We start from the raw sequence: 57671 nt of genomic DNA, 5'->3' as shown, positions 1-57671 counted from the left end.
CTTTCTTTCCTTCTTTCTTTGGGATATTCTTTTCTTCATCTTCTAGAATATCCTCCTTTTCTATCTCCTTCTCTTCTTCTTTTAGAATTTGAGAAAGATTCAACTGTTCGAATCCGATATAGCTGAAGAGGGCGCGATAGGATTCCCATTCTTCCGGAATATCATTGGCATGCTCTTCGAAATATTTTCTGAGCGTTGCCTCTTCTTCATTGGAAGTGGCTCCATCCATATACTTGTCGAGCAAGTCCTGTATTCTTTTTATTTCATCATTCATAACTTTTCCTCCTTCTTTATTTTGTTCTGTTTCACGATGTTCATATAAGTCTCTCTGATTTTGAGTCGGGCTCTGGAGAGATTCTTTCGGAGATTATCGGCAGTACATCCCGTTATCTGCATGATTTCATCGGCAGTATAGCCTTCTATCTCCTTCATGCGGAATATCTGCTGCTGCAAGGGCGGGAGCTGTGCCACTATCTGCTTGATGAGATTTACCTCGTCCCGTTGCTCTGCCCGCCGGTCTTCTATGGGTACTTCCATTACCTTGTCGGTGGTGAAGTTCCGCTCCTCATGCCTGCACTGGTCATAAAACTTGTTGCGCATGATAGTGATGGCTAGAGCCTTGAGGTTGTCTTCTGCCTGGATGTTCTGGCGCATGTCCCACAGCCTGAGCATGACTTCCTGCACGAGGTCTTCGGCATTGTCGTCACTCTCAGTCAACCTTAGCGCATACGCTTTCAAGTTGCTGCGCATCGGTAGGATGATATGGTTGAATTCTTCTGTTCTCATAACCTTTACACTCTATAGACGTATGAAATTGAAAAATCGGACATCTAAGAAGAGATTTTTTTCAAAAAATGCTTTCTTTTTTCAAAGAAAAATGTTATTTTTGCAGTCATAAACATAAAATTTAGCAATCGAAAACATTATAAAACTGAATGGCTTATGGCATCTGTAGTTTCTATTATTCCCATCGTGTTGCTGTTCATCCTGATGCTCGGCTTCAAGATGGCAGGTCATAAAAGCGCCTTGCTGACGCTCGTAATTACCGTGTTGCTCGCTCTCTTCGCTGCTTCGCCGCTAGGCATGATTGCTCCGGAACATGCGGAGGATAGCGTGATCGCCCTGACGGGATGGGCGGTGGTGGAAGGCATCCTGAAGGCGGTATTCCCGATTCTCATCATCATCCTGATGGCTATCTACAGCTATAATATCCTGGTGGAAAGCAAGCAGATAGAGGTAATCAAGAAGCAGTTTACATCGATTACCGATGATAAAGGACTGCTCGTGCTGCTCCTTGTATGGGGATTCGGTGGACTGCTCGAAGGTATGGCGGGCTTCGGAACGGCGGTGGCGATACCTGCTGCCATCCTCATCGGACTCGGCTTCAAACCGATGTTCTCGGCTCTGGTTTCCTTAATCGGTAATACCGTGGCTACGGGATTTGGTGCCGTGGGCGTGCCGGTTACTACGCTCTGTAACGAGGTGGCGGAAAGCGGATCGGCTTCGGCGGCACAGATTTGCGAGACTTCGGCTTTCGCCATTATCCAGCTGGCACCTCTCTTTATCATCCTGCCTTTCATCATCCTGACGCTTACCGATAAGCACAATCTTATCAAGAATCTCATCATCGCCCTCTGGGTGGGAGTGATTTCCGTGGTAGTGCAGTTGTCTGCGGCTATTATCTCGGTTCGGAGACTCCAGCCATCATCGGTTCGCTGGCTGCCATTATCGCCATCATCGCATACGCCAAGGTATTTGCCAGAAAGAGCAAGGTGCAGGATAAGGAAACCTTTACACTTGCCGAAAGCCTGAAGGCATGGAGCGTTTACCTTTTTATATTGATATTCATCCTGGTTTCCGGAGCACTCTGTCCTCCGGTCAATGCTTTCCTCAAGAGTCATCTGGTGAGTGCGGTTCATCTGCCAGTGCTCGACAGCACTTTTAAGTTTGGCTGGATATCCAATGCGGGCCTGATGCTCTTCCTGGGTGCTACGATTGGTGGATTGATTCAGGGATTGAGCCTTAAGAGATTGATGGTGATTCTTGCCCGTACCACGGTGAATCTGCGTAAGACGGTGGTGACCATCTGTTCGCTGATAGCCCTGGCAAGCGTGATGAACTATTCGGGAATGATTACTGCCATCGCCTCCGGACTGGTGGCAGTAACGGGAGATTTCTATCCTCTGGTTGCGCCGATGATTGGTGCAATCGGAACCTTCGTAACGGGTTCTGATACCTCTTCGAATATCCTCTTTGCCAAGCTCCAGGCTCATGTTGCCAATCAGTTGGGTATGACGGGGCAGAGCACATTCTTTGGTATGGAGGGTGGTCAGGAAAACTGGCTGGTTGCTGCCAACACCACGGGAGCCACGGGTGGCAAGATGATCAGTCCGCAGAGCATCGCCATTGCGACTGCAGCCTGCGATATGGAGGGAAAGGATGGAGAGATTCTCCGTTCGGCCATCCCATACGCCCTGCTTTATATCGTATTGGGCGGACTGATGGTTTACTTCGGTTGCTGATTTTCTTTTCTTATATAAAAAACTGTCCTCATCTGTTATTTCAGATGGGGACAGTTTCAGTTTTATAAATCGACATTATATCTTTTAAGCATGTCTTTTCTCGTAAGCCAGGCTGTGGTCGTGCTTGTCGATATCATGCTTCGACTTGCTCTTTACCACGAGCCATACACCAGAGAATACGAGGATGGCGGCGATGGCCTGCATACCCTTGAATACGGCGAGACCCACGATAACACTCACGGTAACCGATACCAGCGGCTGCACATAATTATATACACTTACCACGGTAGGGCGCAACGTCTTCTGACCAATCATCATGCAGATGTAACCCAGATAGGTGCCGAAGAGAACCACGTAGCCCGTTTCCCACCAGGTGCTCATCGGAACATGGGCAAAGTCGATGCTCACCACGTGGCTGATGGTGAAAGGCCATATCAGAACCGTTGCCCAGAGGAACATCCACTTGTTGATGGTGAAGAGCGAATACTTAGACAGCAGGTTCTTGAAGAGCGACAGGTAGAGGGCGAAAGAAAGCTGCGCCGACATACAGAGCAGGTCACCCCAGATGTTTCCCACTTTGGCATTGCCTGCTGTGGCACTTGTCGTGATGATGATGACAGCACCAGCACATCCCATCAGCACGCCGAGCGCCTTCTTCCAGGTGATAGGCTCCTTCAATATCAGGAAGGAGAGAATCATGGCGAAGATAGGCATCGAGGTGGTCATAATGCTGGAATTGCTAGGCGAGGTCATGTTCAGACCGATGGTGTAAGAACACTGGTTGAACACGAGGGCGAAGAGCCCGGCAGCAGCAAACTTGAAGATGTCTTTTACTGGAACATGCTCTTTCTTGGTGAATAATGAGGTGAGCCAGAAGAGAAGGGCACCACCCAATACACGGAAGCTCACCAGGTCGATGCCGTCGATGCCGTGAAGCATGGCATCCTTGCCTACGGGAGCCATCAGTCCCCAGAATGCGCCGGAACAGAAGAGGCACAGGTGGGCGATAAGAGGTCGTTTGTTATCCATTTTTTCCTTATTTCTATTTAAATCTTCCTATTTTTGAATAAAATCGAGTGCAAAGGTACAAAAATTCGAGGAATTTTGCTATATTTGCGGTATATTTTTTGAAACTTAAAGGAGTTAAGAAGTTAAGACAATAGTCTTTTTCTGTTCTTGACTATTAAAGATAGGAGATTATTCTTATGCAGAAATATGCTGATTATATCAAACAGATAGAGATTGAATCTCTCTGGAGCGGTACCAAACATATTCTTTGGAACCTCGACCGCCGTGTCAATATCCTGAGTGGTGTAAACGGCGTGGGCAAGAGTACTATATTGAATAAGGTGGTAAAGGGTTTGGCAGCTGGCGGTGAATTCCCTAGTCACATGATCAAAGGTGTGCATCTGAAGGTGGAGCCGGAGGAGGCAAAGTGGATTAGATATGATGTAATCCGCTCAGTAGATAGACCATTGATGAATGCCGAGATGATCAACAAGATAGACCTTACCCTGGTTACCGAACTCGACTGGCAGCTCTTCCAGTTGCAGCGCAAGTATCTGGATTACCAGGTGAACATAGGCAACCGCATCATCGCCGTCTTGCAGAGTGGCGAACCGGATGCAGCCTTCAAGGCTCAGAAACTGAGTGAACCGAAGAAGATGTTCCAGGATATGGTAGATAATCTTTTCAAGGATACCGGCAAGACCATCATTCGTACAGCCAACGAAATCCGCTTCAACCAGATAGGTGAGCAGCTCTCGCCTTATCAGCTCTCGGCTGGTGAGAAGCAGATTCTCGCCATCCTCCTCACCGTGCTGGTGGAGGACAACCAGTCATACGTCCTCTTTATGGATGAGCCGGAAATCAGCCTTCATTTCGAATGGCAGAAGCAGCTCATCGGTCTGGTGCTGCAGCTTAATCCGAATATCCAGATCATCATGACCACCCACAGTCCTGCTGTGGTCATGGATGGATGGACCGATAGGGTGACGGATGTGAATGATATTACGATTTCGTAATGTTGAATGTTAAGTGTTGAATGTTGATTTTTTCAGCTTATGGCTAAACGTTTAACCGATAATATCAATTCCCAGTTCTTCGAGGCAGCCAACAGGATGACCTCGAAGAAGGCTCGGCGCAAGATTGTGGCTTACGTCGAGAGCTATGATGATGTCTTCTTCTGGCGTTCTGTACTGGGAAAGTTTGAGAATGAAAAACGCTATTTTGATATCATGCTGCCTACCCGTAACCAGCATTTAGACCGAGGCAAGAAGGCTGCTATCTCCAGTATGCTGAAGGGAGTAGGTAGGGATATGATAGCCTGTGTAGATGCCGATTACGATTATCTGCGTCAGGGCTCAACCGAGTCTTCCCAGCAGATGTTGGAGAATCCTTACATCTTCCATACCTATGCCTATGCCATTGAAAACTTCCAATGTTATGCCAGAGGATTGCACGAAACCTGTGTGATGGTGACGCTCAACGACCGTCGCATCTTCGATTTCGAGCGTTTTCTTGAGTCCTATTCCCGTACCATATGGCCCCTCTTTTTATGGCACATGCTGTTTTATGTTCGTCATCGCAAGATGTCGATGCATTTTGATATGGCGGAGTTTGATAAGGTCATCATGCTGCCTTCTGTCCGAATCCAGGATCCTAAATGGGCGATAGATTATTTGGGAAAGAAGGTGCGGGCAAAGCTGTTCCAGCTGGAGCGCCGCTTCAAGAAGTTTAAGGATGAGTTGGATGAAATGGCTCTTTACCTCAACAATCTGGGTGTAAACGAGAGCAATACCTATTTATATATTCAGGGTCATCATCTCTTCGACCTGGTAGTTAGTCCTATCGTCCAGAGCGTCTGTGATGCTTTGCGCAACGATAGGGAGAATGAAATCCGCGACCGTGCCCTCCATTCCGAGCAGGCCCGCACCGAAATGGCATGTTATGAGAATAGTCTGGGCAAGGTGAAGATGATGATGAAGAAGAACACCTTCTACCAGTTCTCTCCCGAATTCCAGAAGATTCAGGCGGATGTGGAAAAGTATTTGGAAAGGTAAAAAAGGTAAAAAGTAAAAAAGGTAAAAGGGTAAAAAAGTAAAAAGAGCCTGGCGGGATGTCATCTGCCTGCTTTCTTTTTACCTTTTTACTTTTTTACCTTTTTACCTTTAAAATTATACGTATGTCTCCAGGAACTTCAAGGTTCCTTCTATCTTCAATGTCTTGGTGCTGGCAGGAACAACGATGCTTTCGCCGCCCTGGAACGTAATCTCGTTACCTTCGTTGTCGGTAATCTTAGCCTCACCCTTCAAGCCAATCAGAATCACGAAGCTGTCCAATTCTGAATAATCCAGCGTCATTGGCTCATCGAGATCATAAACGGCTGTGGTGAAGTAAGGGCACTGCACCATGCTTACACCCTGGTTCTTGGCAGGAGTGTAGTGCTGGCGATAGTCTGGCAATACGGTGTAGTCGATGCACTCAGCAGCCTCCTTGGTGTGGAGCTGGCGATAGTTGCCATCCTTGTCCTTGCGTTTGAAGTCGTAGATGCGATAGGTAACATCGCTGGTCTGCTGAATCTCGACAACGAAACAGCCTGTTCCGATGGTGTGGATTCTGCCGGCTGGGATAAAGAAACAGTCACCTTCCTTCACGTTATACTGAGCCAGGGCATCGGTGATGGTATCATTCTCCACCATCTCCTTGTACTGCTCAGGAGTAATCTGCATCTTCAAGCCGTTGTAGAGTTTGGCATCCGGCTCGCATGGCAGCGCATACCACATCTCGGTCTTGCCGCGTTCCTTACCTTGCTTCTTGGCAATTTCATCATTAGGATGCACCTGGATAGAGAGGTCGCGGTTGGCATCGATAAACTTGATGAGCAGTGGAAACTCATTGCCGAAACGCTTGTAGTTCTCTTCTCCGAGGAAGCTTCCCTTCCGTTCTGCAACAACCTCGTTGAGGCTCTTGCCCTGCATCTCGCCATCGGCTACGATGCTTTCATTTCCTGGTACTCCAGAGATTTCCCAGCTTTCTCCCACATTCTCTTGCTTTACGTCGAGATGCTTGAAAGTGATAATCTTACTGCCACCCCAGATGGTGGATTTTAATAGCGGTTGAAATTTTAATGGTTTCATTATTACCTATATTTAGTTTATAAATGTACTCTTCAGTACGGTTTCTTACTCTCAGGTAAGGCTCTTGCTGAACCTATACCTTATTATATATAACGCTTTTTGTGCGAAATATACTTAGTCTAGTAAGCGTATTTCTTACTTCAAATATCAACTTCTCTTTTATTTTCTAACTCCCCCTCTGGGTATGTTAGTTCTCTCTCCAGAATGCTGGTGTAAAGATAACCAGCACACTGAATATTTCCAGACGACCGATGAGCATCATCAGCGAGCAGAACCATTTTGCCACATCCGGCAGTTCGCTCCACGACATGGTTGGTCCGATTTCCGTACCCAGCGTAGGTCCCACATTACCCACACAACTCAGGGTGATGGTGATGGCATTGGTATTGTCGATGCCCATGGCTATCATCGTGAACGATATCACCAGACAGATGATGAGATAAGTGGTGAGGAAGGCAAGCAGCGTAACACGCTTCTGCATCGGTACGTTCACACCATCAATCTTCAATGGCAGCACGGCGTTAGGATGCAGAATCTGGCGGAATTCATTCTTCACCATTCTTACCAGCATCACGCCACGGATACATTTCAAACCTCCACTCGTACTGCCCGAGCAGGCTCCGAAGAACATGCAGGCTGCCAATACCACCCAGGTAACATGAGGCCACACAGCAGCATCGTCGTTAAACAGACCGGTGGTGGTGATGAAAGAAACCACCTGGAAGATAGCACTTCTGAAGGCATGCTCCACATCGTAGTTGCGCATCACCATCAGCTCTACCATGATGAAGGCGCTGAATGCAGCAACCAGGAATGCATAGAACTTAAACTCTGAGTTCTTGAACAGATCCTTGATTTTAAACTTGATGACGGCTGCATAGAGCAGGGTGAAGTTCACACCCGACAGGAAACAGAAGAACGTACAGATGTATTCCAGCGCTGGTGAATGGAAGAACTCGGTACTGCTGTTGTGGGTAGCGAAACCACCCGTTGCCGTCGTGCTCATCGCATAGTTGAAACTGTCGAAGAGATTCATTCCCGCCACATAGTAGGATATGATGCAGGCGATGGTGAGCATCAGATAGATACTCCATATCCATTTTGCCGAAGTGGAAAGACGGGGATGAAGCTTGGTCTTGATAGGACCTGTAGCCTCGGCAGCAAACACCTTGGTCTGTCCTCCTACAAGCGATGGCAGCAGGGCGATGGTGAAGAACACGATTCCCAGACCGCCTATCCATTGGGTGAGCGAACGCCAGAAGAGCAGTCCGTGGGGGAAACATTCTACATCGTCTAATATCGTGGCTCCCGTTGTCGTAAATCCCGACATGGTTTCAAAGTAGGCATCGGTAAAGTTGTTGATGTATCCACTCACCATGAAGGGGAGGGTTCCGAAGAAACTGAATACAATCCATGAGAGCGTTACCACGAGATAGGCATCACGGCGCGACATTGAGTTATCGGCTCCGTGTCCTCGCCATTTCAGCACCAGTCCGCCTCCGATGGTGGTAAGTGTTGCCACAATGAAGGCAAAGATGTCGTCCTGCTGGTAATAGAAAGCTACCAGCAGACTGACGAAGAGCAGGAATGCTTCTATGAAAAGCAGTTGCCCTAAAATCTTATATATTAATTTTCTGTTTATCATATATGAAGTATTTCTCTATCTCCTTCACGCTTATATGAAGTATTTCTCAATTTTCTTCATGTTGATGTTATGGCAGAAAACCATCACCGAGTCGCCCGGTTCTATCTGTGTATTACCCGAAACGAGCATTCCTTCTTCACCGCGAACCAGTCCACCGATGGTTACACCGATAGGCATGCCGAGTTCCTTCACCGGTTTTTGGGTTACCTTCGAACCTTCTTTGGCTATAAACTCAGCCACATCGGCGTTAGCGCTCATCAGGAATCTCACGTTCATCACGTCAGCATCAAGCATCATCTGGTAGATGTAGCTGGCGGCAATCATCTTCTTGTTGATGATGGTACCGATATCCAGACTCTCTGCCATGCTCACGTAGTCTACGTTTTCTACGGCAGCCACCGTCTTGCGCACACCCATTCTCTTGGCTGTAAGACAGGCCAGGATATTGGTTTCGGCGTTACCGGTCAGTGCCACGAAGGCCTGCGTGCTGCGGATACCTTCTTCTACGAGCAGCGGAATGTCGCGTCCGTCTCCATGAATAATGAGCGTCTTGTTCTCATCGAGAATATCGTTGAGATATTCGCAGCGCTCCTCGCTCATCTCGATAATCTTGCATTCCATATATTCCGGCATCTTCTTTACGGCTCTTACGGCTGTGCGTCCGCCACCCATAATCATCACGTTCTTCACATCCACATAGTGCTCCTTGCCCACAATCTTGCGGATATATGGGATGTAGTTGCGGGTGGTCATGAAGTAGGCGAGGTCGTAGAGTTTCAGCTCGTCGTTACCGCCAGGGATGATGGTATCGCTGCCTCGCTTGATGGCTACCACGTGGTATGGGTCGTTAGGACCGCTGATGTTCTTGAGTGGTTCGTTCAGTATCTCGCATCCTTCGCGCAGTTTGATGCCGAGCATGACGAGTGCGCCGTCGTGCACATCCCAGCGCTGACGTACCCAACTCATTTTCAGTCCGTTATTGATATCTACGGCTGCGAGCATCTCCGGATAAATCAGTTTGCTGATACCTAATTCTTTGAAGAATTCCTGAGCCTGAGGATCCATATATTCCGGATTATCCACACGGGCCACCGTTCTTTTGGCACCCAGGTTCTTGGCAAGGATGCTAGCTGTGATGTTGGTACTTTCTACCGGAGTAACGGCGATGAAGAGGTCGGCATCTGCTACCCCCGCATCGCGTAAGATGTGAAGACTGGTAGGCTTGCCCAGCATGGTGAGCAGGTCGCAGTCGGAGCCAATGCTTGCCAGGCGCTCTTCGCTTTCATCGATGAGCGTAATCTCTTCATTGCTGCGTGACAGGAGTCTCGCCAGATGAGTACCTATGGCATATGCGCCAGCTATGATTATTTTCATTTCTTAATTGCTTCTTTGATTGATTCTTTATCGAGATGCACGATTTCCCTGAGCTGTGCCACGGTTCCGTGTTCCACAAACTCATCTGGCAATCCCATTCGGGTCATCTTTGGCTGATAGTCATGGTCGTTCATCCATTCCAGTACGGCAGAGCCCATACCGCCCATACGAACGCCGTCTTCGATGGTGATGATGCGGCTGAACTTTTCGCCCACCTCTTTCAGAATGTCTTCATCGAGTGGCTTGAGGAATCGCATATCGTAGTGGGCGATGCTTATTCCGGTTTCGGCTTCTACCTCAGCGATAGCCTGAGCGGCATCGTTTCCGATAGGACCGATGGTAAGAACGGCCACATCGGTGCCGTCTTTCAGCTTTCTGCCGGTACCGGTCTTGATTTTCTCCATCGGGTTGCGCCAGTCTACGAGCACACCCTTGCCTCTCGGATAACGGATAACATAGCTGCCATGACCTGGCAACTGGGCTGAATACATCAGGTTGCGCAACTCATGTTCGTTCATCGGAGATGCGATGGTGAGATGCGGAATCGGACGGAGAGCCGCCATATCGAAGGCACCATGATGGGTTGGTCCGTCTTCACCTACCAGTCCGGCACGGTCAAGACACATGATAACCGGCAGGTTGAGCAGTGCCATGTCGTGGATGATGTTATCGTAGGCACGCTGTGCAAACGAACTGTAGATATTGCAGAATGGGATGAGTCCGTCTTTCGCCATACCTCCAGAGAAGGTAACGGCATGTCCCTCGGCAATACCTACATCGAAGGTACGGTTTGGCATCGCCTTCATCATGATGTTCATGGAGCATCCTGTAGGCATGGCTGGCGTCACACCTACAATCTTCGGGTTCTTCTGAGCCAGTTCCAGCAGCGTCTCACCGAAAACATCCTGATATTTCGGAGGCTGGTTGCTGGTATCGGCAATGATTCTCTCACCCGTTTCCGGATCGAATTTGCCTGGCGCGTGCCAGATGGTAGCACTCTTCTCGGCTGGTTCGTAACCCTTTCCCTTGGTGGTATGCAGGTGCAGCAGCTTAGGACCCTTCATGTTCTTAAGCTGTTTGAGCACTCTCGCCACTTCCTTCACGTCATGACCGTCGAAAGGTCCGAAGTAGCGGATATTCATACCCTCGAAGATGTTCTGCTGATGACTCAGTGCCGACTTCAGTGCATTGTTCAGGCGCAGGATGCCCTTCTTGCGGTCTTCGTTGAGATAACCTTTGGAGTGCAGCCACTGTGAAGCCTTGAAGCGGAGGCGGTTGTAGGTCTCGTTGGTATCGAGGTTCAGGAGATATTTCTCCATACCGCCCACAGCCCGGTCGATGCTCATATCGTTGTCGTTCAGGATGATGAGCATGTCGTTAGGTGTACTTGATACGTTGTTCAGTCCCTCGAAAGCCAGTCCGCCGCTCATGGCTCCATCGCCAATGACGGCTACCACATGCCTGTCGGAATCTCCGTTTTCGCGTGCGGCAACGGCCATACCGAGTGCTGCGGAGATGGAATTGCTCGCATGTCCGCAGGCGAAGGTATCATATTCGCTTTCTAAAGGTGTAGGGAATGGACGGATGCCGTGCAACTTGCGGTTGGTACAGAAGTTGTCGCGGCGTCCTGTTAATATCTTATGTCCGTAGGCCTGGTGTCCCACATCCCATACAATACGGTCGTATGGGGTGTTGTAGATATAATGTAGGGCTACGGTTATTTCCACCACGCCAAGAGAGGAGGCAAAATGACCGGGGTTGACGGCAACCTCGTCGATAATGTCTTCTCTTAACTCTTTGCAGACTTGTGGCAGCTGGTCAATGCTCAGCCGTCTCAAATCTTCCGGGTATTTTATACTATTTAATAGACTAAACTTGTTCTTGTCCATGTTTTCTTCGTGAAAATCTTGTGCAAAGATAATGCTTTTTTCCTATATAAAGCACTTTTGAGGCAATATTTTCGCTTTTTCCGATTATTCTTTGTATTTTTGCAAAGGAAAATTCTGAAAAAGGAATGAAATCCGGAATTAGTTATATAACAATAAGCAAATAAATACCTTTATCGTGATGAGAAAAAATGTATTACTTTTGGGAGCCATGATGATGGCTTCCATGTCTCTGATGGCGCAGACCAAGGGTGGCGGCATCAGTCAGTCTGCTCTCCAGCAGATGGAGAAAAGCCAGCAGGCAGGTGTAGCCAACAAGGCACTCTTCAATGCGATTGCCAACAACAACATTGATGACCTTGTGAAGAATCATGCCAACGAGGCCCCGGTTGATACTCATTTCAGCATCGAGACTCCTTCGCAGAGCATTCACAACCAGAAGAGTTCGGGCCGTTGCTGGATGTTCAGCGGTTTCAACGTGCTCCGTTCCAACTTTGCTGTCAACGACAAGCAGGGTAGAGTGGTGGAGTATTCTCAGGATTATCTCTTCTTCTATGATCAGCTGGAGAAGGCTAACCTGATGCTCCAGGGTGTCATCGACCTCGGCAAGAAGAGCATTGAGGATCCTCAGGTGCAGTTCTTCTTTAAGAATCCGCTCAATGACGGTGGTACTTTCTGTGGTGTTGCCGATTTGGCAAGCAAGTATGGTCTCGTACCTATGAGTGCCCAGCCTGAGACTTACTCAAGCAACAATACTTCCAAGATGAGCCGTCTCGTAAGCAGCAAGCTCCGCGAGTATGGTCTGGAACTCCGCAAGATGGTGGCTCAGGGTAAGAAGTCGGCAGCTATCCAGGCTCGCAAGAACGAGATGCTCGGTCAGGTTTATCACATGCTGAGTCTTACTCTCGGCGAACCGGTAAAGGAATTTACCTATGCTTTCCGCGACAAGGATGGCAAGCAGATTGGCGAGGCGAAGAAGTATACTCCTAAGAGTTTCTATGAGGAAACCGTAGGCAAGGACCTGAACGGTACCTTCCTGATGGTGATGAACGATCCACGCCGTCCTTACCACAAGACATACGAGGTAGAGTACGACCGCCACACTTATGATGGTCATAACTGGAAGTATCTGAACCTGCCTATGGAGGAGATTGCCCAGCTCGCCATCGCCTCTCTGAAGGACGGTCATAAGATGTATTCAAGCTATGATGTGGGCAAACAGCTTGATAGAAAGCGCGGCTATCTGGCACTCGACAACTTCGATTACGCCAGCCTCTTCAATACCTCATTCCCAATGAACAAGGCTGACCGCATCGCTACTTTCGATAGTGGTTCTACTCATGCCATGACGCTGACAGCTGTAGATCTCGATGCCAATGGCAAGCCTGTAAAATGGAAGGTGGAGAACAGTTGGGGTGCCGACAATGGTTTTGCCGGTTGCTTCATCATGACCAACGATTGGTTCAACGAGTACATGTTCCGCCTGGTAGTAAACAAGAAGTATGCTTCTGAGCAGCTCTTGAAGGAATTCGACCAGAAGCCAACCATGCTGACTCCAGATGATCCTCTGTTCCAGTTGGAAGACTAATTCATCAAGAAATATAGATTTAAACCGTATTTTTCTCGCGAAAAGAGAAGAATACGGTTTATTTTTTGTATTTTTGTACCCGAAATAATGGTAAGAACGTTATTTATATAAAAGTTATATAGATTATGTTAGAGAAAAGTAAGCGTGAGCGCATCATTGCGCTCGTTAATAAAGAGGTGGTTCCTGCCATCGGCTGTACCGAACCGATGTCTGTGGCACTATGTACAGCCAAGGCTGCTACTACATTGGGCAAGCGCCCTGAACGTATTGAAGTTCTTCTGAGTCCTAATATGCTCAAGAATGCGATGGGTGTCGGCATTCCTGGCACGGGGATGATCGGTTTGCCTATCGCCGTATCGCTGGGTGCGCTCATCGGAAAGCCTGAATATCAGCTGGAAGTGTTGAAAGATCTTACTCCCGATAGTCTGGAGCAGGGCAAACAATATATCAAGGATGCGGATATCAACATCAAACTGAAGCAGGGTGATGTGGATAAACTCTATATCGAAATCATCTGTCATGCCGGTGAAGACCAGGCTACGGCAATTATCTCCGGTTCTCATACCCATTTTGTGTATGTTGAGCGTAATGGCGAGGTGGTGCTCGATAAGCGTGGCGGTGCTGTGGGCGATGAGGCTGATGACGACATCCAGCTCAATTTCCCGATGGTTTACGAGTTTGCTACAACAGCTCCGCTCGATGAGATTTCTTTCATTCTCAAGACCAGGGACTATAATATGAAGGCTGCCGAGTTGAGTATCAAAGGCAACTATGGCCACTGTCTGGGCAAGACGATGGACCGTCCGTTGAGTCATGGTATCTTCGGCGATAATATTTTCTCGCATATCATCTCCCGCACCGCTTCAGCCTGTGATGCCCGTATGGGTGGTGCCATGATTCCGGTGATGAGTAACAGCGGCAGCGGCAACCAGGGCATCTGTGCAACGAATCCTGTGGTGGTTTATGCGCTGGAGAACGAGAATACCGAGGAGGAAATGATTCGTGCCCTGATGCTCAGTCATCTGACTGCCATCTATATCAAGCAGAGCTTAGGCAAGCTTTCAGCTCTTTGCGGTTGTGTGGTAGCCAGTACGGGCAGCAGTTGCGGCATCACCTATCTGATGGGTGGCGATTATACCCGCATCTGCAATTCTGTCAAGAATATGATAGCCAATCTCACCGGTATGATTTGTGACGGAGCGAAACCAAGTTGTGCCCTGAAGATTTCATCAGGTGTCAGCACCGCTCTTCTTTCTGCCCTCCTTTCTATGGAAGGCAAGTGTGTCACCTCTGCCGAGGGTATCGTAGATGATGATGTGGATAAGTGCATCCACAACCTCACTAGCATTGGTGCCGATGCGATGCGAGCTACCGATGAAATGGTGCTCGATATCATGACGCATAAATAAATTGGAATATAGTATATTCAAAAGGCTCGCAAGAAATCGAAACTTCTTGCGAGCCTTTATTATTTGTTAAACTATGAATCTGAACCTGTTAAACTCATCATAAAGTTCAATGTTCAAACCTCAAAGTTCAATGTCTTTATACGAGTGTTGCAACGATTTCCTCACGGGTTCCTGGCAACATATCGATGACTGGAATCTCTGGCATGGTGTAGCAACCTGGCTGCAGACGGAATGAAGCACGAGCTACGTTAACCAATACCTGAGCGGTGAGGGCTGGGTTGTTGATGCTCATGTTGAACTCGAAACGCTGGTTCTGGGTCTTGCCAGATACACCCTTGCGAACGAGGTTCACACCATGACCCATATCCTTTACATCATCTACAGATGCTACGGCAAATACGTGGGTCTCATCGTGAGCGAAGTATGGATCTGCCTTGATTTCGGCTGTTACATCCTCAAGCTTGGCACCTTCTTCCAACTCTACGTATACCATACGGCGGTGGATACCCTCACCCAATGGGATGGTTACAGAGAGCGCTTCCTTTACGCCCTTCTTGCTACGAACACAAACTGAGTGACCCATACTCATACCAGGACCGAAGTTGGTATATGTCAAACCCTTAGGAGCAAGGCTCTCCATCAGAACACGTACGATAGAATCAGAACCTGGGTCCCAACCAGCAGAGATAACGCTTACCTTGCCAGCCTTCTTGCAGTTTTCCATCTGCTTGGTACGATAGTCGAGGATACTGGTGTGGATATCGAAGCTGTCTACGGTGTTGATACCGAGAGCAACGATCTTCTCTGCATACTCAGGGCAAGAGCGGGTAGGGGTTGCGAGGATAGCAACATCTACATCCTTCAACTTGGTGATGTCATCTACTACTTCATAGTTTGCCAACTCAGCTGGTTTGTCCTTGGCACCCTGGCGACGTACAATACCTGCAATCTCAAAGTCAGGAGCTGCTTCGAGTGCCTCAACAGTAAACTTACCGATGTTGCCGTATCCTACTACGGCTGCTCTAAATTTCTTCATTGTCTTATTTCTTTTATTTTGTTGTTTTAATTTCTTGCGGTTTAGTCATCCAACGGATATGTTTTCCGCTTTTCATTCTATTTCCGGTTGCAAAAGTATAGCTTTTTCTTGAAATACGTGACGTTTTAATAGAATTTTAACTCATAAAAGTTGCAAAAAGTAGTAAAATCATAGTTTTTAGGTATGAATAAGCGGAGATTTGTAAGGTATCTGCTGCAAGAGCCTTACAGTTTCGTTATTTTGTTGCGAAACATCATACATCCTCTTTCCGATTCCTCCCGATGTGCTTTGAACTACGTCGGGACGTAGTTTTTGCTGCGTCCCGACGTCTCTGGCTCTGCGTCGGGACGTATTACATGCTACGTCGGGATGTAATTTCTGGCAAATCTTTGCACTTGTATAATTAGGTGAGAATGAAATATGCAGGTTAAATGTTGCCTTTTTTGAATTCATCTAATGTCATTTCTGCATTGAACCCCATAATTCCACTGTCATTCTTAACAATTTCTTTCAATGCTTTTACTGCTTTTGGAGTATTAACGTGCAATAGTGCATAAGCTGCCCATATTCTTACAGAAAGATTGTTATCTTCCAAAAGAGGTTCTAAAATTTCATATTTATGTTCTGCAGAAATGTACTTGATGGCATTTATTATATTTTTGTGGCTTTTGTTACCACGTTTGTAGTCTCCATTTTGCGTACATTCCCCATGAATGATTGCATTTTCTTTAAAACAGATTAATGCTTCTTCTAAATTCTTGATTTTCATAACTATTGGTTTGCAATATCTAAAACTAAATTCCCTGTAAGGTAAGCTTCTGACGTATTTAATTCTATATTTTTATTTATTTCTTTAATGACTTTTCCGTCTAGCGGTAGCAGACCTTCGTATGAGAGACTTCCAATCTTTAAGTTATATCTGGATAGTATTTTTGTGATGTCTGAAACTATACGGCTTTCCTTCGCTTTTTTGTTAAAATATTCGCCATGTGGAATGTTTATGTTCCTGTATTCCTCCATAGAAGTATAGATGGAATTTTCATTCCACATTTCTGTTCTTATAAATATTTGTTGAAGCCTAGAGAGGGGAATATTTTCTTTATTTTGTTTTTCTATGACGGTGGACAAAAAATCCAAAGTCTCTTTATAACTAAGTTTCGAATATTTTTTATTAGTTTGGTATTTTACAAAGATAGAGAAGTTTCCTTTTTCAGTGATTTGGATATCTATAACAGGGATAGCCTCATTATCTTGTATATAGGCATGATACTCCATACTTTTTATAAAAGGATAAGACGATTGTCCTAATTGTTCTTTAATCTCTATTGAGTTTTTATGATTTCGTTTCTGCTTCGAATTGCACGAAATCATAAGTAATAACATCATAATGAAGATAATTTTGTTATACATATCGAGTATTTTTTTTTATTTTAATGAAATATTTCTGTTCTCAAATCTTTGTAGGGAGTTATGTTCCCGCTTCCTGATCCCCATTTTGAACGATAAACTATATCAACATGACCAGATACACCTTGGTCGCTCCATTGTTTATTAGGGTATTGGAAGATTAAACAATTCCTGGCGTATTTACCTTTGCTTATCGTTCCTAATCGGTATTTGGATAGATATTTTGCCATTTCTGAAGCATTAAGAAAATAGTTATACCCATCTGAGCCTTTCAACGTCCCTCTTAAATGTGGAATGTACATTCCACTTTTATTAAGTGCATAGCTTAATCTTATGGCGCATCCGTTTTGAATCTCACTTGCTATGGCACCAATCTCACCTCCAATTTCAGAGCAAAGTTTACCTATTCCTACCCAACGTTCGTTTTCATAGGAAATTTGTATATATTCATCGTATATTTTTTTTAAAACTTTGTCGGAAAAATGATGGTGAGCCCAATCGTTTAAAATCAACGAAAAGGCTCCTGTGATGGCTCCATTTGCGAACTTACCACCGCCAATTTCATCTACAAGACCGCTCAACATGGAGTTTGCTGTGATTTCTCCTGCTTTTCCTAATGATCCAAGATTGTTATCTATAAAATAGCCACCAGCGGAAGATGTTAATCCCATCATAAAACCATGCACGGCATTACCACCTTGTAGGGCATCTAACCCACCTTCGGTAAATGTATGTTTAAAAAGGGACGCTACTAAGTCTTCGTCTGCAGATATGTTGTTTAGGCATCCTGAGACAGCCCCCCAAAAGCCTCCCACCATAGTGTTTTTAGCTATTTGTCCAAAATTTGAACCATTCAATAAGGACACAGTTAACGCACTGGCTGCACCACCTGCAGCACCAGCTGCGACAGCGACTCCAAAAGATGCCCCTGTGCCAGCTGTTAATACCGTTACACCTATACCTACTACAGCTGCGGTTAAGGATTTCCAGTTCTTACTGAACCAACTATAGCCCGAAGGGTCTGTCAATGACAGAGGGTTGTTCATGCAATAGCTGTATCGGTAGAATCCTTGTGGATTGTCGGGTGCTTGAACGAATGGGTCAGGTGAGAGGAACATACCGGCGACAGGGTCATACATTCTTCCGTTCATGTTGATCATCTCAAATTGGTCAATGTGCTCATGCCCTCCAAAGCCTCTATCGTATAGGGCATCGGCGTTTTGGATAGTGGCATAAGGAAGCCAAGTGCTTGGATTACGTCGGCATCCCCAAGCGTCATAGCTTAGCTCTTGAGAAAGTTTTCCTTTTTCATCGGAGTAAGCTTGAATTGAGCCTAAGTGGTCGTGATGCAGGTAATTTGTGGTAGTTTCATCCGTAGATGTTTGTTTCACCATTGCGATTGCCTTATCCTGTACAAAAATATAGTTGATATCTTGCCTATTTCCATTCTTTTGATAATGTTCAAATAGGTTGCCAATATAATACTTGCTTTCTCCTGCAAGCGTTGACATGATACGATTACCATCAGGACCATAGGTGATGGTCATTTCTGCGTTTCCATTTTGTGCATAGCTTATTTTGCTGAGAGAATTGTATGTGATTTTATTCCAATCTCTCAACTCATATTTGCGGTCTTTGATTTCCGAAAGTCTACCTGCGTCATCATATACATAGCTGCCAACGTCTGACTTAGAAGCAATTCTACCATCAGCATTATATGTGATTCTTTGCGCTTCGCTACCATTCTTGTAAACCCGTGTTAAGCGATGGCAATAGTCGTATTCAAATGTTTCGTGCAGATTTTTGGACAAGTTATGCCGTGAGGTGAGATTGCCGATAGCATTAAATGTATAACTCCAGTTTTGAATGCCTGGAGTACTGATGCTTGACAATGTTCCTACTTTTTCGTCATAGGTAGTAGTCGTGGTTAGACCATTCCCCAGTTCTTCACTTTCTATTTGCCCACGTGCGTTAAGTTTTTTTAATTTCCAATATACTTTTCCTGTTCTGTAGTTTTGTACAGCTGTTTGTATACCACAGGATGAATATATGTTTTGGATTTTTAGACCATTTGGATATGTAATCACATCAGGTAAACTGAGTGCATTGTAACTCGTTTGAATAGTAAAGCTGTTTCCGTTGACAACAGTTTGTTCAGATACGACTCTGCCATAACTGTCGTATTTGTAATTTATAGAAGGTCCCCCTTGTACTTGCTTTTTGTCTAAGGCTCCTTTCCAACCTCTATCATACTCATATATGATGGTCATGTCTGGGCGAGTCTCCTTTATTAAACGTCCTCCATCATCGTATTGATAGCTTGTCGTGCCATGCCCATCTGTATGGGATATCAACTCACCATAGGCATTGTATTTATAGGTTGATACACCAAGAACTGGGTCTGATAGTCTTGTGCGGTTGCCTGCTGCGTCATAAGAAGCTTGCAATTTTGCTAAGCCTGTAGTGTAAACACAGTTACCCCGATAGTCATATTCATATTTTATGCTGCCACCTTGTGCGTCTTGGCTTTCTGCTAAATTGCCGTTAGTATCTAACTTACGAGATGTACGAGTATGATTAGGGTTGAACGTAAATGTGTATAATCCACTATACTGGTAGATATATGAAGCCCCGTTTGGTGCAGTTTGAGTGGTAGTTCTTCCTACGAAATCATACTCGTTTTTGTTCCAATAGATAGTGCTGCCATAAAAATAGGGTTCAGAGGTTCTTGTCACTTGCCCTTTATTATCATATTCTGTATCCTGAAAAATACGCTGTGCATCCAAAGATTCCGTTATAGTTCGGATTACTCTACCCAAACAATCATAAAAATTAAGTTTGTATGATTTGCCTGTTGCTTTCTCGTAAGTGAAATATAGGGCATGAGATGGCGCATCTGTCATTCCTTCGCTCCATCCTATGGTATATACTTCCTTTTCTATAGGATTATTGCTTTGAAGTAATCTGCCAAATGCGTCATAGCTATTATTGGTGACGATGCCGTTTTCATCAGTGGAAGACAGTATGTTGCCAAATATCTCGTCTTGGGTATATCTCGTTACAAAGTCAAGACTAGATGTGGAGGCTGTCATCAGTCTACCCTTCGAGTCATATTGCGTCTGGGTAGTACGTGGTACAGTACCATCATCTGGACTAATCGTACTTTTTATGATGTTGCCAAAAGAGTCTCGTTCGTAAGTCTTTGTATAGCCTAATGCCTTATTGGAGGCAAGGGCATGCTCTTCTTGTAGAAAACTTGTGTTTTGGTCATATTTGAAGTAGGCGGTTTCGCTACTTCCGCTATTATGGTTGCTGTGATACGTATGCGCCATAGTGAGACGTCCTAGTCGCCAAAGTTCCTCGTCGTTTTCATATTGGTTGAATGTTTGCGTTGTTACATTTCCATCCCTAGTGTTTATACTCGTAGGGTTGCCATAGTCATCATATGTTATAGTTGTCGTTATGTCCTTAAGTACGCTTGATGAATTGTACTCGTAATTTTTCTTTACTATTTTAGTTGGTAAGTAAGTATAATGGTTGACTGCTTTTTTACCATATTTAATAGTGTTGGTATATGTAGCCTCTGCCACAATATGGTTATTGACATAGGTCTTCTGTTCCTTGATTCCGCCTGCATATGTTAAAGAATCAAATTCGTATTTTGTAATAGAACTTGTACTGGTTGACTCGTCATTAGCGGTAAAAGTCTCAAAGCCCAAAAATCCCCTGCCATCCATATGAAAAAGGGCATTGGAATATTTATAACTATTTTTTTTTATTCCACCGATGCCATTTGGGGTCTTGATAGTGCTAACTACAGGGTAAGACAAACCTACCGATGCTACGGGATACTTGGAAGAATTCCCACGTTCGAAGACATCGTTGTCAGATAGGTATTTGTATTCTATGTTTGTCTCGTTGCCTAATCCATCGACAATCTTATTTAACAAGTTGTTGTGTCCATTAGGCATTAAAAATAATTGATATCCATCCCAATTGCTTTTATTCCAATCTGAGGTGCAGATGAAATCTTCTTTTCCGTCACCGTTGAAATCTCCCGTATAGAAGTGCCACTTGTCCAGAGCGTAGACATTTGCACCAGCATCTTGTCTGTTAAACCCTCCTCGTCCGTTACCAAGAAAGACCATAGGCTTGGTCATGTTTGAACCGGAAGATTCCAAATCAATAAGTTGAATGTCATCGTACCCATCACCATTAAAATCAGCAACAAATTTCTGCTTTTTACGGGCATCTTCCATCTTGGGTACATAAGTTTTTTCAAAGGTTCCGTCTCCCTTTGAAAATAGTATGCACCATTGTGACCATCCATTTTCGTTTGGATCATCTTGCCAAGAAGTAAGAAGCATGTCGCTCTTGCCATCACCATTGAAATCGCCAAAGGTAATGCCGTGTTTTTGGGTAGGCCATAATATCTTATCTTTTTTGATGAAAGAACCAAATCCATTGCTTTGGAGCACTAGGGTTCCTGTGTCTGTTAGATTTAGCACATCAATTAAACCGTCGCCATTTATGTCGGCAAACTCCACGCGATAGAATTGTTCTTCACACTGTCCTGTTGAAGTTCCGCCAAGTGGTTTTATTGTTCCATTAGAGTTGGGATAAGATGCTAAAACTCTATAGTCTTTCTTTCCTTTATTCCATAGAAATAAATCCATTGCCCCGTCACCATTTACGTCTATAGGTTGTAATTCGTAATCTTTGGGAAGTGAAATTATATCTTTTAGTTGTAAGTAAAAACTACCATCGCTTTTTCTAAATGAGAGGTATAAGTCACAATTGTAAGCAATGTTGTTGCAATACCTTTTGATGGCAATATCTGTAGTTCCATCACCATTGAAATCTCCACAGACAACTTGTTTAACTTCTCCATCGTTTTTCCATTGCCCTTCAAATGCTTTGGTAAAATATGTTCCGTGGCTGACGAAGAACTTACGTCCAGTCCAACCTGCATCTTTATTCTCTGGGATGGCTAGAAAATCAGTTTTCCCGTCACCATTGAAATCTCCTGTTATTAGTTTTGCCTTGTGGATGGAAGCAGTCTTATCGTAATTCTGATTAGATATTTTGAATTGCTCCACTGTTTCCCAATTGAAAATAGTCGGATTTTTATGCATGCCGTTGGCTGTAGACTCCGTGATACTAGTTAGTAAGTTCTTTCCATTTTTCGAAGAATAGGTCGCTTTGAAATTTCTTACCTTGTTTTCACCGAAGTATACATCTATATCTGTGATTATCTTGCTTCTCCTTACTTTTTGTCCATAAATGTAAGTAGTGGGAGGCAGGCTGTTGGATGTGTAGGATAATCTAATGGAAGCGTATGGGGATAGTCCAGTCTTCTCATTGCCTGTATAGTCAATTCTGGTAGCCCACAATTCGTTTGTGTCAGCGTTTCCTGTATATTTTATAGTAAAATAATTTCCGACAGTATCCGTGACTTTGGTTACCGTCCAAAATAAAGTTTTGTTTGATGGAACGTTAAGTAATGCGAGATTTGATTGGTATTCATAGATTAATCCAGACTTCGTGTAGACTTTGAACGAGGATGGATTTGTTAATGTACCATAGGCTATTATCTTAGAGAATATGTCATTCTCAGTTCGATATTCGTAATAATCGACATCGTCACCACATTTCATTAAACGCATGCCGTCAAGGGCAAAAGCATCATGCCATGAAAAATCAACGGCTGAAGGCTGATGGTCATGATAGCGGTCTGATGGAATACGAGTAATAACAGAGAGGCCTTTTAAGTCAAAACCATAACCTAAAAGACCATCTTTAGTTCCACTGCTATAGCAAATGGATAAAGCTGGTTTCATCCCGCCTGTTCCCACGGGTACAGGTATGGGAATCTCATAACCAAGTTGTCCTAATGGTGTAACCGCAAGGTCGTCATCAATTTTTCCGACTATGCCACCTAGTGAACCGCCTGTCTCTTTGTCTGTAAAGAGTCGCTCTTGGGCTATAGTTATAATGGGTAGGATAAGAAAAAGTAATGTAAGTAGATGCTTTTTCATATTTGTGAATTATTTTTTGATTATCTTATATGAAACTCTTTTATTCAAATCTGAAACAGTTAATATATATATGCCTGGTGCGAGGTCTGATACTGTGATGGAGTATGTTGACCCAAGAATTTGTCCTTTTAATTCGACTTGTCCTGACATATTAGTGATAGCATATGTTAATGGATTCGTTGCTTTGTTAGGTAAAAAGTTTACATTTATAGCATCAGATACATAAGGTACTGGGAATATTGTTATCTTCGTTAAATTAAAAGTAGAAATGGAGTCTTTCTTTTGAAGCTTTTTGCTTTCAACAGAAAGATTCTCATATGTTCTAGAGATACAATTCCCCATATTGTCATATTTGTACACCGTATGTTGAGCGTGGGTGTATACAATATTTGATAGTAAGAAACTACAGCACAGTAATAGTCGTATCATACGCTTTAATATTAGAAGTTAAATTGCAATTTGGCTGCAAATATAAGGATTTTTTTTGTAATCGACAAACTTTTTAAAAGAAAAAATCGTAGACTTGAATTTGCGAGCATTTGTCGATGTTAGAGTTACAGTGAATTCTTCACTTTTTATTAAAGTAGTAAAATCATAGTTTTTTAGATATGAATAAGCAGAGATTTGTAAAGTATCCGTAGCAAGAACCTTACAGTTTCGCTATTTTGTTGCGAAACATCATTCATCCTCTTTCAATACCTCCCGATGCGCTTTGCACGTCGGGACGTAATTTTATGGAACTCTATTACAATAATCCCGCCCTCCGCACGTTATTAATATATAAATTTAATTAGGAGAAAAAGAAAATGATAGAATATATTCATGGCGATCTGACAGAGCTGACACCTGCGCTGGCTATTGTTGAGACTGCGGGAGTGGGCTACGGACTCAATATATCGCTCAATACATATACTGCCATTCAGGGCAAACAGGAAGTGAAGCTCTATGTTCACGAAGTGCTGGTGGCTGGTGGAAGAGATGACTCTTTCACCCTTTTCGGCTTTGCTACCAAACAGGAACGTGAACTCTACCGCCTCCTCATCACCGTTTCAGGAGTAGGCGGAAATACAGCCCGTATGATTCTCTCTTCACTCTCGCCACGCGAACTCTGTGAAATCATCTCTACAGGTAACGACAAGGTGCTGAAAACCGTGAAGGGTATCGGACTGAAGACTGCACAGCGAATCATCATCGACCTGAAAGATAAAATCGTGAGCCTCGGCATTGCTGACGAACTGCCAGCCAGCGGAGGCAATGTGGCGATGGTAAACAATGACGTAAAGGATGAGGCGGTAAGCGCCCTCACCATGCTCGGCTTCTCGCCGGCACCATCTGCCAAGGTAGTAGTAGATATCCTTAAGGCACAGCCTGAACTCCCCGTAGAACAGGTTGTGAAACTGGCATTGAAGCAAATCAAATAAGTTAGGAGTTTTTTGTCGATGAAACAGAAGCAAAGATTCATATCTTTTCTATTGGCTTGGCTGATGGTGGCAACCTTCGGCTATGCGATAGCTTTGCCTCAACTTCAGGACGATAAAAAGAAAACCCATACCAGCACAGCCCAGCCCGTGCAGCTCGATGAAGATACCATTCCCGATTCGCTGTTGCATACCCGCTGGCAGATTCAGCGCACCCAACCTTACTCCCTGAGCGATCTCTATCAGAGTCCGCTCGACCTGAAACGTCCTGATAATCTGCAATATCAGGTAGTCTACAACGATACCATCGACCGCTATATCATCGGCAACCGCATGGGGTCAACCTGGCTTTCGGCTCCTATCATGCTCACTCCGAAAGAGTATCTTGCATGGACCGAACAGCAGCAGCGCAACAGCTACTTCCGCAAGCAGAACGATGAAATCTTCCAGGCAAAAGGCAAGGAGAAGTTCGATTTCTCAGATATGCACTTCGACTTGGGACCTGCAGAGAAAATCTTCGGTCCTGGTGGCATCAGAGTGAAGACTCAGGGTTCTGCCGAACTCAAGTTCGGTATCAACAAGAAAAACATCGACAATCCTTCGTTGCCTATCCGCAACCGAAAGACGACGATGATGGATTTTGATGAGAAAATCAACCTCAACGTCAACGGAAAGGTGGGCGATAAGGTGAACATGAATCTGAATTACAACACCGATGCCACCTTCGATTTCGATGCACAGAACATGAAACTGAAGTACGACGGCAAGGAAGATGAAATCATCAAACTCGTTGAGGCGGGCAACGTCTCTTTCCCTTCCAACTCTTCGCTCATCAAAGGCGCCAGCAGTCTGTTTGGTGTTAGAACCGATATGCAGTTTGGAAAACTCAAGCTGCAGATGGTAGCTTCGCAGAAAAAGAGTGCATCGAAGAGCGTATCTACCAGGGGCGGTGTGCAGCTCACCCCCTTTGAGTTGAATGTAGCCGATTATGAGGAGAACCGCCACTTCTTCCTCTCCCAGTATTTCAGAAACCATTATGATGCCTGGATGCAGAAACTTCCTAATCTCACCACGGGCATCACCATCAACCGCGTGGAAGTGTGGGTTACCAACAAAACCGGCAATACCACCAATACCCGAAACATCGTAGCCCTGACCGACCTGGGCGAGAACCAGAAACTGAGCAACCCGATGTGGGCGGCGAGCGGACAGGTGCCTTCTAACCAGGCGAATACTGAGTATGCGGCGATGACAGGACAGTATGCTGCTGCCCGTGACATCGACCAGGCTGCAACCACTCTCGATGGAGGCGGACTGGTTGGCGGAGCCGATTATGAGAAACTGGAGAGTGCCCGTCTGCTCAATTCTTCTGAGTATACAGTCAATACCGCCTTGGGTTATATCTCATTGAAAACCAGTCTGCAGACCGACCAGGTACTTGCCGTAGCCTATGAGTATACATCGGGAGGCGTTACCTATCAGGTGGGCGAGTTTGCATCCGATCTCAGCGATACCAAGCAGGCACTCTTCGTGAAATCGCTCAAGAATACCAGCAACAATCCGCGACAGGGCAACTGGGGGCTGATGATGAAGAACGTTTATTATCTGGCTTCTACCGTAGAGAAGGAGAAGTTCCGCCTGGATGTGAAATACCAGAGCGATACCACCGGCGTATATCTCAGTTATATCCCTGAACAGCAGGTGAAGGAGCAGCCTATCATCCGTGTGCTGGGCGCCGACCGTCTGGATAACAACAACAAGGCACACAGCAATGGATATTTCGATTATGTAGAAGGCTATACCATCTCTAATGGACGCGTGTTCATTCCGAAGGTAGAGCCTTTCGGCAGTTATATGCGTGATTATCTGGTCAAGCGGGGCGTGGCTGCCGACAAGGCTGAAAAGTATGCCTTTACCGAACTTTATGACAGTACGAAGACCGTAGCCAAGCAGATAGCCGAAAAGAACAAGTATCAGATTGTGGGACAGTTCAAGGGTTCTGCAGCCAATGTCATCTCGCTCGATGCCTACAATGTGCCACAGGGCTCGGTGGTCGTTACGGCAGGCGGTATCACCCTGAAAGAGGGCACCGACTATTCGGTAGATTACAGTGCCGGTGAGGTGACCATCCTGAACCAGAGCATCATCGATGCCGGTACGGCTGTCAACGTTTCTCTGGAGAGTAATACCGATTTCGGACAAACCCGAAAAACGATGTTCGGACTGAACTGGGAGTATGATTTTACCAAGAACTTCCAGTTGAGCGGTACTATCCAGCACCTCTCCGAACAGGCGCTTACCACCAAGGTATCCATGGGCTCTGAACCGCTGAAGAACACCCTTTGGGGCATCAATCTCAACTGGCGCAAGGAGAGTCAGTGGCTCACCAATGTGCTTGACAAGATACCATTCCTGCACCTCACCCAGCCATCGCAGATATCCTTTACAGGAGAATTTGCCCAGCTTATTGCCGGTGAGGCAGGCGGCACACAGGACAATGCATCTTATATCGATGACTTCGAGGGTACGAAGACCACCATCGATGTAACGACTCCTACCTCCTGGTTTATATCCAGTGTGCCTTCGCTCAATTTCAAGGATGATTACAGCGATAAGACCGGTCTGAGCAGCGGTTTCCACCGTTCGCGCCTAGCCTGGTATACCATCGATCCGCTGTTCACCCGCCGTGGAAGTTCGCTCACTCCGGGACATATCAAGGGCGACCTCAAGCAGTTGAGTAACCATTATGTCCGCGAGGTCTATACCAAGGAACTCTTCCCATTGCGCGACCAGAGCAGTTATCAGGGCGCTACCAATACCCTGAATGTACTCAATCTGGCTTACTATCCAAGCGAGCCGGGACCATACAACTTCAATGTAACAGATTTGCAGGCTGACGGAACCCTGCAGAATCCGCAGCGCAACTGGGGCGGAATGATGCGTAAGCTGGATACCAACGATTTCGAGCAGGCAAACATCGAATACATCGAGTTCTGGATGCTCGATCCGTTCATCTATTCCCGCGAAGAGGCTGATGCTGCCGATTACGGTGGCGATTTCTACATCAACCTGGGCGAGGTGAGCGAGGATATCCTGCGTGATGGCAAGAAATTCTATGAGAGTGGCATGCCGGTAGATGGCAGCAAGAGCTACACCTATACACAGTGGGGTAAGATTCCTACCCAGAGCACCGTGACCTATGCCTTTGCTACCACCAGTGGCAGCAGAGCCTTGCAGGATGTGGGTTTCAACGGACTGACTGATGCCGAGGAGCAGGAATTCTACAAGAGTGCTTATCTCGACCAGATTCAGGGCAAGGTGAACCAGGCGGTGTTCGACAGCATCTTTGCCGATCCGGCACGTGATGACTACCACTATTTCCGCGGTTCCGACTGGGATGAGATGCGTGCTCCTATCTTGCAGCGATATAAGTATATCAACAATCCTCAGGGCAACTCGCCTGACAGCGACAGCCGTTCTGAGAGCTATGATACTTCTTATAAGTCAACGCCGGATGTCGAGGATATCAACCAGGATTATACCCTCAACGAATATGAGAAATACTTCCAGTACCGTGTCAGCATCCGTCCGGAAGATCTCGTGGTGGGTAACAATCATATTGTAGATAAGCGTGAATACAGCCAGACCTGGCGTGATAATACCAAGTCTACCGTTACCTGGTATCAGTTCCGCATACCTATCGATGAGTTTGAGAGCCGTCAGGGCAACATCAACGATTTCTCCAGCATCCGCTTCATGCGTATGTTCCTCACCGGTTTCAAGAAACCTATCGTGCTGCGTTTCGGTACCTTCGACCTCGTGATGGGCAAGTGGCGTACCTATGATCAGCCGCTCGGTGCAGCCAGTGGCGGAACCCTTGACGCAAGCAGCGTGAGTCTTGAGGAGAACGGCGAGAAGACACCGGTCAACTATGTCTTGCCTCCGGGCATCAGGCGCGAACAGGATCCTAGTCAGCCTCAGTTGGTTGAGGCGAACGAGCAAGCGTTGAGTCTGGTGGTCAAGAATATGAGCACAGGCGAGGCGAAGGCGGTTTACAAGAATTCTACCCTTGATCTGCGCCAGTACAAGCGCATCCAGGTGTTTGCCCATGCCAATGCCCTGGAGCAGAATACCACCCGTCTGCAGGATGGTGATCTCTCAGTCTTCATCCGTCTGGGTAGTGATTACAAGAACAATTACTACGAGTATGAAATCCCGCTGAAGCTCACCGAGCCACGCTCCAACTACAATCGCTATGTGCTAGCCGACTGTAAGGCGGTATGGCCTGAGGAGAATATGCTCGATGTGCCGCTGAGCGTCTTTACGGCATTGAAGAAAAACCGCAACAAGGCGAAGGCACAGGGCGTGGCTTCTTATCTCGCTCCTTATTCCATGATGGATGCAGAACATCCGCAGAACAAGATTACCATCGTGGGTAATCCGAGTCTCGGCGAAGTGAAGACCATGATGCTGGGTGTGAGAAACAATTCTGCCGACATCAAGAGCGGTGAGGTATGGATAAACGAACTCCGACTCAAGGAACATAATAATTCGGGTGGTTGGGCTGCCAATGCCAACCTTAACGTACAACTCTCCGATTTGGGTAGCGTGAATGCCACCGGCAGATACATCAGCGAGGGATTCGGCGGTCTGGAAGATGGCGTGGCAAGTCGCACTACCGATAATTACGGAACCTACAGTGTGACCACATCGCTCGAAATGGGTAAGTTCTTCCCTGACAAGGCGAAGGTGAGCATACCTTTATATTATAGTGTTACCAAGGAGAAGACCACTCCTAAGTATAATCCGCTGGATACCGATATGGAGTTGAAGGATGCCCTCGATGCCGCCGGATCCAAGCATGAGCGCGATTCTATCGAGAATATCGCTGCCACCAAGATTACGCAGACCAACTTCTCCATCTCGAATGCCCGGGTGGGTATCGCTACCAAGCGTCATCCGATGCCATACGATCCAGCCAACTTCTCATTCACCTACAGTCATCAGCATCAGTATACTACGGGTGAAACGACGATGTATGAGCGCAAGGACAACTGGCGCGGAGCCTTGGATTATTCGTGGAGCCCGGTTTATAAGGCATGGGAACCATTCAAGGGACTGAAGAACAAGAGTAAGTGGCTCGACATTCTGAAACGTTTCGGACTGAACTGGCTGCCGCAGAACATAGCCTTCAATACCGAGATGACGCGCGACTACTACGAGTTGCAGGAGCGCGATATGGAAACCCTGATGAGTGGAGCTGCCGGAGTAGACTCCAAGTTGCCGCTCACCTTCAGTGAACAGTTCCTCTGGAACCGTGAGTTCTCCATCAACTGGGATCTGACCAAGAACCTGCACATGAACTTCCAGAGTGCTACCCATGCACAGATAGAGGAACCATATACACCGGTCAACAAGGATCTTTATGCCGACCAGTATCATGCCTGGAAGGATTCCGTATGGACCAGCATCCGCCACTGGGGTGCACCGCTCGACTACAGTCAGAATTTCCAGGCATCCTACAAGGTGCCTCTCAATCTGCTGCCTGTCTTCGACTGGGTGAACAGCGATGCCTCTTACAATGCCAACTATTCTTGGGAGCGCGGTACAGAGGATGGGGAGGGCAACTCGTATGGAAATACCATCAATACCCAGCGCGAACTGACATTGAACGGAAACTTCAACCTGGTGAAACTCTACAACCATGTGCCTTTCCTGAAGAAGGTAAACGATAAGTTTGACCGTACCCAGAGTAGGGCACAGATGCAGCGCAAGAAGCAGGAAAAAAAGAAAAAGAAGCAGGAAGCAAAGGAACAGGCGGCAGATCCGAAGAAGGCGCTGCCTAAGAACAAGCGTGCCTTCGAACGGGAAATCACCCTCCTGCCTGATACCACATTCAAGATACGCCACGGCAAGAATACCAAGCGACTGATAGTGAATGCCAAGACGGAAGACGGCAAAGTGTTCCCGCTTAAATATAAAAAGGTGGATAATAACCAGATCAGAATCATCTCAAAGGTAGATACTGCCATGAAGGTGAAACTCTCCGTACTGGCTAAGGAACCGCTTGATGATAAGAAATGGTATAAGGGATTGCAGTTGGCTAGTCGCCTGGCAATGATGGTGCGCAATGTGAGCATCAACTATCGCAGCAGCTATCAGCTCACCCTGCCGGGCTTCTTGCCTAGTGTGGGTGATGCCTTCGGACAGAAGAAGGTGGGACAGATGGCACCGGGTCTTGACTTCGCCTTCGGTATGGTTGGTGACGATTATATCGAGAAGGCTAGAAACAACGACTGGCTGCTCTGCAACGACAGTATCGCAACACCAGCTACTACCAGCAAGACGGATAATCTTACGTTGCGTGCCACCCTGGAGCCTGTCAAGGATTTCAAGATTGATCTCTCTGCCACACGTACCAAGACCACGCAGAAGAGCATACAGTATATGTATGAAGGAACGCCAACTACCCAGAGTGGAGCCTTCCAGATGACTACCATCTCGCTGGGTTCGGCTTTCGAGGGAATGGGTAATGCCAATTCGGGGTATCGCAGCAAGACCTTCGAGAAGTTTGTCAACTCGCTGGCTGGTTTCAGAGATAGGGTAGAGGCGCAGTATGCCGGAACTGTTTATCCGGCTGGTTCGGCTCTGGCTGGCGGCAAGTTTGATGCTTCCCGCACGCCGGTCAACCAGTATAGCAGCGATGTCATGATTCCTGCCTTCCTCAAGGCTTATACCTCGATGGGTGGCAATTCGCTCTCGGTATTCCCAGCTTTGAGCCGGATGTTGCCAAACTGGACTATCCGTTATAGTGGACTGGGACGTCTGCCTTGGTTCAACGAGCACTTTAAGAGTATCAACATCAACCACTCTTACAAGAGCGTCTTTGCAGTTGGCAGCTACAACAGTTACAGCACCTTCCAGGAGTATATGAACGGTCTCGGATTCGTGAGTGATGCCACTACGGGCAATCCATCTCCAAGCAGCATGTTCAACATTTCGCAGGTAAGTATCAACGAGTCGTTCTCGCCATTATTGGGTATGGATGTCACATTCAACAATAATATGACGGTGAAGGCAGAATATCGCCAGACCCGTGTGTTGAACCTCAGTATGACGAGTGTGCAGCTGAACGAGGCATTGAGTAAGGACTGGGTAATCGGTATGGGTTACCGCATCAACAACTTCGATGTTTTCGGTTGGGGCGCCAAGGCCTCCCGTTCCAAGTCGAAGGGCGGCAACAAGAATGCAGCCAATAAGAATGCGTCGACCACCAAGACGGTTCAGAATGGTACCAACCATGATCTGAATCTACGTCTTGACTTCAGTTTCCGCAAGCAGGCAGCCATCGTTCGTGATATTGCCTCAATGGTAAGCAGTGCCAGCAGCGGCAACAATGCTCTGAAACTGAGTTTCTCTGCCGATTATACCTTCAGCAAACTCCTTACCATGAGTTTCTATTATGACCGTCAGACCAACACACCGCTCCTGTCGAGCAGCAGTTATCCTACCACCACACAGGATTTCGGTCTGAGCATCAAGTTCTCGCTGACGAGATGATGTTTTTATCGTCCAACTGAGGTGCAAAGGTACAATAAAAAAACATTGCTTTATAAGAATGGGGTCATGTAAATCGGAATCAGGAGTGTTTGCCCATCATTCTGCAGATCTTTGGTGTAAACCAAGTACGGATTTACTATCCTGTTGGAGAATTTTTGACAGAAAGCATCAAGCGAGGCATGCGTTTTGTATCCAGACGACTTGACCTCTATAGGGCACAACTTACTGCCGCGTGACAACAAAAAGTCGATTTCGTAAGAATGCGTGGCATCCTTTGGAAAAGTATAGTAAAAGAGTCTGTTGCCTGAGGCTCTCAGCATTTGGGCAACCAGATTCTCAAATACGTATCCCATGTTGGTGGATAGCTTGTCGCTCAACAGTTTCTGGTAGATGATGTTCTCCGTATAATCCTTGTCCCAGAAAGCCAAAGTTACGAATAGTCCCGTATCGCCTATGTACAGTTTGTACTTGTTGATGTTGGCCGTCAGTGGCATTCCTACATTCGGATCATCCGTGTGGTACGCAATGTTAACAGTCTTGCTGTCTTCTAAGTTGAGTATCAACTCATCTATTTTCTCAGCAGCCATTCTTCCTACAGCAGAAGTAGGCTGATAGCGGAGCTGGTTCCTGCTCAATTGAGCTGGGATAGACATGAATAGTTTGGATATTTTGCCCGATGGGTCTATCTTTCTGAAATCATCAGCATATAGTTGGAGAATCTGTCGCTTTACGGTATCTACTTGCTGTAGATTGTTAGTGTTAAGATAAGCATTGACAGCTTGTGGCATTCCTCCTACCAACATATATAGGCGTAGCTCTCTCATCTTCAATCTGTTGACTCCCTCGCCTAGAGATATTTTCTTATCGAAAACTTGACGCAGCAGAGGCACGCTAGCCGTGTCCCCCATGGCCCATCTGAACTCTTCGTAATCCATCGGAAACATCTCGATACGATGTTCTTCGCTAGGGATGCTAATGTCCTTAGTGCTCTTATGTATGCTGATAAGTGAGCCAGTCTCTATATAGTCATATCTACCGTCTTTTACCAAATACTTGATGGCTTGTCGGGCTTTCGGACATTGTTGTACCTCATCGAAGATGATAACCGACTTTCGCTCATGCAATGTTTTATTGTAAGCATTCTGCAGGAAAAGAAAAATGAAATCCATATTCATAAGATCATCAAAGAGTGCTTTCACTTCCTTGGAAGCCTCATTGAAATCTATCATAATGTATGATTCGTATTCATTCTTGGCAAATTCTTCTACGATAGTTGACTTTCCAATACGGCGAGCACCCTCTACAAGGAGGGCTGTACTTCCCTTGGAAATTTCCTTCCATTCAGCCATTTGGCTATATATTTTTCTCTTGAATACCCTATTCTCCATATTTTCAATGTTTTATGGGTGCAAAGTTATATAAAAAATATGTTTTACCAAAATCTTTTTAGCAAAAATATGTCGTTTTACCAAAATTTATTTTTGCGATTTATGTCGTTTTACCAAAATCTTTGCTGCAAAAGTGTGGTCATCTATGTCATTAAGAATTTGAACTTTCCTGTAGTGTAGCAGTTCCCCAAAGTGGACACAAAAAATGATTATTAATTATTTATATTTTTAAAAGTACACATATCTATCAAATTTCGTTCCTTTTCATTTGCAAAAGTAGACAATCTCATCCATATTTGCAAGTTTTTCTTTATAAAAGTGAACATTATTCTTTATTTTTCTCATTTCCAGCCATTTTCTTCCGTTCTGTGACGAACTTCGGTGTAGCATTAGCCTCTCGCTTCCCAAAAGTGTCCTTTCTTGGAAGCTCCCCTTTATAAAACCTCTTCCTGTAATTATTTGGCGTATCATAGCCGATAGCACAACATGGTCTTTTCTCATTGTAATAATCCACGTATGCGTCCAAGGCCTCCTCGAACTCCTCTCTTGAATTACATGTCTCAATCTTGAAGTCTATGAACAATTCCTCTTTTATCCATCCGTTGAGGGATTCGTTCACAGGGTTGTCTGTAGGCTTTCCTGCCCTGGACATAGACCTCACAATCAACGTGTCCTTTATCAGCTCATTATAGGCGAGTGAAGCATACACGCTACCTTGGTCCGTATGAAGAACAGTTGGCTCATCTGTGCCCTTCAACAGGTTGATGACATCATTTAGCCCATCAATGTACTGGTCTCTATGTCCACGTCTCTCAGCCACATGCCACGTTAGGATTTCTTTCGTAAAGACATCGAAATACATGGTCAACTCAAAGAAGAACCAAGAGTATTTGATGACTGTCATGTCAGAGACGATAACTTGTCGAGGTCTGTCTACCGTGTCCCACGTGGAATAAATGAGGTTGGGGTACTTATCCTTTACCTTACGTGGTTTGTAATGTATCTTGTGTCTCGTTTGTGACTGAATACCAAGATATTGGAAGCATTTATAAGAGAAATTGTCGCTGATACTCAACTGTAAATTGATTCTTATGTACGCCGCCACCCACCTGTAGCCATGTGTTGGGTGTTCCGAGTGTATGTCCTCAACCACACCCACCATGAACTCACGATTGATCTCACGGGATGAAGGCTCTCTTCTAAGCCACTTGTAATACCCCGACCGACTTACTCCCATCATCTTGCAGATATCCTTGACAGGATACTCGTGCGATAGCATGTCCACTATTTTGAACTCTTCATTTTTAAACGAACATACTCCGTTTGCCCATCCTCGTTCTGCCTCACCAGATATTTTTTTTTGAGCCGTTCATTCTCAATACGCAAGCGTAGGATTTCTCGCTTATACCCCTCCTTGGTTTTGTCAATGCCCTCAGGAAGTATGTTCCCAATCTCAGCATCAGCACGAGCCAACCCCTCTATGCCTGCTTCTTCATATTGCTTCAGCCACTTCTTAAAAGAAGTTTCCGAGACATTGTTTGCCCTGCAGAAATCACCGAGCTTAACTTTGGAGTTTCCCTTGAACTTACGAATCAAGAACTCCTTTTCCAATGGATTTAAATGCTTTGCCATAAAAAGTTTCCTTTCTGGTGAATACTTGACGATAAGATAACCGTGCTTCGGCAAGTTGTGTGCCCTTACGTTCGGGCTACGCCCTCTCTACAGGGCACACAACTCTATCTGCTTGCAAAGGTAATCATTTTCCATCAGTTTTCCACCTTTCTGTGTCTACTTTTTGAGGGGCAGCATAGGCAAAGAAAAAGCCGCTAGGATATCGTGTGAGAATATCCTGGCGGCTTTATATGGTAGCTTGAAAAAACTTTATTTCTTGTCGTAAGCATGAACAGGGTAGTCGATGGTATAGTGGAGACCACGGCTCTCCTTGCGTTCTATCGCCATGCGGGTGATGAGATAACCCACGTTAATCATGTTGCGGAGCTCGCAGAGTTCCTTGCTTACCTTTACACGCTTGAAGAGGTTTTCTGTCTCTTCGTAGAGAAGATCGAGACGGTCCCATGCTCGCTTCAGACGGAGGTCGCTGCGCACGATGCCTACATAGTTGCTCATGCATTCGCCCACCTCTTTCACGCTCTGTGTAATCAGCACCTTCTCTTCGTTGGTCAAAGTACCTTCATCATTCCATGCTGGTACCTTCTCGTTGAAGTCGTATTCATCTACATGTTCAATACTGTGCTTGGCAGCAGTCTCGGCATAAACCACAGCCTCGATGAGCGAGTTGCTGGCAAGACGGTTACCGCCATGCAGACCGGTGCATGAACACTCGCCCAGGGCATAGAGACGGTTGATGCTTGAGCAGCCGTTCAAATCTACCTTGATACCACCACACATATAGTGAGCGGCAGGACGAACAGGGATATACTCCTTGGTGATGTCGATGCCGATGCTCAGACACTTGGCGTAGATATTAGGGAAGTGACGCTTGGTCTCCTCTGGATTCTTATGGGTTACATCGAGACAGACATGATCCAATCCGTGAATCTTCATCTCCTTATCGATAGCACGAGCCACGATGTCACGAGGAGCCAGACTCAATCGCTTATCATATTTCTCCATGAAACTTTCGCCGTTAGGCAGACGCAAGATGCCGCCATAACCACGCATAGCCTCGGTGATGAGGAAGGCAGGATGGGTTTCGCCCGGATGATAAAGAGCGGTTGGGTGGAACTGGACAAACTCCATGTCGGCCACGGTACCCTTGGCACGGTAAACCATCGCCTCGCCATCACCCGTAGCGATGACAGGGTTGGTGGTAGTCTGATAAACGGCACCACATCCACCGGTACACATCACGGTAACCTTACTCAGATAGGTATCCACCTTCTGGGTATCAGGATTCAATACGTATGCACCATAACAGTTGATATAAGGAGTGCGGCGGGTAACACGGGCACCCAAGTGGTGCTGAGTGATAATCTCCACGGCGAAATGATTTTCCTTGATATCGATATCCGGACAGTTGCGCACAGCTTCCATCAGACCGCGCTGGATTTCTGCACCCGTATCATCTGCATGATGAAGGATGCGGAACTCGCTGTGACCGCCCTCACGGTGGAGGTCGAACTTGCCGTCCTGCTGCTTATCGAAGTTGACGCCCCACTGCACGAGCTCCTTGATCTGCTCCGGTGCCATGGTGACAACCTGCTTCACTGCTTTATAATCGCTGATATAATCACCAGCAATCATTGTGTCTTGAATGTGCTTGTCGAAGTTATCCACTTCCAAGTTGGTAACTGACGCCACACCACCTTGTGCGAATGACGTGTTAGCCTCGTCGAGCGAGGTCTTGCAAATCATACACACCTTACCTTTATGCGCTCTGGCTACTTTCAGGGCGTAACTCATACCGGCAACTCCTGAGCCGATAATCAGAAAATCATACTTATAAACCATTGAGTTTATTCTTATCTAATTTCAATTTTAAGAACGGGTGTTTTTATCTATAAAACAGCCCCATTCTCTCAGAATTAATTCTTAATTCGTTGCAAAAGTAATAATTAATCTTTAAAATGAGTAATAAGAGAGGGATTTTTTGTAATTTTGCAGCGAAATTTAAGGTTATATAGTCTTTTAGACTATCAAAAGGTCGTAAAAACGACAATAATATAAGGTAATAAATCAAAGTTATGGCAGATAGAACTTTTCATAAGCGCTTTACGCTGACGGCACGTATCGGTGTGGCGGTGTTTGCAATCCTGGCTCTCTACTTCTTCTGGGTCAAACTGGCTATCATCGGTATCTTTGTGGCTATCATCATCGTGGGCATGATAGAGCGCATACTGAATACAACCTATACCTTCAAGATGGTAAAACCGATAGACCTGGATGAGGAGATGGAATATCTCATCATCAATGAGGGCAGGTTCTCTTCCAACAGAAATGTGCCGCTATGTGATGTCATTGATGTACACATCGCCAAGACTTTCTTCGGATTTGACCATTGTGTGGTCATCGAATACGGGCATAAGAATATAGTGACCGTTCAGCCGGATAATGAAGAGGCATTTATGGAGAGAATCAAAAATAAATAATTTCTTTTAAGTTCAGGTGAACTGATTGTGATGAAAAAGATAATATATATGATGTTGGGTCTGATGATGGTATGGATATCCGTACCGGTGCAGGCCCAGAATGTGATTGAAGATGAGGGAATAGAAACGGTTGATGAGGAGGATGTTGCCGACTCTGCACTCGTTGACTCCCTGGCTGCGGATACGCTCGCGCAGAAATTGCCTTGGCCCGAATCGGTGAAGGTGGGTATTGATAAACTCCTTGAAAGCAAGATGTTCGAAACATCACAGGTAGGACTGATGGTCTGGGACCTGTCTGCTGACTCTTGTATCTATCAGAGAAATGAACGACAGCTGATGCGTCCGGCAAGTACGATGAAGCTCCTGACTGCCATTACGGCGCTCGATAAGTTGGGCGGTTCTTACCAGTTTAAAACCACTCTGAAATATACCGGTACCATTGAGAATGGAGTATTGACGGGGAATATCTATTGTATAGGCGGTATGGATCCCCGTTTCAACAGCGATGATATGTCGGCATTTGTCAATAGTCTGAAGGAAATGGGAGTGGATACCATCCGTGGCAGCATCTATGCCGACCGTTCTTTGAAGGATGCCGACCTGTTGGGTGAAGGCTGGTGCTGGGATGATGACAATCCGGTGCTTTCGCCACTGGTGTTCCAGCGCAAGGACATCTTTATGGATAAGTTTCTTGCCAAGCTCCGTGAGGAGGGCATCGACTATTCCTGCTTTGGGGCTTCAGAGAAGACTTGCCCTGCGAGTGCCTTTACGGTCTGTACCCGATTCCATACGATGGATCAGATTCTGCACAAGATGATGAAGGAGAGTGATAATCTCTATGCCGAGAGCATGTATTATCAGATTGCGGCTTCTACGGGCAATAAATGGGCGAGTGCCAAGAGTGCCCGGAATGTGGAAAGACAGCTTATCCGTAAGATAGGACTCGATCCGGCAAGATATAAACTGGCTGACGGCTCGGGACTTTCGCTCTATAATTATCTCAGTGCCGAACTGGAGGTGAAGTTGTTGCGTTATGCTTATCTCAACGGCAACATCATGGACCATCTGAAGCATTCGCTGCCTATCGGTGGGGTTGACGGTACATTGAAGAAGCGTATGAAGAACAGTTTTGTGCATGGCAATGTGAAAGCAAAGACGGGTACGCTGACGGGCATCATCTCATTGGCGGGTTACTGTACCGCAGCCAATGGTCATGAACTCTGTTTCGCCATCATCAACAATGGTATCATGCATGGCAATAATGCCAGACACTTTGCAGATAAAGTATGTACTTTGCTCTGCCAACCGTGAGCGTTAGTTGATAGTTTATAGTTGATAGTTAATAGTTTTATGGAGGAAATTCGTAAGTTTGTAGATGAAATGATTACATGGGCAGGAGTCACCGGCGATTTTGTGCCCATGCTACGCCATATCTTGCTCACCATTACTGCCATCCTCTTGGCGATGCTGAGCGATTTCCTGTGTCGCAAGATACTGGTTCCGCTCATCAGTAAGATTACTGATAAGACGGACATCACTTGGGATGATGTGCTGCTGAACAAGAAGGTGCTCACCTCGGCTTGCCATATTGTGCCGGCTGTGGTGATATGGTCGCTCATGCCACTGATTTATCTGGAGTATCCGATATTCAAGGAGATATTGGAGCGGGCTACGGGCATCTATATCGTGGTGATGTCGGTGCGTACGGTTCTGGTCTTCATCGGGTCTTTCAAAGGACTGGAGAATTCTCAGGAACGACGCTCGTCGGCTCAGCAGTATTTCCATACTTTCTGCGGTGTTCTCAGGGTATTGATGCTCTTCGTGGCTGCTGTGGTGGTGATTGCCATCCTGCTAGGCAAAAACCCGATGACCCTCTTTGCCGGTTTGGGTGCTACCTCGGCTGTCCTGATGCTGGTCTTTAAGGATACCATCACGGGATTGGCGGCTGGTGTGCGTCTTACCAGTAATGATATGTTGCATAAGGGCGACTGGATTACGGTGAAGTCGGTGGATGCCAATGGTATCGTTGAGGATATGTCACTCACGACCGTGAAGGTGCGCAACTTTGATAACACCATCGTTACCATTTCGCCTACTACCCTGGTGAATGGTTCGTTCCAGAACTGGATTGGTATGCAGAAGAGTGGTGGACGAAGAGTGAAGCGCGTGGTTTACTTCGATTTCCGTAGTGTCCGTCTGGTGGATGAGACATTAAAACGTAATCTGCTTGCCAGGCATTTCGCCACCGAAGATTCGTTTAAGTTGAAGGAGTCGTTGCAGAAGGCGATAGATAAAGATATACAAGAAGGGAAGGATATTGAGGATTTAAAGAATCCTGCAGCCCTTGCCCCTACCAATCTCCAGCTTTACCGTAAATTCATGGAGAAGTATCTGCGCCAGCGTCCGGAGGTCAATACCGATCTCACATTGATGGTGCGCCACATGGAAGCCACGCCATGCGGTCTCCCTATCGAGTTCTATTTCTTCATCAAGGATAAGGTATGGGTGAATTATGAGCACATTCTCGCCGATATCATGGAGCATGCCTATGCCTTGGCGAATGAATTCGGTCTGAAGATTTACGAGCAATATCCGGAACAGTAATTACTTTGAACATTGAGATTTGAACATTGAATTTTATGAATAGTTTTTCGGCTGTCATTATCCGTTGGTTTCGTGAGTATGGTAGGGATTTGCCTTGGCGCGAAACCAAGGATCCTTATGCCATCTGGCTGAGCGAAATCATCCTTCAGCAAACCCGCATCGCACAGGGATGGGAATATTGGGAGCGGTTCATGAAGACCTATCCCAAGGTTGAAGACTTGGCTGCTGCCAGCGAGGATGATGTCTTGAAACTCTGGCAGGGATTGGGGTATTACTCGCGAGCCCGCAACCTTCATGCTGCTGCCAAACAGATTGTGGTGCTCGGTCATTTTCCTGATACGCTTGAAGGTATCAAAGCCCTGAAAGGGGTGGGCGATTATACTGCAGCAGCCATCGGTTCTTTTGCCTTTGATATTCCGGCGGCAGTAGTAGATGGCAATGTGTACCGGGTTCTTTCACGTTACTTCGGAATAGATACTCCTATCAATTCAACGCAGGGGAAAAAAGAGTTTGCTGCGTTGGCTCAATCACTCTTGCCTGCTTCGTCTGCTCAGCAACTTTCTGATACAGCATTATCGCCTGTTGCTGCCTATAACCAGGGCATGATGGATTTCGGGGCTATCCAGTGCACTCCCCAATCTCCGAAGTGTCTTGTCTGTCCGCTTGCCGAAACCTGTGAGGCGTTGAGAACAGGAAGGGTAGAGGAGTTGCCGGTGAAGAACAAGACACTGAAGGTGAAAACGCGCCATCTCTCCTATATATATATAAGGTGTAAAGGCGATGTGGCTATCCACCGTCGCGGCGAGGGTGATATCTGGCAAGGATTGTGGGAACCATATAACGCATCAGATGCTCCGCAACTGCCTGCCTTTGTCCATAATCCTTTTCTCCTGGCTAAGGATGTGAAGCATGTACTTACCCATCGCATCCTCCTTGCCGACTTCTATCTGCAGGAAACAGAAACCCGCCCCCTGCTCCCTGATGATTATATCTGGGTGAAAGAGGACGAGGTAGAACAGTATGGTGTTCCAAGATTGATAGAAATCATGTTGGAAATGGTTCAAGCTAAATCATAAAAAAGAGGGTGTGTCATAAGGCCATGACACACCCTCTCTTATTTATATATGTTCTGTTAGATATTTCGTCTCAAGCAAGAATTAGTAATTCTGTGCTTCAATCTGGAAGTAGCTCTGTGGGTGGTTGCAGACAGGGCAAACCTCAGGAGCCTTCTTGCCTACTACGATATGTCCGCAGTTAGAGCACTGCCAGATGCAGTCGCCGTCACGAGAGAAGACGAGCTTATCCTGCACGTTCTTCAAGAGCTTGCGATAACGCTCCTCATGATGCTTCTCGATTTCAGCAACCATCTCAAACTTAGCTGCAATCTCTTCGAAACCTTCTTCGTGAGCCTCCTTTGCCATGCGTGGATACATATCGGTCCACTCATCGTGCTCACCATTGGCAGCAGCTTCCAGGTTCTTCTCTGTATCCTGGATAGCACCGCCCTCCAGATACTTGAACCACAACTTAGCGTGTTCCTTCTCGTTAGCAGCTGTCTCCTCAAAGATATTAGCTATCTGTACATAACCGTCCTTCTTTGCCTTGCTTGCAAAATAGGTATATTTGTTACGAGCCTGTGACTCACCAGCGAAAGCCTCCTGGAGGTTCTTCTCTGTCTTTGTTCCTTTTAATTCCTTCATAATGTATTCTGTATTAAGTTATTAATATGTTCTTTATTAAATTCTTTTGCAAAGAAAATGCAAACGAGCGCAATGAAAGCTTGCTTTCAAATTGCCGAGTGCAGCTTTTCTTATGCAAAGAAATTGAAAATATTTCAAATATACAAATAAATTAAGAACTATTTAGCTTTTTGGCGCTTATTTAAATAAAATAAAGCAAAACCAAGCATGGCAACACCGAATATCCACGAGATGATGGCACTCGTTACCATACCCAGCGTATGAGTGAATCCTGCCACAATGAAGGTGAAGAAACTCACACAGGCTACAGTCAGGGCGTAAGGCAACTGTGATGATACATGATGCACATGCTTGCATTCCGCTCCTGCACTCGCCATGATGGTGGTATCGCTGATAGGAGAGATATGGTCGCCACACACCGCTCCAGCCATACATGCCGAGATAGAGATGATGCGCAAAGGATCAGCACCAGGGAATACGGCGATGCAAATAGGAATCAGAATACCGAAGGTTCCCCAGGAAGTACCCGTTGCAAATGCCAGGAAGCCTGCTACCAGGAAGATGATGCCCGGAAGAAGCATCTGAAGTTCTGAGGCACTGCTTGCTACAACCGATGATACATATTCTGCCGCCCCCAGCGAGTCGGTCATACTCTTCAGCGTCCATGCCAAAGTAAGAATCAGAATGGCTGGTACCATCGCCTCAAAACCCTTGATGAGACTACTCATCGCCTCATCGAAAGGCAAGGTCTTGCGAATGGTAAACATCATGATGGTAAGAATCAGGGCAGCCAATGAACCGATTACCAAGCCTACAGAGGCATTGCTCGCAGCAAAGGAATCCACAAAGTTGAGATAGTTGGCATTATCGGCATCGAAGAATCCGCCCGAATATACCATGCCCGCCATGCAGAAGATAATCAGCATGATGATTGGAATTACCAGGTCGCTCACGGTTCCCTTGTTCTTGGAATCCTCTTCCTGTTTGGCTCCCACACCGTGCTCAACAATCTGCAGTTTGGTATCGCTCACCTCATCGAGTTTCCCGCCATTGGTTCGCTCGTACCATTCCTTCAGTCTTGCATCATACTTGCTCATCGCCTTGAAGTCGAAGCCCAGTATCACAATACCAAACATAAAGAGGATGGTAAAGAATGCGTAGAAATTAAAAGGTATCGCCTTGCAGAAAAGTGCCAGTCCGTTCTCTCCACCCGATACGAAGCCCGATACCGCAGCTGCCCAACTCGAGATAGGGGAGATGATGCAGACCGGAGCGGCTGTAGAATCGATGAGATAAGCCAGCTTCTCCTTGGTAACACCATTGCGCACAGCGATAGGACGCATCACCGAACCCACGGTAAGGCAGTTGAAGTAATCATCGATGAATATCAGAATGCCGAGCAGAATGGTAGCAATCTGTACGCCAATCTTCGAGTGTACGTGCTTGGAAGCCCAACGGCCGAAAGCTGCCGAACCTCCCGCCTTGTTCATCAATGAAACGATGCTGCCTAATACCACCAGGAACACCAGAATGCCCACGTTCCATGGGTCAGAAAGGCAATGTATCAAACCGTATGCCTTGGCATCATCGCCTTCACCTACAGTGTGGTTTGTCAGGTGAACGAGGAATCCGTCGAAACCTGTTCCCATCGAAATGCAATATTGAACGGCACCCAGTATGATACCGATAAAAAGAGAAGAATAGACCTCCTTTGTCTTCAGCGCCAGAGCGATGGCGACGATAGGAGGCAGTAACGACCATGCGGTCCCAATCATGTTGTAATCCATTTTATTGTTTTTGGGCAAAGGTAGTTTTTTTTGGTAATATATGCAAGCTTTTTGGCAGAAAAAATGGTGCTTATGGGTTGATATGGGCAGTTTTAGCATATTTTATCATTATAAAGTGTCGTTTTTCTATATTTTTATTGTATCTTTGAAAACTCAAATTGCAATTCAATCTGAGATAGAATGGAAACTCAATTTTAACAACTTAATAATGGAGGACTAATTATGAACATCAATTCTGGTATTAAGCAAGCCGTGATTTTAACCATCGGCATCATCATGCTTGGATTTTGTATCAAGTCGGGACTTGAAAGTGTGATTAGTAAAGACCGAAAGGTTGTAGTGAAAGGCCTTGCCGAAAAGGAGGTGGAGGCTGATAAGGTGACGTGGCCTATCGTTTCCAAGGAAATAGGCAATGACCTGCCTGAACTCTATCAAAAAATCAATGCCACCACGAGAACCATCAGAAACTTCCTGGTGGAGAATGGTGTTAAGGCTAATGAAATCAATGTGAATGCGCCTGTGGTCATCGACCTCAATGCTGAACGGTATGGCGAAAACCGACAGGGCTATCGTTATAACATTACTTCCATCATCACGGTTACATCGAAGAATGTGAAACTGGTCCGCAGTATCATTGCCCGTCAGGGTGATCTGCTTCAGAAGGGGGTTGCTATTGTGGATGGTGGTTACGAGAATCCGGTGAAGTATGAGTATGTTGCCTTCCGTCAGATGAAACCTAAAATGATGCAGGAGGCGATAGAGAATGCTGAGCAGACTGCTACCCAATTTGCTGAGAACAGCAAGAGTAAGATAGACAAGATTATGAATGCCGACCAGGGCCAGTTCTCTATCGAAGACCGCGATTCCAATACCCCATATATTAAAAAGGTAAGGGTTGTAACTACCGTTACTTATTCTTTGAAGGATTAGGAGTAGTGATTAGTGAATAGTGATTATTTATTAGTGATTAATTGTAATAAGAGGGTGGGTTATAGCCTAATGGCATACCCTCTCAAATTAAAGCAACGAAAAAACTATGAAGAAAATTATATTAGCAGTTGTTTTATTTCTACCATTTCTTGTTTCTTGTTCTCAGAACAGGAAAGCACCTGCTGTTTCTCCTCAAACGACTGTAGGGAAGTCTGAGAAAACTGAAACTGCCAAGGTGCAATATCTTACCACATCTGATTTCAGAAAAAAGATTATGGATTACGAGGCTCATCCGGATGAATGGGTATTCGCCGGTTCCCGTCCTGCTGTCATCGATTTCTATACCACCTGGTGTGGTCCTTGCAAGATGATGGCTCCCGTAGTGGAATCTCTCGCCGGGAAATATGCTGGCAAGATAGATTTCTATAAGGTGGATATCGACCAGGAGTCCGAACTTGCTTCTGTTTTCGGTATCAGCAGCATCCCTACCTTCCTCTTCATCCCCGTGAAAGGCAAACCATCTGTGCAGATGGGTGCTATGCAAAAGGAGGATTTCGAAGGACTGATTGATAAAATTAAAATAAAATGACAATTTGGTAGCATCTCAAATTTCCATGCCTCTCCTTACCTATATGTAGGTATTTTCGGGCGAATACCTACTTTTGATGATGCCCGAAATTTGGAGATTTGTCAGATAATACCTAAATTTGCACTCGGAAAAAATGTTTAACGTAATTAAAAGTATTATAGTATTATGATTATCGAAAATGTTCATGCAAGAGAAATCTTGGATTCTCGTGGCAATCCTACAGTAGAGGTTGAAGTTTCATTGAAGTCAGGTGTCGTTGGTCGTGCATCGGTTCCTTCTGGTGCATCCACTGGCGAGAACGAGGCTTTGGAACTTCGTGATGGCGACAAGAACCGCTATGGCGGCAAGGGCGTCTTGAAGGCCGTGGAGAATGTGAATCAGGTGATAGCTCCGGCTTTGGTAGGTCTTTCTGCCTTGGAGCAGCGTGCCATCGATTATAAGATGTTGGAACTCGACGGTACCAAGACCAAGTCTAATCTGGGTGCCAATGCCATCCTCGGTGTTTCTTTGGCTGTGGCTCATGCTGCTGCTGAGTATCTCCATATCCCATTGTATCGCTATATCGGTGGTTGCAATACTTACACCCTTCCTGTTCCTATGATGAACATCATCAATGGTGGTGCTCATTCTGATGCGCCTATCGCCTTCCAGGAGTTCATGATCCGTCCTGTGGGTGCTCCTTCCGAGAAGGAGGCTATCCGTATGGGTGCTGAGGTGTTCCATGCCTTGGCTAAGCTCTTGAAGAGCCGCGGTCTTTCTACTGCCGTAGGTGATGAGGGCGGTTTCGCTCCTGCACTCGATGGTATTGAGGATGCGCTCGACAGCATCTGCCAGGCTATCAAGGATGCCGGTTATGAGCCAGGAAAGGACGTGAAGATTGCCATGGACTGTGCTGCCAGCGAGTTTGCCGTTCAGGAGAATGGTGAGTGGTTCTACGATTATCGCCAGTTGAAGGATGGTAAGAAGAAGGATCCTAATGGTAAAAAACTGACTGCTGCTGAGCAGATCAAGTTCCTGGAAGAACTGATTACCAAATATCCTATCGATTCTATCGAGGATGGCCTTGACGAGAACGATTGGGACAACTGGGTAAAGTTGACTGCTGCCATCGGCGATCGTTGCCAGTTGGTAGGTGACGACCTCTTTGTTACCAACGTGAAGTTCCTGGAGAAGGGCATCAAGATGGGTGCTGCCAACTCTATCCTCATCAAGGTGAACCAGATTGGTTCTCTTACCGAGACACTGGATGCTATCGAGATGGCTCACCGTCATGGTTACACCACCGTTACTTCCCATCGTTCTGGTGAAACCGAGGATACAACAATTGCTGATATTGCCGTAGCAACTAACTCCGGTCAGATTAAGACGGGTTCTATGAGCCGTACCGACCGTATGGCTAAGTACAACCAGCTTATCCGCATCGAAGAGCAGTTGGGCAATAACGCAGCTTACGGTTATAAGAAGTTGAAATAGGAATGATGATATGAAATTGGAAAACACCAATTTCACCATAACAAAACATAATTAGTAATAACTGAATAGATCAGATACGAAATAGATGGGCATGGATGACTGTGAGGGTTGTCCATGCTTTTTTTCTTCTATGATGTATCTGCATCTTCATGTGTTTAACTGGATAACTTCGATATATTATATTGATTATGACAAACGTATTGATTAGTGCTGCCGGACTTTGCGGTGCCACGATTATAGGTGCCATTCTGGGATTCTTCGTCAAGGAGTTGCCTCACAAATGGAACGACACCGTATTGGGATATTGTGCCGGAATCATGCTGGCAGCTTCCACGTTGGGACTGATAGTGCCAGCCTTCGAACAGACCAGTCTTTGGTGGCTGGTAGTAATCGGCGTGATGGCAGGAGCCCTGTTCCTGAATGTGCTAGATCTGGTAACTCCCCATCTTCATCATATCACGGGACTCGACCCCGAGGAACATCGCAACAATGCCAGGCTCAGTCATGTGATGCTTTTCGTGATGGCGATAGCCCTACATAAACTGCCCGAAGGCATGGCTGCTGGAGTGAGTGTCTGTTCGGCAGAGGGAGCAACGGAGTGGGGGGTATCCTTCGGTATCGCCCTGCAGAACATCCCTGAGGGTATGGTGATTATTGCTCCTTTGATGATGGCTGGTGTTACAGCAGTCCGCACCTTCTTCATTTCCATTTTCATCGCCCTGCTCGAAGTGATAGGTATTCTGGTGGGTTTCGGTTTGGGTTCAGCCTCTTCCACCTTCCTCCCCGTGATGCTGGGCTTTGCCGGTGGTGCCATGCTTTATGTTACGAGCGACGAGATGATTCCCGAAACCCATGCCCATGGCTTTCAGAAGCAAGCCACCTACGCCCTTCTCCTGGGCTTCATCACCTTTGTGTTGATGGAGAAATATGTATGATTAGATTCTGATGAGCAGCATATAGCAGAGGGTGCCTGCCATATAAAAAGGTTTAAATATCTTAACAAATGGTTGTACTATCAGATTATTTGTTTATCTTTGCTGACGGAAGTGAGAATATCTTAAAAGAAAGATAATTATGAGTCCAAAGTTTAAAGAAATAAATGGTTTTGTGTTTAAGATTTACTCCAATGAGGAATTACGAATGCATATTCATGTCGTAAAAGCGGAAAATGAGGCTAAGTACTGGTTGGAACCAGATATTGAGTTAACAGAAAATTTTGGCTTTAGTAGTAAAGAATTAAGTTTCATCGAAAAAATACTTAAAGAAAATGGAGACGATTTTAAAATCAAATTCGCAAGACACACAGGTAAGCGTCTTGATGATTAATGATAAGGGCATTATGCTTTCTGTAAAAGGTAATGATTATTTTATATCTTATAATAGGATACCTTGGATGAAACATGCATGCATCTCTGATGCCCTTGAGGTAAGAATGAGTGGTAAAAATGCTATAGAATGGCCCAAACTTGATGTGGATTTGGAAATTGATAGTTTGAAACATCCAGAACGTTATCCCCTCATTATGAAGAGAAATGAATTAGAAGTATTGTAATGTTCCTATAAAATGTTGAGCCTTTCTGCATACTCTTGCAGAGAGGCTTTTCTGATTAATTATATCATCAAAAAGTTGGAAAAGTGTAAGAAATGGCCTGAAAATGGGTTGGAAAAATGTATAAAATTGGCTGTTTTTACCTTGGAAAAATGTATTGAAGGTAGGTTTTAAAAAACTCCCCATCTGTTTTCTGATGAGGAGCATTATCTAGAGATGGAAGTCGATTTCCTTCAGCCATTCCTTGACATCGAAGCAAAGACAGCTCTTGCGAACCCAGGGGAGGTCACGATGACCTAGGATCTCGGCATCGGGATAGTCGAGGACGAGACTGTAGAGGAGGTCTTCCAGAGATTTCTTCTGGGCTGGAGTGCGAGTGTCGGCAGGAATGACACGAAAATGGCCATTGAACAGATTGATTCGTTCGATTCGTGTTCAAACGCTATCACTTGCAGCTCTGCACACAGAAGGAGCTGAGGACGGCAGTGAGGACGGTGATGACGAAATTGATTATTTTCTGAATTGTTTCCTTTTTCATTTTTATTAATGATTAATGTTGAATGTTTAATTTTCCCACAGATAACACAGATTTTCACAGATTTTCTTTACTGTGAGACTTGATGTGTATAAGACCGTTGCTTGCAACGAGAGTATCTGTGCAAATCTGTGAGAGACTCTTTCTGAATCACAATGCAAAGATACAACATTTCTCTTTCCCAACTCACCGATGCTCATTGTTGCTCACCGATACTCACCGATTATCACTGATAGGGTTATGCTCCATAAGTATGATACTTAGCCATCGTAACCATGATACTTAGCCATCGTAACCATGATACTTAGCTATCGTAACTATCTTGTTTACGCCAGACTTACCCTACCCACCCCTAGAAGGGCAGGTCGGGGGCGGTATTCTGCTGGGGCTTGCTGTTGTTCGCAACGTTCTCTAAATAAGAGTGAGGGTGAACACTTGGCAATGAAGTCGGTGAAGGGTGAACCCCGATGCCAACCTTTAGCGTTAATAATGTGTTAAATATACCCCATAACCCATTATAATCTAGACTCTTATATTTCTAGCATGCGCTGTATATACAAAGTTCTTTTTACTAGGGTTCACCCCGAAGCCGAAAAGGTGAATACTTTGGACAAGTGTTCACCCCGCTGTTCACCATTCGGTAACTTAAGATTGAAAGTACTTGTTTATTCTATGTTTATTCTTCCTTGATTTTCCAATCTCTGATAGTTCTCTGGGTACTGTCGAAGCTGATACCGATTTTAACCAGTCGCTTACCTTCGGAATGATAAGGCAACATGTAGCCTTTTTCGTCTATCTGAGCCAAAGCTTCTTCTGCACTCTTATCTACCTTCAGTTCGAAGACGTATATCGTATCTGGCATGTGCATTACAGCATCAGCCCTGCCAATGGCGCTCTTCACTTCCGTACGGATATAGATGTTGAGGAAACTGAACATCAGATAGAAGATAGTCTGATAATGCTTCTCGCTGTGATTCTCCAGATCGTATGGTATCGTAGCCATATAGGTGCGCATGTGTTCCAGTGCCGCCTCGATATCATTCCGGTAAACCGCCTTGCAGAACCCCAAAAGGAAGGCATTGTTGTCAGAACGGCGAGGATTCACATAATGGGGAATCAATGAATTGAGCAGTCCGTCGCGTACCTCCTTGTTTGGGATGCCTAGCGTATATTCCTGAAACATCGGCTCATATTTCTTGATGGTCAGATAGCCACTCTGGTAAAGCAATGGCAAGGCATCTGTCATTTCTTCTGTAGATTGGTCGAAGGAACTCAATACCGCCTCCTGACTTTCCAATGTAGAAAGATTGACATGATACTTATCCAAGAGTTTCAAGAGGAAGGACGGCGTGCCGGAACCAAACCAGTAAGGAGCAATCTTTCCTGCATTCAGTGCCTTTACCAGACTGAAAGGATTAAAGATATCTTCTGATTTCTCACTGAAATGATAACCATCATAGAATTGCGTCAGCTCTTTCAGGCACTCCTCATACGTCATATTCAGTGCTTCACCCATAGCTTCAATGTCCGGTTTCATCTGCGTGGTAAGTTCTGTCTTGCTGATGCCGCAGATGGCTGAATACTGGTCGAACAGACTGATATTGTCGAGGTTGTTGAGTTCGCTGAAAATGCTGAGCTGCGAGAACTTGGTGATACCCGTGATGAAAGTGAACTCCAGATATGGGTCGAGCATCTTCAGAGGACTGTAGAAGTTCTGCATGATGCGACGAAGCGGCTGCAGGTTCTCTTTTTCATGCACTACGTCCAGCAAAGGGGCATCATATTCATCAATGATGACAACCGCCTTTTCGCCCGTCTTCTCGTAAGCTTTCTTCACTAGGTCTTTTAGGCGGAGGTTTGCATCCACCTGATGAGTCTTGTAGCCCCAGATGGTCTCCTGCTCTTCAAGCATATCAGCCAGGTATCTTTCCAGTTGCTCTATGCTCATGTGCTTGGCACCGCTCAAGTCGAAATGAAATACAGGATGCTTCACCCAATCCTTTTCATAATCTGCAATGGTTAATCCTTCGAAAAGTTCCTTTCTTCCCTCGAAATAGGCTTGGAGGGTAGAGGCAAAGAGCGATTTGCCGAATCGTCTTGGGCGACTCAGAAAAACATATTTCATCCCTTTTTCTCTAAAATCCACGATGTATTTGGTCTTATCTATATAGAGATAACCTTTCTCGCGGATATCTTCAAAGGTCTGAATTCCTACAGGATATTTATTAACTATTTTTGCCATATTCTTACGCACTTTACGTTTTGCGCTGCTAAGGTACGAAGAAAATCTGAATTAGCCAAGCATAAATGCAAATATTTATTCTGCAACGATTATTGCATTCTAGGTAGCCTGGTTTAGATATACAAAAAAGCGGAGCGTGATTTCACAACCACACTCCGCGCAAACTTAAACAACCAATAAAAGAAATAGATTGATCGTTCAATTGTTATATCTGATGAAGAGTAGCTCTTGTTAGAGCTTTGTTTTTTTATCTGTCAGAAATATGTCTTATGTTGGAAGACATTGCTGATTAGCGGATGAACAGGAGTTCACGATACTTAGGCAATGTCCAGAGCTCATCGGCTACAGTCAACTCCAACTTATCAATCTGATAACGGATCTCCTCCATCTTTGGAGCTACCGTGTCATGATAAGCTATCGCCTTATCGTGCTCATTCTCAATCTTGTTGGCTACCTTGCGGGCATTAACCAACTCCTCGACACCGGTCTCGATAATCTGAGTGCGCTCGGCAATCTTCTTGATGATATTGATGTTGCGGGCAGTCAACTTCTTGCCTTCCTCGTCACCGAAGATATCAATCATGTTCTCCACATTCTTGGCCAACTGACTCTGATAGTGAGTAGCTACTGGGATGATGTGGTTCATGCTCAAGTCGCCCATCACACGAGCCTCAATCTGAATCTTCTTGGTGTAGGTCTCCCATTTCACCTCGTTGCGGGCTTCCAACTCGTTCTTCTTCATGACACCCATATCCTCGAACATCTTGATAGATGCAGGGTCGAGATAACGCTCAAAGATCTTTGGACAGCTCTTCTCGCAGTCCAAACCACGCTTGGCAGCTTCCTCTACCCACTCATCTGAGTAACCATTGCCGTCGAAACGGATAGGCTTGCAGGTCTTCAAATCCTGACGAACGATATCGATGATGGCAGATGTCTTATCCTCACCCTTGGCAATCAACTCATCCACACGCTTCTTGAAGTCGGTCAAAGCCTCGGCTACGGCGGTGTTCAATACAATCATTGCAGATGCACAGTTAGCCTCAGAACCTACGGCACGGAACTCGAAACGGTTGCCGGTGAAGGCGAATGGTGATGTACGGTTACGGTCGGTGTTATCAATCATCAACTCAGGAATCTCTGGGATATCCAGCTTCATGCCCTGCTTGCCAGCCACGGTGAAGAGATCCTTCTTGTCGGCTTTCTCAATGTGCTCGAGAAGGTCGGTCAACTGCTTGCCGAGGAATGAAGAGATGATTGCTGGAGGTGCTTCGTTGGCGCCCAGACGATGCGCATTGGTAGCGCTCATGATAGAAGCCTTGAGCAAACCGTTGTGCTTGTATACACCCATCAAAGTTTCTGTGATGAAGACTACGAAACGGAGGTTATCCTCTGGTATCTTGCCAGGACCATGAAGCAGAATGCCTGTATCTGTAGCGAGACTCCAGTTGTTGTGCTTACCGGAACCGTTGATGCCTGCGAATGGCTTCTCATGGAGAAGTACGCGGAAACCGTGATGGCGAGCTACCTTCTTCATCAAGCTCATCAGGAGCATGTTGTGGTCAACGGCAAGGTTGGTCTCCTCGAAGATAGGTGCCAACTCAAACTGGTTTGGTGCTACCTCGTTGTGACGGGTCTTGCAAGGAATACCGAGTTCAAGAGCCTGGATTTCCAAATCCTTCATGAATGCCTGAACACGCTCTGGAATGGCTCCGAAGTAGTGGTCGTCCATCTGCTGGTTCTTTGCCGAATCGTGACCCATCAGGGTGCGACCTGTCAACATCAGGTCAGGACGTGCAGCATACAGGCTTTCATCTACCAGGAAGTACTCCTGCTCCCAACCGAGATTGGAAATAACTTTCTTGACATCTGGGTTGAAGTAGTGGCAAACCTCTGTTGCTGCTACGTTTACAGCGTGCAATGAACGGAGCAATGGAGCTTTATAGTCGAGAGCCTCACCTGTATAAGAGATGAAGACGGTAGGGATACAGAGTGTATCGTCGATGATGAATACAGGAGATGTTGGATCCCATGCAGAATAACCGCGAGCCTCGAAGGTAGAGCGGATACCGCCAGATGGGAAAGAAGAAGCATCAGGTTCCTGCTGAACGAGCAACTTGCCTGAAAATTCCTCGATCATACCACCCTTGCCATCATGCTCGATGAAGGCATCGTGCTTCTCGGCAGTACCTTCTGTCAATGGCTGGAACCAGTGGGTGTAGTGGGTTACGCCATTCTCGTCAGCCCACTGCTTGATGCCTTTGGCTACGGCGTTGGCGATGTTACGGTCGAGACGTGCTCCGTTGTCAATGACGTCTACCAGTTTCTCATAGACATCTGCAGGGAGATACTTGTACATCTTCTGTCGGTTGAATACCTTCTTTCCGAAGAATTCACTTGGTCGCTCGCTAGGAGCGGTTACCTCAACAGGCTTTCTCTTGGAAGCCTCTGAAACAGCTTCAAATCTTAAGTTGCTCATACCTTATATATTTTAAAATTTCTGATTTTCAATGTTTTTATATTCTGTTGGAATGTTTATTTTCCCAGCCATTTGGCTATTCTCTCCATGGCTTCCTTGCAGTCCTCATGCTCGCCGAAGGCGGTGAGTCGGATGTAGCCTTCGCCCGATGGACCGAAGCCGATACCTGGAGTGCAGACTACGCTGGCACCATAAAGCATCTCTTCGAAGAATTTCCAGCTTGGCGTGTTGTTTGGCGTCTTCACCCAGAGATAAGGTGCATTCTCGCCGCCATATACTCTCAAACCGAGTTTCTGGAGTTCTGCTCTCATGAAGTGGGCATTCTCCATATAGTAGTTGATGGTTGCCTTTACCTGTTCCTTACCCTCTGGGGTGTAGATGGCTTCGGCAGCACGCTGGCTGATATAGCTTGTACCATTAAACTTGGTGCACTGGCGGCGGTCCCAGATAGGATTCAATGCCACTTCCTCACCTGCCAATGTCTTTGCTTTCAACTCCTTAGGAACGATGGTGTAACCACAACGCACACCGGTGAATCCGGCAGTCTTCGAATAACTGTGGAATTCTATCGCTACCTTTCTGGCTCCACGAATCTCGTAGATAGAATGAGGAATTGATGGGTCGGTGATATATGCCTCGTAGGCTGCATCATAGAGGATGATGCTCTCGTTCTTGATAGCATAGTTTACCCATTTTCTGAGTTCCTCTTTCGAGATGACCGTACCCGTAGGGTTGTTTGGATAACAGAGATAAATCATGTCCACACGGTGGTCTGGAATCTGAGGGATGAAGTCGTCGCTCTCATCGCAAGGCATGTAGGTTACATTGCTCCACTTGCCGTTCTCGAAGATTCCCGCTCTACCTATCATCACGTTAGAGTCTATATAAACCGGATAAATCGGGTCGGTAACGCCGATGTTGTTATCCCATCTCAAAATCTCCTGGATATTTCCCGTATCGCTCTTGGCTCCATCGTTTACGAATACCTCGTTGGCGTCGAGATGAATGCCACGTGGCAGAAAGTCGTTCTTGATGATAGCCTCTCGGAGGAAGTCGTAGCCTCGCTCCGGACCGTAGCCTCTGAAAGAAGCCTGCTCAGCCATCTCGTCTACAGCCTTGTGCATCGCCTTGATGACGGCAGGGCAGAGAGGCTGGGTTACGTCACCGATGCCCAGACTGATTACACGCTGCTTTGGATGTGCAATCTTGTAGGCGTTCACCTTCTTTGCGATGTCGGCAAACAAGTAGTTGTTGGCCAACTTCAGGAAATGTTCATTAACTAATGCCATATTTTGTTTCTCCTTTTATTTGTGGTCATTATCGACCATTTGTTATTTAAGTTTGCTCTTATTTATAATTCAATTTCTCCTTCAAAGGCGAATGCTGCAGGTCCCGTCATGTAAACATGGTCATCAGCCTCACTGTATTCTATTTCCAGCGTTCCGCCATCCATCACGATACTGCTTTTCCTGCCGGTACGGTTGGTAAGGGCTGCGGCTACGGCTGTGGCACAGGCTCCTGTTCCGCAAGCCATTGTTATTCCGCTTCCCCTTTCCCAAACTCGTGTCCTTATGGCGTCTGTGTCAGTTACTTGTGCAAATTCTATGTTGCATCTCTGGGGAAATGCCTTGTCTCTTTCCAGGATTTTACCATAGTGGGCGATGTCGATGGTGTCGATGTCATCCACGAAGGTAACGAAATGCGGATTACCCATGCAAACATAGGTGCCTTCAAATTTTCTGCCGTCAGCTTCGAGCACCGAAGGGCCTAAGAATTGCTCGGGATTTTCAAGTTGGGGTTCCAGCATGTCTACTGTTACCGATTCCACAACTTCTTTATTATCCTGAAGATGAAGTTTCAATATCTTGATACCCGAAAGTGTTTCCAGTCGGATGGTGTCCTTTCGGGTCAATCCTTTTTCGTAAAGATACTTACCGATGCATCGGCTTGCATTGCCGCACATCATCGCTTCTGAACCATCGGCGTTGAAGATACGCATCGAATAATCTGCTCTTCTGCTGTCTTGCGGCTTTCCGATGAGAACCAGTCCGTCGCTTCCTATGCCCGTGTGATAAGCACTCCAGGCAATGGCCGCCTTCTCTGGGTCAGGGATGTCGTACATCTGGGTATCTACATATATATAATCGTTACCCGCTCCCTGCATCTTTGTAAAATGAACTGTTTCTTTCATCTGCGTTGTTCTTTATGTTTGAATACTCTTCTTTTATCTCTCATGTCTTATCTCTTTTGAGATTTGACTTTTTGCTAGTCTTTCGAATATTTCGATGACTATTTGTTTGATTTCGGTTGCAAAGGTACGACGATTTGTTGAAATATGCAAGAAAATAAATACAGAAATCTTGATTATTTTTCGCAATCTTACAATTTGTGTTATAAAAATACTTTCTGCCTTACAAATTGTAAGGAGAATGTGATAAGCCTCGATAAATTTAAAATATTCGACAAAAAACAGAAACGAAATGTTTTTATTTTCTTTAAAATGCTGACAAAATGTATTAATTTTGCAGCCGAAAACGAACATAATGTAAAAGAAAGGCTTGATTTAAATAGCAACTAATGAAGGTCCGTTTTCGAAAAGAGACAATCAATAGAAGTATTAACACATTATTAATTATTAAAGGATTATGAAGAAGATTGAGGCAATTATCCGCAAGTCTAGATTCGAGGATGTCAAGAAGGCGCTTTTAGCAGCAGACATCGAGTGGTTCTCTTATTATAATGTAAGAGGTGAGGGAAAAATGCGCCAGGCTCGCATTTACCGTGGTGTGATGTACGATACCAGCAGCATCGAACGTGTGCTCCTGAACATCGTGGTTCGTGATAAGAATGTGGAGCCTACCATCGCCGCCATCCAGGGCGCTGCACAGACCGGTGAAGTCGGAGACGGCAGAATCTTCGTGATTCCTGTACTCGATACGGTAAGAATCAGAACCGGCGAACGTGGCGACATTGCATTGTATAACGCTGAGAAAGAGGAATAATTTAAAATGTTGAATGTTAAGTGTTGAATGTTGAATTAGGCATTCTTACTTATCTTTAATAAATATTATTTAGTATTCTAATTTAACTATAAGATATAAGTATGAGCAGTTTATTATTAACTACACTTGATACGGGTAACACAGCGTGGATGATCATGGCAACCATCTTGGTGCTTTTGATGTCAATCCCGGGTATAGCACTTTTTTATGGTGGTTTGGTGCGCCAGAAGAATATCCTCAGCATCCTGATGCAGACGGTTTTCATCGTGGCAGTAGTCAGTCTGATATGGGTAGCCTTCGGATATTCCTGGGCATTCTCTACAGAATATGCCGATTCGGGCAATCCTCTGGCTTGCGTCATCGGTGGTTTCGATAAATGTTTTCTCCACGGCATCGGCTTGGATGCCATCATGCCTACAGGCATTCCGGAACTCACCTTTGCAATGTTCCAGTGCATGTTCGCCCTGATTACTCCAGCCTTGATTCTCGGTGCTTTTGCCGAGCGTGTTAAGTTCAGCGGATATGTACTTTTCACCATCCTCTGGGTTATCATCGCCTATCTTCCTATGGCCCACTGGGTATGGGGTGGCGGTTTCCTGCAGGAGATGGGAGCCATCGACTTTGCAGGTGGTACCGTGGTTCATATCAATGCCGGTGTAGCCGCACTGGTCATGGCACTCTGTGTAGGCAAGCGAGATGATTACCGTGCAGGTCATCCTATCACACCTCACAACATCACCTTCGTGTTCATGGGAATGTCGTTCCTCTGGTTGGGATGGTTCGGTTTCAATGCCGGTAGCGGATTGGCAGCTGATGGTCTGGCAGCCAATGCCTTCCTCGTAACCCATATCGCAACAGCAGCGGCAGCCACCACCTGGATGCTCATCGACTGGATTGTGAACAAGAAGCCAACTACAGTAGGTGCTTGTACCGGTGCTGTAGCCGGACTGGTAGCCATCACTCCTGCAGCCGGCAGTACCGATATTTTCGGAGCTTTCTGCATCGGTATCATTTCCACCATCGTCTGCTTCTTCATGGTAGCTGTAGTAAAGGAGAAGTTCAAGTATGATGATGCTCTCGATGCCTTTGGTGTTCATGGTATGGGTGGTATTCTGGGATCTATCCTCACCGGTGTCTTCGCCACTCAGTATGTAACAGGAGCCGAAGGTGTACAGGGTGCCCTCTATGGCGACTGGCATCAGCTTTGGGTTCAGGTTGTAGCCACCATGGTAAGCATCATCTACAGCGTTGTAGTTACCTAC

The 57671-nt window shown here is 45.8% G+C and carries 41 protein-coding genes and 1 pseudogene (2 of these 42 only partly in view); 19 read left to right on the top strand and 23 right to left on the bottom strand.

Going from position 1 to position 57671, the window contains the following annotated elements; all coding sequences use genetic code 11:
- Both ONT19_RS09585 and ONT19_RS09580 read right to left on the bottom strand, forming a co-directional pair.
- Positions 1-274: the 5' portion of a hypothetical protein gene (locus ONT19_RS09585; RefSeq protein WP_264952603.1), read on the bottom strand. Its footprint begins 245 nt before the window's first position; 274 of the gene's 519 nt are visible here — the first part of the coding sequence; it begins with the start codon at positions 272-274; its stop codon lies off the left edge, out of view.
- Positions 271-786 (bottom strand): RNA polymerase sigma factor, encoded by a 516-nt coding sequence (locus ONT19_RS09580; RefSeq protein ID WP_218458986.1) that lies wholly within the window; start codon positions 784-786, stop codon positions 271-273. Before ONT19_RS09580 ends, ONT19_RS09585 begins: the two co-directional genes overlap by 4 nt.
- A gap of 156 nt (positions 787-942) precedes the next feature.
- On the opposite strand from ONT19_RS09580, the pseudogene ONT19_RS09575 reads away from it, so the two are divergent.
- Positions 943-2522 (top strand): annotated as a pseudogene (locus ONT19_RS09575) (L-lactate permease).
- Between the two features lie 84 nt (positions 2523-2606).
- Here the strand turns inward: ONT19_RS09575 and ONT19_RS09570 are convergent.
- Positions 2607-3551: a DMT family transporter gene (locus ONT19_RS09570; protein ID WP_119228851.1), complete on the bottom strand. Its 945-nt coding sequence runs from the start codon at positions 3549-3551 to the stop codon at positions 2607-2609.
- A 176-nt stretch (positions 3552-3727) separates the two neighbouring features.
- Here ONT19_RS09570 and ONT19_RS09565 point away from each other — a divergent pair, with 176 nt between their 5' ends.
- Positions 3728-4546, top strand: a complete 819-nt coding sequence (locus ONT19_RS09565) for an AAA family ATPase (RefSeq protein WP_022121034.1) — start codon at positions 3728-3730, stop codon at positions 4544-4546.
- Positions 4547-4585: 39 nt separating this feature from the next.
- Positions 4586-5584 carry a DUF4435 domain-containing protein gene (locus tag ONT19_RS09560; protein ID WP_118255590.1) on the top strand — a complete coding sequence of 333 codons (999 nt, stop codon included), beginning with the start codon at positions 4586-4588 and terminating at the stop codon, positions 5582-5584.
- 114 nt (positions 5585-5698) lie between these two features.
- Here ONT19_RS09560 and ONT19_RS09555 read toward each other — a convergent pair whose 3' ends face one another.
- From ONT19_RS09555 to dxs, 4 genes are all read right to left on the bottom strand, one after another.
- Positions 5699-6661 (bottom strand): type I phosphomannose isomerase catalytic subunit, encoded by a 963-nt coding sequence (locus ONT19_RS09555; RefSeq protein ID WP_119228850.1) that lies wholly within the window; start codon positions 6659-6661, stop codon positions 5699-5701.
- A gap of 187 nt (positions 6662-6848) precedes the next feature.
- The gene (locus tag ONT19_RS09550; protein ID WP_264952604.1) at positions 6849-8306 is read right to left on the bottom strand and encodes a TrkH family potassium uptake protein; all 1458 of its coding nucleotides are present in this window, start codon (positions 8304-8306) and stop codon (positions 6849-6851) included.
- Positions 8307-8336: 30 nt separating this feature from the next.
- Positions 8337-9680, bottom strand: coding sequence for a Trk system potassium transporter TrkA (gene trkA, locus ONT19_RS09545; protein WP_153082104.1), 1344 nt, complete (start codon positions 9678-9680; stop codon positions 8337-8339).
- Positions 9677-11569 (bottom strand): 1-deoxy-D-xylulose-5-phosphate synthase, encoded by a 1893-nt coding sequence (dxs, locus tag ONT19_RS09540; RefSeq protein WP_264952605.1) that lies wholly within the window; start codon positions 11567-11569, stop codon positions 9677-9679. Before dxs ends, trkA begins: the two co-directional genes overlap by 4 nt.
- A 178-nt stretch (positions 11570-11747) precedes the next feature.
- Here dxs and ONT19_RS09535 point away from each other — a divergent pair, with 178 nt between their 5' ends.
- Positions 11748-13154, top strand: a complete 1407-nt coding sequence (locus tag ONT19_RS09535; protein ID WP_264952606.1) for an aminopeptidase C — start codon at positions 11748-11750, stop codon at positions 13152-13154.
- Positions 13155-13279: 125 nt separating this feature from the next.
- A complete protein-coding gene (locus ONT19_RS09530) occupies positions 13280-14563 on the top strand; it encodes an L-cysteine desulfidase family protein (RefSeq protein WP_264952608.1) in 1284 nt (427 codons plus the stop codon).
- A 136-nt stretch (positions 14564-14699) separates the two neighbouring features.
- Here ONT19_RS09530 and ONT19_RS09525 read toward each other — a convergent pair whose 3' ends face one another.
- From ONT19_RS09525 to ONT19_RS09505, 5 genes are all read right to left on the bottom strand, one after another.
- Positions 14700-15599: a diaminopimelate dehydrogenase gene (locus ONT19_RS09525; RefSeq protein WP_117728532.1), complete on the bottom strand. Its 900-nt coding sequence runs from the start codon at positions 15597-15599 to the stop codon at positions 14700-14702.
- Between the two features lie 427 nt (positions 15600-16026).
- Positions 16027-16368 carry a HEAT repeat domain-containing protein gene (locus ONT19_RS09520; protein WP_200756150.1) on the bottom strand — a complete coding sequence of 114 codons (342 nt, stop codon included), beginning with the start codon at positions 16366-16368 and terminating at the stop codon, positions 16027-16029.
- Positions 16369-16370: 2 nt separating this feature from the next.
- Positions 16371-16874 (bottom strand): hypothetical protein, encoded by a 504-nt coding sequence (locus ONT19_RS09515; protein WP_147329669.1) that lies wholly within the window; start codon positions 16872-16874, stop codon positions 16371-16373.
- Between the two features lie 155 nt (positions 16875-17029).
- Positions 17030-23044: a T6SS effector amidase Tae4 family protein gene (locus tag ONT19_RS09510; RefSeq protein ID WP_264952609.1), complete on the bottom strand. Its 6015-nt coding sequence runs from the start codon at positions 23042-23044 to the stop codon at positions 17030-17032.
- Positions 23045-23053: 9 nt separating this feature from the next.
- Positions 23054-23386: a T9SS type A sorting domain-containing protein gene (locus tag ONT19_RS09505; protein ID WP_181976445.1), complete on the bottom strand. Its 333-nt coding sequence runs from the start codon at positions 23384-23386 to the stop codon at positions 23054-23056.
- Between the two features lie 464 nt (positions 23387-23850).
- Between ONT19_RS09505 and ruvA the strand changes: the two genes are divergently transcribed.
- On the top strand, positions 23851-24465 hold the full coding sequence (gene ruvA / locus ONT19_RS09500) for a Holliday junction branch migration protein RuvA (RefSeq protein WP_264952610.1): 615 nt from the start codon (positions 23851-23853) through the stop codon (positions 24463-24465).
- 18 nt (positions 24466-24483) lie between these two features.
- Complete coding sequence (gene sprA, locus ONT19_RS09495; protein ID WP_264952611.1) at positions 24484-32022, top strand: cell surface protein SprA; 7539 nt, start codon at positions 24484-24486, stop codon at positions 32020-32022.
- 50 nt (positions 32023-32072) lie between these two features.
- Here the strand turns inward: sprA and ONT19_RS09490 are convergent, their stop codons facing one another.
- The 4 genes from ONT19_RS09490 to nadB all read right to left on the bottom strand — a co-directional run bounded on the left by ONT19_RS09490 (position 32073) and on the right by nadB (position 36881).
- Positions 32073-33371, bottom strand: a complete 1299-nt coding sequence (locus tag ONT19_RS09490; protein WP_259297490.1) for an ATP-binding protein — start codon at positions 33369-33371, stop codon at positions 32073-32075.
- Between the two features lie 364 nt (positions 33372-33735).
- Positions 33736-34689, bottom strand: a complete 954-nt coding sequence (locus ONT19_RS09485; RefSeq protein ID WP_264952012.1) for an IS3 family transposase — start codon at positions 34687-34689, stop codon at positions 33736-33738.
- Between the two features lie 5 nt (positions 34690-34694).
- Entirely contained in the window at positions 34695-35042 is a 348-nt protein-coding gene (locus ONT19_RS09480) for a helix-turn-helix domain-containing protein (protein ID WP_118067409.1), read from the bottom strand.
- 249 nt (positions 35043-35291) lie between these two features.
- Entirely contained in the window at positions 35292-36881 is a 1590-nt protein-coding gene (gene nadB, locus ONT19_RS09475) for an L-aspartate oxidase (RefSeq protein WP_117693492.1), read from the bottom strand.
- A gap of 233 nt (positions 36882-37114) precedes the next feature.
- Between nadB and ONT19_RS09470 the strand changes: the two genes are divergently transcribed.
- The 4 genes from ONT19_RS09470 to mutY are packed head-to-tail and all read left to right on the top strand — an operon-like array spanning position 37115 to position 41199.
- Positions 37115-37519 carry a hypothetical protein gene (locus tag ONT19_RS09470; RefSeq protein WP_264952612.1) on the top strand — a complete coding sequence of 135 codons (405 nt, stop codon included), beginning with the start codon at positions 37115-37117 and terminating at the stop codon, positions 37517-37519.
- Positions 37520-37549: 30 nt separating this feature from the next.
- Positions 37550-38830 (top strand): D-alanyl-D-alanine carboxypeptidase/D-alanyl-D-alanine endopeptidase, encoded by a 1281-nt coding sequence (gene dacB / locus ONT19_RS09465; RefSeq protein ID WP_264952613.1) that lies wholly within the window; start codon positions 37550-37552, stop codon positions 38828-38830.
- Between the two features lie 39 nt (positions 38831-38869).
- Positions 38870-40123 (top strand): mechanosensitive ion channel family protein, encoded by a 1254-nt coding sequence (locus ONT19_RS09460; protein ID WP_264952614.1) that lies wholly within the window; start codon positions 38870-38872, stop codon positions 40121-40123.
- Between the two features lie 35 nt (positions 40124-40158).
- Complete coding sequence (gene mutY, locus ONT19_RS09455; RefSeq protein WP_264952615.1) at positions 40159-41199, top strand: A/G-specific adenine glycosylase; 1041 nt, start codon at positions 40159-40161, stop codon at positions 41197-41199.
- Positions 41200-41280: 81 nt separating this feature from the next.
- On the opposite strand, the gene rbr is transcribed toward mutY, so the two are convergent.
- Together rbr and ONT19_RS09445 are read right to left on the bottom strand one after the other, a co-directional pair.
- Complete coding sequence (gene rbr / locus ONT19_RS09450) at positions 41281-41823, bottom strand: rubrerythrin (protein WP_264913237.1); 543 nt, start codon at positions 41821-41823, stop codon at positions 41281-41283.
- Positions 41824-41981: 158 nt separating this feature from the next.
- A complete protein-coding gene (locus ONT19_RS09445) occupies positions 41982-43610 on the bottom strand; it encodes a Na+/H+ antiporter NhaC family protein (protein WP_264952617.1) in 1629 nt (542 codons plus the stop codon).
- A 222-nt stretch (positions 43611-43832) separates the two neighbouring features.
- Here ONT19_RS09445 and ONT19_RS09440 point away from each other — a divergent pair, with 222 nt between their 5' ends.
- From ONT19_RS09440 to ONT19_RS09415, 6 genes are all read left to right on the top strand, one after another.
- Entirely contained in the window at positions 43833-44540 is a 708-nt protein-coding gene (locus ONT19_RS09440; RefSeq protein ID WP_118154522.1) for an SIMPL domain-containing protein, read from the top strand.
- 106 nt (positions 44541-44646) lie between these two features.
- A complete protein-coding gene (gene trxA, locus ONT19_RS09435) occupies positions 44647-45129 on the top strand; it encodes a thioredoxin (RefSeq protein ID WP_153114417.1) in 483 nt (160 codons plus the stop codon).
- A gap of 165 nt (positions 45130-45294) precedes the next feature.
- On the top strand, positions 45295-46602 hold the full coding sequence (gene eno / locus ONT19_RS09430) for a phosphopyruvate hydratase (RefSeq protein WP_264952619.1): 1308 nt from the start codon (positions 45295-45297) through the stop codon (positions 46600-46602).
- A 188-nt stretch (positions 46603-46790) separates the two neighbouring features.
- The gene (locus ONT19_RS09425; RefSeq protein WP_264952620.1) at positions 46791-47537 is read left to right on the top strand and encodes a ZIP family metal transporter; all 747 of its coding nucleotides are present in this window, start codon (positions 46791-46793) and stop codon (positions 47535-47537) included.
- A 139-nt stretch (positions 47538-47676) separates the two neighbouring features.
- The gene (locus ONT19_RS09420) at positions 47677-47928 is read left to right on the top strand and encodes a DUF4160 domain-containing protein (protein WP_264952621.1); all 252 of its coding nucleotides are present in this window, start codon (positions 47677-47679) and stop codon (positions 47926-47928) included.
- Positions 47870-48154, top strand: coding sequence for a DUF2442 domain-containing protein (locus ONT19_RS09415; RefSeq protein WP_228113194.1), 285 nt, complete (start codon positions 47870-47872; stop codon positions 48152-48154). Before ONT19_RS09420 ends, ONT19_RS09415 begins: the two co-directional genes overlap by 59 nt.
- A 442-nt stretch (positions 48155-48596) precedes the next feature.
- On the opposite strand, the gene ONT19_RS09410 is transcribed toward ONT19_RS09415, so the two are convergent.
- The 5 genes from ONT19_RS09410 to dapF all read right to left on the bottom strand — a co-directional run bounded on the left by ONT19_RS09410 (position 48597) and on the right by dapF (position 55598).
- Positions 48597-48689, bottom strand: a complete 93-nt coding sequence (locus ONT19_RS09410) for a smalltalk protein (RefSeq protein ID WP_153082120.1) — start codon at positions 48687-48689, stop codon at positions 48597-48599.
- A 673-nt stretch (positions 48690-49362) separates the two neighbouring features.
- A complete protein-coding gene (locus ONT19_RS09405) occupies positions 49363-50928 on the bottom strand; it encodes an ATP-binding protein (RefSeq protein WP_264952622.1) in 1566 nt (521 codons plus the stop codon).
- Between the two features lie 289 nt (positions 50929-51217).
- A complete protein-coding gene (locus ONT19_RS09400; RefSeq protein ID WP_264952623.1) occupies positions 51218-53407 on the bottom strand; it encodes a glutamine synthetase III family protein in 2190 nt (729 codons plus the stop codon).
- A 56-nt stretch (positions 53408-53463) separates the two neighbouring features.
- A complete protein-coding gene (locus ONT19_RS09395; protein WP_264952624.1) occupies positions 53464-54696 on the bottom strand; it encodes an LL-diaminopimelate aminotransferase in 1233 nt (410 codons plus the stop codon).
- A gap of 62 nt (positions 54697-54758) precedes the next feature.
- A complete protein-coding gene (gene dapF / locus ONT19_RS09390; RefSeq protein WP_264952625.1) occupies positions 54759-55598 on the bottom strand; it encodes a diaminopimelate epimerase in 840 nt (279 codons plus the stop codon).
- A 454-nt stretch (positions 55599-56052) separates the two neighbouring features.
- Between dapF and ONT19_RS09385 the strand changes: the two genes are divergently transcribed.
- Both ONT19_RS09385 and ONT19_RS09380 read left to right on the top strand, forming a co-directional pair.
- Positions 56053-56409, top strand: coding sequence for a P-II family nitrogen regulator (locus ONT19_RS09385; RefSeq protein WP_006849503.1), 357 nt, complete (start codon positions 56053-56055; stop codon positions 56407-56409).
- 101 nt (positions 56410-56510) lie between these two features.
- On the top strand, positions 56511-57671 hold the 5' portion of the coding sequence (locus ONT19_RS09380) for an ammonium transporter (protein ID WP_264952626.1). 108 nt of this gene lie beyond the right edge of the window; the window shows 1161 of its 1269 coding nt (coding positions 1-1161); the start codon lies at positions 56511-56513; its stop codon lies beyond the right edge, outside the window.

It is taken from the genome of Segatella copri, assembly GCF_026015625.1.
Lineage (GTDB): Bacteria > Bacteroidota > Bacteroidia > Bacteroidales > Bacteroidaceae > Prevotella > Prevotella copri_H.
This window is presented reverse-complemented; position numbering and strand designations above follow the sequence as displayed.

What these genes read in the sequence shown, in the direction of transcription:
- ONT19_RS09580 (WP_218458986.1), bottom strand. Translation starts at nt 786, where the DNA reads ATGAGAACAGAAGAATTCAACCATATCATCCTACCGATGCGCAGCAAC.
- ONT19_RS09570 (WP_119228851.1), bottom strand. Translation starts at nt 3,551, where the DNA reads ATGGATAACAAACGACCTCTTATCGCCCACCTGTGCCTCTTCTGTTCC.
- ONT19_RS09565 (WP_022121034.1), top strand. Translation starts at nt 3,728, where the DNA reads ATGCAGAAATATGCTGATTATATCAAACAGATAGAGATTGAATCTCTC.
- ONT19_RS09560 (WP_118255590.1), top strand. Translation starts at nt 4,586, where the DNA reads ATGGCTAAACGTTTAACCGATAATATCAATTCCCAGTTCTTCGAGGCA.
- ONT19_RS09555 (WP_119228850.1), bottom strand. Translation starts at nt 6,661, where the DNA reads ATGAAACCATTAAAATTTCAACCGCTATTAAAATCCACCATCTGGGGT.
- ONT19_RS09550 (WP_264952604.1), bottom strand. Translation starts at nt 8,306, where the DNA reads ATGATAAACAGAAAATTAATATATAAGATTTTAGGGCAACTGCTTTTC.
- trkA (WP_153082104.1), bottom strand. Translation starts at nt 9,680, where the DNA reads ATGAAAATAATCATAGCTGGCGCATATGCCATAGGTACTCATCTGGCG.
- dxs (WP_264952605.1), bottom strand. Translation starts at nt 11,569, where the DNA reads ATGGACAAGAACAAGTTTAGTCTATTAAATAGTATAAAATACCCGGAA.
- ONT19_RS09535 (WP_264952606.1), top strand. Translation starts at nt 11,748, where the DNA reads ATGAGAAAAAATGTATTACTTTTGGGAGCCATGATGATGGCTTCCATG.
- ONT19_RS09530 (WP_264952608.1), top strand. Translation starts at nt 13,280, where the DNA reads ATGTTAGAGAAAAGTAAGCGTGAGCGCATCATTGCGCTCGTTAATAAA.
- ONT19_RS09525 (WP_117728532.1), bottom strand. Translation starts at nt 15,599, where the DNA reads ATGAAGAAATTTAGAGCAGCCGTAGTAGGATACGGCAACATCGGTAAG.
- ONT19_RS09520 (WP_200756150.1), bottom strand. Translation starts at nt 16,368, where the DNA reads ATGAAAATCAAGAATTTAGAAGAAGCATTAATCTGTTTTAAAGAAAAT.
- ONT19_RS09515 (WP_147329669.1), bottom strand. Translation starts at nt 16,874, where the DNA reads ATGGAGTATCATGCCTATATACAAGATAATGAGGCTATCCCTGTTATA.
- ONT19_RS09510 (WP_264952609.1), bottom strand. Translation starts at nt 23,044, where the DNA reads ATGAAAAAGCATCTACTTACATTACTTTTTCTTATCCTACCCATTATA.
- ONT19_RS09505 (WP_181976445.1), bottom strand. Translation starts at nt 23,386, where the DNA reads ATGGGGAATTGTATCTCTAGAACATATGAGAATCTTTCTGTTGAAAGC.
- ruvA (WP_264952610.1), top strand. Translation starts at nt 23,851, where the DNA reads ATGATAGAATATATTCATGGCGATCTGACAGAGCTGACACCTGCGCTG.
- sprA (WP_264952611.1), top strand. Translation starts at nt 24,484, where the DNA reads ATGAAACAGAAGCAAAGATTCATATCTTTTCTATTGGCTTGGCTGATG.
- ONT19_RS09490 (WP_259297490.1), bottom strand. Translation starts at nt 33,371, where the DNA reads ATGGCTGAATGGAAGGAAATTTCCAAGGGAAGTACAGCCCTCCTTGTA.
- ONT19_RS09485 (WP_264952012.1), bottom strand. Translation starts at nt 34,689, where the DNA reads ATGCTATCGCACGAGTATCCTGTCAAGGATATCTGCAAGATGATGGGA.
- ONT19_RS09480 (WP_118067409.1), bottom strand. Translation starts at nt 35,042, where the DNA reads ATGGCAAAGCATTTAAATCCATTGGAAAAGGAGTTCTTGATTCGTAAG.
- nadB (WP_117693492.1), bottom strand. Translation starts at nt 36,881, where the DNA reads ATGGTTTATAAGTATGATTTTCTGATTATCGGCTCAGGAGTTGCCGGT.
- ONT19_RS09470 (WP_264952612.1), top strand. Translation starts at nt 37,115, where the DNA reads ATGGCAGATAGAACTTTTCATAAGCGCTTTACGCTGACGGCACGTATC.
- dacB (WP_264952613.1), top strand. Translation starts at nt 37,550, where the DNA reads ATGAAAAAGATAATATATATGATGTTGGGTCTGATGATGGTATGGATA.
- ONT19_RS09460 (WP_264952614.1), top strand. Translation starts at nt 38,870, where the DNA reads ATGGAGGAAATTCGTAAGTTTGTAGATGAAATGATTACATGGGCAGGA.
- mutY (WP_264952615.1), top strand. Translation starts at nt 40,159, where the DNA reads ATGAATAGTTTTTCGGCTGTCATTATCCGTTGGTTTCGTGAGTATGGT.
- rbr (WP_264913237.1), bottom strand. Translation starts at nt 41,823, where the DNA reads ATGAAGGAATTAAAAGGAACAAAGACAGAGAAGAACCTCCAGGAGGCT.
- ONT19_RS09445 (WP_264952617.1), bottom strand. Translation starts at nt 43,610, where the DNA reads ATGGATTACAACATGATTGGGACCGCATGGTCGTTACTGCCTCCTATC.
- ONT19_RS09440 (WP_118154522.1), top strand. Translation starts at nt 43,833, where the DNA reads ATGAACATCAATTCTGGTATTAAGCAAGCCGTGATTTTAACCATCGGC.
- trxA (WP_153114417.1), top strand. Translation starts at nt 44,647, where the DNA reads ATGAAGAAAATTATATTAGCAGTTGTTTTATTTCTACCATTTCTTGTT.
- eno (WP_264952619.1), top strand. Translation starts at nt 45,295, where the DNA reads ATGATTATCGAAAATGTTCATGCAAGAGAAATCTTGGATTCTCGTGGC.
- ONT19_RS09425 (WP_264952620.1), top strand. Translation starts at nt 46,791, where the DNA reads ATGACAAACGTATTGATTAGTGCTGCCGGACTTTGCGGTGCCACGATT.
- ONT19_RS09420 (WP_264952621.1), top strand. Translation starts at nt 47,677, where the DNA reads ATGAGTCCAAAGTTTAAAGAAATAAATGGTTTTGTGTTTAAGATTTAC.
- ONT19_RS09415 (WP_228113194.1), top strand. Translation starts at nt 47,870, where the DNA reads ATGGAGACGATTTTAAAATCAAATTCGCAAGACACACAGGTAAGCGTC.
- ONT19_RS09410 (WP_153082120.1), bottom strand. Translation starts at nt 48,689, where the DNA reads ATGAAAAAGGAAACAATTCAGAAAATAATCAATTTCGTCATCACCGTC.
- ONT19_RS09405 (WP_264952622.1), bottom strand. Translation starts at nt 50,928, where the DNA reads ATGGCAAAAATAGTTAATAAATATCCTGTAGGAATTCAGACCTTTGAA.
- ONT19_RS09400 (WP_264952623.1), bottom strand. Translation starts at nt 53,407, where the DNA reads ATGAGCAACTTAAGATTTGAAGCTGTTTCAGAGGCTTCCAAGAGAAAG.
- ONT19_RS09395 (WP_264952624.1), bottom strand. Translation starts at nt 54,696, where the DNA reads ATGGCATTAGTTAATGAACATTTCCTGAAGTTGGCCAACAACTACTTG.
- dapF (WP_264952625.1), bottom strand. Translation starts at nt 55,598, where the DNA reads ATGAAAGAAACAGTTCATTTTACAAAGATGCAGGGAGCGGGTAACGAT.
- ONT19_RS09385 (WP_006849503.1), top strand. Translation starts at nt 56,053, where the DNA reads ATGAAGAAGATTGAGGCAATTATCCGCAAGTCTAGATTCGAGGATGTC.